Origin of the sequence: Methylocystis sp. H4A (assembly GCF_015709545.1) — a bacterium.
Lineage (GTDB): Bacteria > Pseudomonadota > Alphaproteobacteria > Rhizobiales > Beijerinckiaceae > Methylocystis > Methylocystis silviterrae.
Genome location: NZ_JADNQY010000028.1, coordinates 494,275 through 550,308, shown reverse-complemented (window position 1 = coordinate 550,308; position 56,034 = coordinate 494,275). Strand labels below are relative to the sequence as shown.

General features: G+C 64.0%; 51 protein-coding genes, 1 tRNA gene and 1 pseudogene (2 of these 53 cut by a window edge). 25 read left to right on the top strand and 28 right to left on the bottom strand.

All coding sequences use genetic code 11. The features are described 5' to 3' along the window. The 3 genes from IYW40_RS19265 to IYW40_RS19255 form a co-directional block, all read right to left on the bottom strand. Positions 1–2,100, bottom strand: partial view of a DUF3772 domain-containing protein gene (locus IYW40_RS19265; RefSeq protein WP_196401853.1) — the 5' portion only. The gene continues 576 nt to the left of window position 1, outside the view; 2,100 of the gene's 2,676 nt are visible here — the first part of the coding sequence; its start codon is at positions 2,098–2,100; its stop codon lies beyond the left edge, outside the window. Positions 2,101–2,158: 58 nt separating this feature from the next. Beyond that, entirely contained in the window at positions 2,159–3,184 is a 1,026-nt protein-coding gene (locus IYW40_RS19260) for a lysine-2,3-aminomutase-like protein (RefSeq protein WP_281432894.1), read from the bottom strand. 239 nt (positions 3,185–3,423) lie between these two features. Further along, on the bottom strand, positions 3,424–4,662 hold the full coding sequence (locus IYW40_RS19255; RefSeq protein WP_196401851.1) for an argininosuccinate synthase: 1,239 nt from the start codon (positions 4,660–4,662) through the stop codon (positions 3,424–3,426). 104 nt (positions 4,663–4,766) lie between these two features. On the opposite strand from IYW40_RS19255, the gene IYW40_RS19250 reads away from it, so the two are divergent. Genes IYW40_RS19250 through IYW40_RS19235 form a run of 4 tightly spaced genes read left to right on the top strand, consistent with a single transcriptional unit; the run spans position 4,767 to position 7,125 of the window. Next, complete coding sequence (locus IYW40_RS19250; protein WP_196401850.1) at positions 4,767–5,252, top strand: hypothetical protein; 486 nt, start codon at positions 4,767–4,769, stop codon at positions 5,250–5,252. A 39-nt stretch (positions 5,253–5,291) separates the two neighbouring features. Beyond that, positions 5,292–5,723 (top strand): transcriptional repressor, encoded by a 432-nt coding sequence (locus tag IYW40_RS19245; protein WP_196401849.1) that lies wholly within the window; start codon positions 5,292–5,294, stop codon positions 5,721–5,723. A gap of 2 nt (positions 5,724–5,725) precedes the next feature. Beyond that, positions 5,726–6,517, top strand: a complete 792-nt coding sequence (locus tag IYW40_RS19240) for a TPM domain-containing protein (protein WP_196401848.1) — start codon at positions 5,726–5,728, stop codon at positions 6,515–6,517. Beyond that, entirely contained in the window at positions 6,517–7,125 is a 609-nt protein-coding gene (locus IYW40_RS19235) for a TPM domain-containing protein (protein WP_196401847.1), read from the top strand. The genes IYW40_RS19240 and IYW40_RS19235 overlap by 1 nt, the downstream gene beginning before the upstream one ends. Before the next feature lie 43 nt (positions 7,126–7,168). On the opposite strand, the gene purD is transcribed toward IYW40_RS19235, so the two are convergent. Then, positions 7,169–8,452: a phosphoribosylamine--glycine ligase gene (purD, locus tag IYW40_RS19230; protein WP_196401846.1), complete on the bottom strand. Its 1,284-nt coding sequence runs from the start codon at positions 8,450–8,452 to the stop codon at positions 7,169–7,171. A 140-nt stretch (positions 8,453–8,592) separates the two neighbouring features. Here purD and IYW40_RS19225 point away from each other — a divergent pair, with 140 nt between their 5' ends. Both IYW40_RS19225 and ettA read left to right on the top strand, forming a co-directional pair. Continuing rightward, the gene (locus IYW40_RS19225; protein WP_196401845.1) at positions 8,593–9,276 is read left to right on the top strand and encodes a hypothetical protein; all 684 of its coding nucleotides are present in this window, start codon (positions 8,593–8,595) and stop codon (positions 9,274–9,276) included. Positions 9,277–9,407: 131 nt separating this feature from the next. Then, positions 9,408–11,060, top strand: coding sequence for an energy-dependent translational throttle protein EttA (ettA, locus tag IYW40_RS19220; RefSeq protein WP_196401844.1), 1,653 nt, complete (start codon positions 9,408–9,410; stop codon positions 11,058–11,060). A gap of 87 nt (positions 11,061–11,147) precedes the next feature. Here the strand turns inward: ettA and IYW40_RS19215 are convergent, their stop codons facing one another. The 3 genes from IYW40_RS19215 to IYW40_RS19205 all read right to left on the bottom strand — a co-directional run bounded on the left by IYW40_RS19215 (position 11,148) and on the right by IYW40_RS19205 (position 12,218). Further along, positions 11,148–11,549, bottom strand: a complete 402-nt coding sequence (locus tag IYW40_RS19215; RefSeq protein WP_196401843.1) for a type II toxin-antitoxin system VapC family toxin — start codon at positions 11,547–11,549, stop codon at positions 11,148–11,150. Next, positions 11,546–11,818, bottom strand: coding sequence for an AbrB/MazE/SpoVT family DNA-binding domain-containing protein (locus tag IYW40_RS19210; protein ID WP_109027665.1), 273 nt, complete (start codon positions 11,816–11,818; stop codon positions 11,546–11,548). Before IYW40_RS19210 ends, IYW40_RS19215 begins: the two co-directional genes overlap by 4 nt. Before the next feature lie 70 nt (positions 11,819–11,888). Then, positions 11,889–12,218: a DUF3175 domain-containing protein gene (locus IYW40_RS19205; protein ID WP_196401842.1), complete on the bottom strand. Its 330-nt coding sequence runs from the start codon at positions 12,216–12,218 to the stop codon at positions 11,889–11,891. 318 nt (positions 12,219–12,536) lie between these two features. On the opposite strand from IYW40_RS19205, the pseudogene IYW40_RS19200 reads away from it, so the two are divergent. Then, a pseudogene (locus tag IYW40_RS19200) lies at positions 12,537–12,887 on the top strand (lytic transglycosylase domain-containing protein); the annotation flags it as partial. A 12-nt stretch (positions 12,888–12,899) separates the two neighbouring features. On the opposite strand, the gene lptA reads toward IYW40_RS19200, so the two are convergent. From lptA to IYW40_RS19185, 3 genes are all read right to left on the bottom strand, one after another. Beyond that, entirely contained in the window at positions 12,900–13,430 is a 531-nt protein-coding gene (gene lptA / locus IYW40_RS19195) for a lipopolysaccharide transport periplasmic protein LptA (protein WP_196401840.1), read from the bottom strand. Beyond that, positions 13,431–14,135, bottom strand: coding sequence for an LPS export ABC transporter periplasmic protein LptC (gene lptC / locus IYW40_RS19190; protein ID WP_196401839.1), 705 nt, complete (start codon positions 14,133–14,135; stop codon positions 13,431–13,433). It lies immediately after the preceding gene. A gap of 65 nt (positions 14,136–14,200) precedes the next feature. Then, positions 14,201–14,815 carry a ribonuclease D gene (locus tag IYW40_RS19185; RefSeq protein WP_196401838.1) on the bottom strand — a complete coding sequence of 205 codons (615 nt, stop codon included), beginning with the start codon at positions 14,813–14,815 and terminating at the stop codon, positions 14,201–14,203. Positions 14,816–14,978: 163 nt separating this feature from the next. Between IYW40_RS19185 and IYW40_RS19180 the strand changes: the two genes are divergently transcribed. Both IYW40_RS19180 and IYW40_RS19175 read left to right on the top strand, forming a co-directional pair. Then, complete coding sequence (locus tag IYW40_RS19180; protein ID WP_196401837.1) at positions 14,979–15,179, top strand: hypothetical protein; 201 nt, start codon at positions 14,979–14,981, stop codon at positions 15,177–15,179. A 159-nt stretch (positions 15,180–15,338) separates the two neighbouring features. Further along, positions 15,339–16,502, top strand: coding sequence for an AI-2E family transporter (locus IYW40_RS19175; RefSeq protein ID WP_196401836.1), 1,164 nt, complete (start codon positions 15,339–15,341; stop codon positions 16,500–16,502). Here IYW40_RS19175 and IYW40_RS19170 read toward each other — a convergent pair. The 3 genes from IYW40_RS19170 to IYW40_RS19160 all read right to left on the bottom strand — a co-directional run bounded on the left by IYW40_RS19170 (position 16,470) and on the right by IYW40_RS19160 (position 21,763). Further along, a complete protein-coding gene (locus tag IYW40_RS19170; RefSeq protein ID WP_196401835.1) occupies positions 16,470–17,645 on the bottom strand; it encodes a lytic murein transglycosylase in 1,176 nt (391 codons plus the stop codon). The two genes, IYW40_RS19175 and IYW40_RS19170, sit on opposite strands and share 33 nt — an antisense overlap. A 64-nt stretch (positions 17,646–17,709) precedes the next feature. Further along, positions 17,710–18,006 carry a hypothetical protein gene (locus IYW40_RS19165; protein ID WP_246720917.1) on the bottom strand — a complete coding sequence of 99 codons (297 nt, stop codon included), beginning with the start codon at positions 18,004–18,006 and terminating at the stop codon, positions 17,710–17,712. A gap of 115 nt (positions 18,007–18,121) precedes the next feature. After that, positions 18,122–21,763 carry an SEL1-like repeat protein gene (locus IYW40_RS19160; RefSeq protein ID WP_196401834.1) on the bottom strand — a complete coding sequence of 1,214 codons (3,642 nt, stop codon included), beginning with the start codon at positions 21,761–21,763 and terminating at the stop codon, positions 18,122–18,124. A gap of 325 nt (positions 21,764–22,088) precedes the next feature. Between IYW40_RS19160 and IYW40_RS19155 the strand changes: the two genes are divergently transcribed. From IYW40_RS19155 to pgeF, 8 genes are all read left to right on the top strand, one after another. Continuing rightward, positions 22,089–23,258, top strand: coding sequence for a serine hydrolase domain-containing protein (locus tag IYW40_RS19155; protein WP_196401833.1), 1,170 nt, complete (start codon positions 22,089–22,091; stop codon positions 23,256–23,258). A gap of 126 nt (positions 23,259–23,384) precedes the next feature. Next, the gene (locus IYW40_RS19150; protein ID WP_196401832.1) at positions 23,385–25,178 is read left to right on the top strand and encodes an acyl-CoA dehydrogenase C-terminal domain-containing protein; all 1,794 of its coding nucleotides are present in this window, start codon (positions 23,385–23,387) and stop codon (positions 25,176–25,178) included. A 68-nt stretch (positions 25,179–25,246) separates the two neighbouring features. Beyond that, positions 25,247–26,455, top strand: a complete 1,209-nt coding sequence (locus IYW40_RS19145; protein ID WP_196401831.1) for an acetyl-CoA C-acetyltransferase — start codon at positions 25,247–25,249, stop codon at positions 26,453–26,455. Positions 26,456–26,478: 23 nt separating this feature from the next. Further along, a complete protein-coding gene (locus tag IYW40_RS19140; protein WP_196401830.1) occupies positions 26,479–26,904 on the top strand; it encodes a VOC family protein in 426 nt (141 codons plus the stop codon). A 54-nt stretch (positions 26,905–26,958) separates the two neighbouring features. Continuing rightward, positions 26,959–29,166, top strand: a complete 2,208-nt coding sequence (locus IYW40_RS19135; protein WP_196401829.1) for a 3-hydroxyacyl-CoA dehydrogenase NAD-binding domain-containing protein — start codon at positions 26,959–26,961, stop codon at positions 29,164–29,166. A gap of 332 nt (positions 29,167–29,498) precedes the next feature. Continuing rightward, a complete protein-coding gene (gene lgt, locus IYW40_RS19130; protein ID WP_196401828.1) occupies positions 29,499–30,323 on the top strand; it encodes a prolipoprotein diacylglyceryl transferase in 825 nt (274 codons plus the stop codon). Beyond that, the gene (locus IYW40_RS19125; RefSeq protein ID WP_196401827.1) at positions 30,320–31,402 is read left to right on the top strand and encodes a class I SAM-dependent methyltransferase; all 1,083 of its coding nucleotides are present in this window, start codon (positions 30,320–30,322) and stop codon (positions 31,400–31,402) included. The genes lgt and IYW40_RS19125 overlap by 4 nt, the downstream gene beginning before the upstream one ends. 11 nt (positions 31,403–31,413) lie before the next feature. Beyond that, the gene (pgeF, locus tag IYW40_RS19120; protein ID WP_196401826.1) at positions 31,414–32,193 is read left to right on the top strand and encodes a peptidoglycan editing factor PgeF; all 780 of its coding nucleotides are present in this window, start codon (positions 31,414–31,416) and stop codon (positions 32,191–32,193) included. Between the two features lie 136 nt (positions 32,194–32,329). Here pgeF and IYW40_RS19115 read toward each other — a convergent pair whose 3' ends face one another. Next, a complete protein-coding gene (locus IYW40_RS19115; protein ID WP_196401825.1) occupies positions 32,330–33,328 on the bottom strand; it encodes a TonB family protein in 999 nt (332 codons plus the stop codon). Between the two features lie 216 nt (positions 33,329–33,544). Between IYW40_RS19115 and IYW40_RS19110 the strand changes: the two genes are divergently transcribed. Further along, a complete protein-coding gene (locus tag IYW40_RS19110) occupies positions 33,545–35,209 on the top strand; it encodes a multicopper oxidase family protein (RefSeq protein ID WP_196401824.1) in 1,665 nt (554 codons plus the stop codon). Between the two features lie 134 nt (positions 35,210–35,343). Here IYW40_RS19110 and IYW40_RS19105 read toward each other — a convergent pair whose 3' ends face one another. The 3 genes from IYW40_RS19105 to IYW40_RS19095 form a co-directional block, all read right to left on the bottom strand. Next, complete coding sequence (locus IYW40_RS19105; protein WP_196401823.1) at positions 35,344–36,252, bottom strand: Spy/CpxP family protein refolding chaperone; 909 nt, start codon at positions 36,250–36,252, stop codon at positions 35,344–35,346. Between the two features lie 370 nt (positions 36,253–36,622). Next, positions 36,623–40,162, bottom strand: a complete 3,540-nt coding sequence (mfd, locus tag IYW40_RS19100) for a transcription-repair coupling factor (protein ID WP_196401822.1) — start codon at positions 40,160–40,162, stop codon at positions 36,623–36,625. Then, entirely contained in the window at positions 40,159–40,428 is a 270-nt protein-coding gene (locus tag IYW40_RS19095) for a succinate dehydrogenase assembly factor 2 (protein WP_246720915.1), read from the bottom strand. Before IYW40_RS19095 ends, mfd begins: the two co-directional genes overlap by 4 nt. A 202-nt stretch (positions 40,429–40,630) precedes the next feature. On the opposite strand from IYW40_RS19095, the gene IYW40_RS19090 reads away from it, so the two are divergent. Beyond that, positions 40,631–40,707, top strand: a tRNA-Asp gene (locus tag IYW40_RS19090). 797 nt (positions 40,708–41,504) lie between these two features. Here IYW40_RS19090 and IYW40_RS19085 read toward each other — a convergent pair. Together IYW40_RS19085 and scpA are read right to left on the bottom strand one after the other, a co-directional pair. Continuing rightward, complete coding sequence (locus tag IYW40_RS19085) at positions 41,505–41,696, bottom strand: DUF6494 family protein (RefSeq protein ID WP_196401821.1); 192 nt, start codon at positions 41,694–41,696, stop codon at positions 41,505–41,507. A gap of 151 nt (positions 41,697–41,847) precedes the next feature. Next, positions 41,848–44,010 carry a methylmalonyl-CoA mutase gene (gene scpA, locus IYW40_RS19080; RefSeq protein WP_196401820.1) on the bottom strand — a complete coding sequence of 721 codons (2,163 nt, stop codon included), beginning with the start codon at positions 44,008–44,010 and terminating at the stop codon, positions 41,848–41,850. 227 nt (positions 44,011–44,237) lie between these two features. On the opposite strand from scpA, the gene IYW40_RS19075 reads away from it, so the two are divergent. Beyond that, the gene (locus tag IYW40_RS19075; RefSeq protein WP_196401819.1) at positions 44,238–44,471 is read left to right on the top strand and encodes a cysteine rich repeat-containing protein; all 234 of its coding nucleotides are present in this window, start codon (positions 44,238–44,240) and stop codon (positions 44,469–44,471) included. A 56-nt stretch (positions 44,472–44,527) separates the two neighbouring features. Here the strand turns inward: IYW40_RS19075 and IYW40_RS19070 are convergent, their stop codons facing one another. The 8 genes from IYW40_RS19070 to IYW40_RS19035 all read right to left on the bottom strand — a co-directional run bounded on the left by IYW40_RS19070 (position 44,528) and on the right by IYW40_RS19035 (position 50,308). Then, positions 44,528–44,983, bottom strand: a complete 456-nt coding sequence (locus tag IYW40_RS19070) for a phosphate-starvation-inducible PsiE family protein (protein WP_196401818.1) — start codon at positions 44,981–44,983, stop codon at positions 44,528–44,530. A 121-nt stretch (positions 44,984–45,104) separates the two neighbouring features. Continuing rightward, positions 45,105–45,785 (bottom strand): MOSC domain-containing protein, encoded by a 681-nt coding sequence (locus IYW40_RS19065; protein ID WP_196401817.1) that lies wholly within the window; start codon positions 45,783–45,785, stop codon positions 45,105–45,107. A 36-nt stretch (positions 45,786–45,821) separates the two neighbouring features. Next, positions 45,822–46,163, bottom strand: a complete 342-nt coding sequence (locus IYW40_RS19060; RefSeq protein ID WP_175092514.1) for a cytochrome c — start codon at positions 46,161–46,163, stop codon at positions 45,822–45,824. Between the two features lie 41 nt (positions 46,164–46,204). Continuing rightward, positions 46,205–46,633, bottom strand: coding sequence for a universal stress protein (locus IYW40_RS19055; protein ID WP_196401816.1), 429 nt, complete (start codon positions 46,631–46,633; stop codon positions 46,205–46,207). Between the two features lie 531 nt (positions 46,634–47,164). Next, complete coding sequence (locus IYW40_RS19050) at positions 47,165–47,356, bottom strand: hypothetical protein (protein ID WP_018409125.1); 192 nt, start codon at positions 47,354–47,356, stop codon at positions 47,165–47,167. Between the two features lie 155 nt (positions 47,357–47,511). Further along, the gene (locus IYW40_RS19045) at positions 47,512–48,270 is read right to left on the bottom strand and encodes a class I SAM-dependent methyltransferase (RefSeq protein WP_196401815.1); all 759 of its coding nucleotides are present in this window, start codon (positions 48,268–48,270) and stop codon (positions 47,512–47,514) included. Between the two features lie 10 nt (positions 48,271–48,280). After that, positions 48,281–49,297 (bottom strand): alpha/beta fold hydrolase, encoded by a 1,017-nt coding sequence (locus IYW40_RS19040; protein ID WP_196401814.1) that lies wholly within the window; start codon positions 49,295–49,297, stop codon positions 48,281–48,283. A gap of 51 nt (positions 49,298–49,348) precedes the next feature. Beyond that, positions 49,349–50,308: an S-methyl-5'-thioadenosine phosphorylase gene (locus IYW40_RS19035; protein WP_246720913.1), complete on the bottom strand. Its 960-nt coding sequence runs from the start codon at positions 50,306–50,308 to the stop codon at positions 49,349–49,351. 251 nt (positions 50,309–50,559) lie between these two features. On the opposite strand from IYW40_RS19035, the gene IYW40_RS19030 reads away from it, so the two are divergent. The 5 genes from IYW40_RS19030 (at position 50,560) to IYW40_RS19010 (ending at position 55,577) form a co-directional block, all read left to right on the top strand. Beyond that, complete coding sequence (locus IYW40_RS19030) at positions 50,560–51,123, top strand: F0F1 ATP synthase subunit delta (protein ID WP_196401813.1); 564 nt, start codon at positions 50,560–50,562, stop codon at positions 51,121–51,123. After that, entirely contained in the window at positions 51,123–52,652 is a 1,530-nt protein-coding gene (gene atpA / locus IYW40_RS19025; protein WP_196401812.1) for a F0F1 ATP synthase subunit alpha, read from the top strand. Before IYW40_RS19030 ends, atpA begins: the two co-directional genes overlap by 1 nt. 73 nt (positions 52,653–52,725) lie before the next feature. Further along, positions 52,726–53,607, top strand: a complete 882-nt coding sequence (locus IYW40_RS19020) for a F0F1 ATP synthase subunit gamma (RefSeq protein WP_196401811.1) — start codon at positions 52,726–52,728, stop codon at positions 53,605–53,607. A gap of 24 nt (positions 53,608–53,631) precedes the next feature. Further along, entirely contained in the window at positions 53,632–55,059 is a 1,428-nt protein-coding gene (atpD, locus tag IYW40_RS19015; RefSeq protein ID WP_196401810.1) for a F0F1 ATP synthase subunit beta, read from the top strand. Between the two features lie 116 nt (positions 55,060–55,175). Next, positions 55,176–55,577 carry a F0F1 ATP synthase subunit epsilon gene (locus tag IYW40_RS19010; RefSeq protein WP_196401809.1) on the top strand — a complete coding sequence of 134 codons (402 nt, stop codon included), beginning with the start codon at positions 55,176–55,178 and terminating at the stop codon, positions 55,575–55,577. Positions 55,578–55,870: 293 nt separating this feature from the next. On the opposite strand, the gene IYW40_RS19005 is transcribed toward IYW40_RS19010, so the two are convergent. Further along, positions 55,871–56,034, bottom strand: the final stretch of a protein-coding gene (locus tag IYW40_RS19005; RefSeq protein WP_196401808.1) for a cyclic nucleotide-gated ion channel. 1,075 nt of this gene lie beyond the right edge of the window; 164 of the gene's 1,239 nt are visible here — the last part of the coding sequence; its start codon lies off the right edge, out of view — the gene reads right to left on this strand; its stop codon occupies positions 55,871–55,873.

The following is a 56,034-nucleotide window of genomic DNA, read 5'->3' as shown; positions in this document are numbered from 1 at the left end:
GCCCTGCTCGTCGCCGACCACGACCCAATCGCCGACGCGAATGGCGCGCTCCCAGAGCAGGATGAGGCCGGAGACGAAATTGTTGACGATCGATTGCAGGCCAAAGCCGATGCCGACCGAGAGGGCGCCGGCGACGATCGCGAGTTTTTCGAAACCGAGCCCGACATAGGACAGTGCGAGAGCCGCCGCGAAAATGAAGCCGGCGTAGCCGAGCGTCGCGCTGATGGAGTTGCGCAAACCGAGATCGAGCCGGGTGAGCGGCAGAAAACGCGTGTCAAGCCAGCGCCGCAGTCCCTGCGTTGCGGCAAGCGCCGCGGCGAAGAGCAGCATCGCCACAAGCGCGCTCGAAGGAGAGATCGTGACGTCGCCGATCTTGAAGGAAACGAACGCCGAGCGAATATTGCCCAGGAAATCGCCCGACTCATAGCCGAGCGGCGCGAGCGCCACCAACGCCGCGGCGAGAAAACAGAGCAGCGTGACAATGCCGGACAGGAGCACGGCGAGCGGCGCGAGCTGCTCACGGCGCACGCCAAGACCGCTGATGATTTTACGACCGAGGATACTCGTCGGCGCAAGCGCCGCCTCGATGCCACCGCGCGAAAGAATCACGACGACATACAGGATGGCCAGGACCGCCGCCGTCCAGCCGATCTGCAGAATGACGAAATTGGCGAAAGTGACATAGCCGGCCGCACACGCCCCGACGAGCACGAGCACGATAAGAGCGCCGAAGAAACGCGCGGCGCTCATCCAGTCGCGGCCCTCGGGGGTGGCGACGGCGGCGCCCTCCTCGACGTCGACTCGGCTTGGCAGATTGAAGAGGGCGACGGCGATAAGCGCCGCGACGATCATAACGCCGAGGCCGCGCGTCACGATCACGAGAGGAAGCCCCCCCTGCACGGACTCTTCCAATTGCTCCAGGAAGCGCGCCGCGGAAAGAGTCACCGCAGCCAGCGTGACGAGTTGCGTGAGACGTTTCGCAAGCCGATCGCCCGGATCAATCAGCCGCCAGTTCGGATGCGCGGGAGCAAGAACCGCGCGCGCGATGGCGTAGGCGAAGGCGACGCGCGCCACGCCCTCGACAAAGCGTCGCCAGATCGGTTCGAGCGCGGCGTCGATTAGGTCGTAGGCGTCGAAGGCGAGGCTTAACGCTCCGACCGCCGCGACCGGCGCGGCCGCGATGACGAGCGCCGTCCATCCGGCGGCGGCGGCCTTGCGCAAAGCCGTCGGAGCGGACTCGTTTTCCGAACGCCGGGCGACGCGTCGCGCCATGAAGAGCGCCAAGGCGACGCTCGCTGCGATCAGAAAAATTACGGCGAAAAACTGCGCGCGTCGGCCATTGTTGACGCGATCGACGACATTCGCCGTTCGGTCGGAAAGAAAGCTCGCGGAATCGCTGATCGCGGCGGGCGCGCCGTCGAGCGCGGCGCGCCACAGCGAAGGCGAGAATAGACCGTTCGTGCGCAGAAATAGATTCTTCGCAAAGAGCCCGCGCTGACGCGCGACAATCGTTACGGCGACCTGCCGCGTCTCGAGCAACATGGCGCGCGCGCGTTTTAGAGTCGCGTCGACCGCGTCGTACAGACGACGCTGCTCTTCGAGTTCGGCGTTGGCGCTGACGCGCGCGGCCGCGTCAGCGGGTTCGGGTCCGTTCGGCGTCGCTTCGGGCGCCGGGACCGGCGGCCCTCTCGCCGGCGGCGGCTTCTCGACGCTGTTCTTTACAGCGGGTTTGCCAGGCGGCTTGGACTCCGCCGGCTTCTCGGGCGCTTTGGGAGCCTCTTTTGGCGGCTCATGGGGTTTTGCGGCGGCGGGCGCAAGCTCCTTCAGCCGCGCATCGATCGCGGCAAGACGCGGCGTCAGCTTTTCGATCGTTTCCTCGAGTTCGTGGGGCAAGGGTTCGATACGCGCGCGCAGACTGCGCAGCGCGGCGTCGGAAAGCTCGGGCTGCTCAAGCGCCTTCTGCACCTCGTCCAGCGTGGCGCGCGCGTGATCGAGACGTGCGTTGAACTGTTCGATCGAGCCAGGGGCTTCGTCGGCGCGCGGTCCTGTAGGGGCGAGCGTCGCAATCAGGATGGCGATCAGGAGCGTCAGTATGCGCACATGCGTTCCTTGAGTGGAGCGAGCCGATCAAATCGGTTTCGAGCACGCGGGCGAAAGGTCAATCTTGCGGCGGTTCGAGTTCGTCGAGGTAGGACCGCTTGTCGCCGTTCCGGTCGACCACGGTCCATCCCCCCTGCCCGTCCGGCGCGGCGGCGCCCTCGGCGACCCGCGCCTTACCGAACCCGCCGGGAATGTCGAGCACATAGGCCGGCAGCGCAACGCTGGTCACGCGGCGCGAGAGCTCTGCGTAGATTCGCCTGCCCGCCGCGAGGCTGAGCCGAAAATGCGCGGTCCCCGGCGCGAGATCTGGATGGTGCAGATAATAGGGCCGAACGCCCAAACCTGCCAAATCGCGCATCAGCCGCTCCAAGACGTCGACGTTGTCATTGACGCCCTTGAGCAGCACGGTCTGGGAGAGAAGGACTGCGCCTGCCTCGCGCAACTGAGCGATCGCCGCGCGCGCCGGCTCGGTCAATTCGCGCGCGTGATTGACATGCAAGGCGATGTAAAGCGTCTTGCCGCTTTCGCGAAGCGCGGCAAGCCGATCGCGCGTCACAAGATCGGGCGCGACCGTCGGCGCGCGCGTATGGACGCGTAACAGCCGCACATGCGGGATCTCGGCAAGCCGGCGCGACACGGCGCCGAGGCGACGCGCCGACAACATCAAGGGATCGCCGCCGGTGAGAATCACTTCGAAAATCTGCGGTCGCCGCGCGATGTAGTCGAGCGCCGCCGCGACGTGACGCTCGGGCAGCAGATCGCCCTTGCCGCGCCCCACGGTCTCGCGCCGAAAACAAAAACGGCAGTAGACGGGACAGACGGACAGTAGCTTTAAGAGCACGCGATCGGGATAGCGATGCACGAGCCCTGGCAGCGGCGAATGCGCATCGTCGCCGATCGGATCGGCGCGCTCCTGCGGCGTCGTCGCGGCCTCGCGAAGATCGGGGATAAACTGTCGCGCAATCGGATCATTCGGATCGTCGGGGTCGATCAGCGCCACGATCTCCGGCGTGACGGCGATGCTGTAGCGCTGCGCCACCTGATCGAGACCATTGACCTCGCTCATGAGGCGCGCGTCAACCAGATCGGCAAGCGAGGTAAGCGTGCGCGACGGCGCGCGAATGAGCGCTGCCGCGTCTTGATCCAACTGCAAGCGTTTCTCCGCCGCGCAATCTCCCTCTCTCCCGCGCAGCGGGGGAGAGTTGGAGAGAGGGCGATGCGGTTTGCGCTCGGCTCGAATATATTCCCCCTCCTTTACCCTCCCCCGCTCCGCGGGAGAGGGAGGCGTCAAGCGTTCCGCGAAAAAATCATCCGCGCGGTTCGTTATTGCTTTGCCCCGCGCGCGGCGCGCTTGGCCAGCGTGCGCAGCCGCAGGGCGTTGAGCTTGATGAAGCCTTCCGCGTCGCGCTGGTCGTAGGTTCCGCCTTCTTCGAAAGTGACGAGGTCCTGATCGTAGAGCGACCAGGGGCTTTCACGCCCGACCAGCGTCGCTGACCCCTTGTAGAGCTTGATGCGCACGCGGCCTGTGACATGCTCCTGGCTCTTGTCGATCGCGGCCTGCAGCATCTCGCGCTCCGGCGCGAACCAGAAGCCGTTATAGATCAGTTCGGCGTAGCGCGGCATCAGTTCGTCTTTGAGATGCGCGGCGCCGCGGTCGAGCGTAAGGCTTTCGATTCCGCGATGCGCGACGAGCAGGATCGCGCCGCCGGGCGTCTCATACATGCCGCGCGACTTCATGCCGACGAAGCGATTTTCGACGAGATCCAATCGCCCGATGCCGTGGAGCCGCCCCAGATCATTGAGCTTGGCGAGAAGCGCCGCAGGCGAAAGCTTGACGCCGTCCACGGCCACCGCGTCGCCCTTTTCGAAGTCGATCGTCACATATTGCGCTTCGTTCGGCGCATCCTCGGGATTGCCGGTGCGCGAATAGACGTAATCGGGCGTCTCGTTGGTCGGATCTTCGAGCACCTTCCCTTCCGAAGACGTGTGCAGAAGATTGGCGTCGGTCGAGAACGGCGCTTCGCCGCGCTTGTCCTTGGCGATCGGGATCTGGTTCTTTTCGGCGAAGGCGATGAGATCGGCGCGCGAGACGAAGTCCCATTCGCGCCACGGCGCGATCACGGTGATATCGGGCTCGAGGGCGTAATAGCCGAGTTCGAACCGCACCTGGTCGTTGCCTTTGCCGGTCGCGCCATGGCAGACCGCGTCGGCGCCCATTTTGCGCGCGATCTCAATCTGATTCTTGGCGATGAGCGGGCGCGCGATCGAGGTGCCGAGCAGATAAAGCCCCTCATATTGGGCGTTGGCGCGGAACATCGGGAAGACGTAATCGCGCACGAATTCTTCGCGCAGATCTTCGATGAAGATGTTTTCAGGCTTCACGCCCAGAAGCAGCGCCTTCTCGCGCGCGGGCTCGAGTTCCTCGCCCTGACCGAGATCGGCGGTGAAGGTGATGACTTCCGCGCCATAGGTCGTCTGCAGCCATTTCAGAATGATCGAGGTGTCGAGCCCTCCGGAGTAGGCGAGGACGACGCGTTTGATTTCTTTTTTCTGGCGGGTCATTTTGGCTCTGGCTCGGCGGGGGGCGATTGCGCGCGGACTATAGGCGCCGCGGGCCCGAGCGCAAGGCGGCGCGACGCGGCCCACGTCCGCGCAGGAGAAACGGCGTGAAGCGAACATTCGCCCTGGCGGGCGTCCTTTCTTTCCTGGGGCTGTCGGGTCTCTGCGCGCAAACCGACCAGCGCGTCTGGACGCTCGGCGGACTGGAGGAGAAAGCCGCCGACAGTATCTATCTCGGCTATGGCGTGCCGGAAAGCGACGACAGCCTCGGGAGCTTCACCTGCGCGCCCGGGGGCGGCTTGGTCAAAATCTGGATCGCCGAAACCAGCGACAAGCTTAAAGCGGGAGACAAGGCGACGGCGATCCTTTCCGTCGGCGAAAAGACGGCGAAGGTCGCCGGCAAGCTCGTCCCCAATGAAGAAGCCGGCGTGCCGAGCTTCGAAGGGCGGCTGCCGGCGAAAGACCCGATCTTCGCGGCGATGGCCGGCGGGGAAACGCTCGACATCGCCATCGGCGGGGCGAAGCGCACGGCGCCCCTCGCCGACGCGACGGAGAAATTCAAGAAATTCGCCGCGGCCTGCGCCAAGCGCTAAAGCCTCGTTTTTTACGTCGGAGCCCCCTAAATTGACGCAATGAGCAGCCGTTCGACGAAAAACTCCACACGGCCCAAGGTCGCCGGCCTGACCCCCGCGCGCCGCCGGGCGCTCGACATTCTCACGCAAGCGAACCGGCCGGTCGGCGCTTATGAGATGATCGACCTCATGGCCGACGAAGAGGGCAAGCGGCCCGCGCCCGTCTCCGTCTATCGCGCGCTCGGCTATCTCATGGACAACGGCCTCGCGCATCGGCTTGCGTCAAAAAACGCCTATATCGTCTGCGGCCATGCGCATGAGGCTGAGGAGCCCGTCGTTTTCATCATTTGCGAGCAATGCGGCGAAGTGAAAGAGGCGACGTCGCCAGGCTTTGCCCGCGAACTCGCGGCGCTCGTCGCGGCGGCGAATTTCAGCGCCCGCACGCGCGTCGTGGAAATCGCCGGGCGCTGCGCCCGATGCGAAGGCAAATAGCAATGCGGGGCGCCGCGCGCTGGCTCGCGCCGCTCCTCTTTTTCATCGCCTCGCTGGCCTTTGCGGCGGCGAACTATCCGCCGTTGACCGGTCGAGTGGTCGATCAAGCTAATATCATTGCCCCCTCGACGAAAAGCGCGATCGAGACAAAGCTGAGCGATCTCGAGGATAAATCCGGCATTCAGCTCGTCGTCGCCTCGGTCAATTCGCTGGACGGCCTGGACGTCGAAACCTACGCCAACGGCCTGTTTCGCGCTTGGAAGCTCGGTGAAGCAAAAAAGAACAATGGCGTTCTGTTTCTGGTCGCGCCGAACGAGCGCAAAATGCGCATCGAAGTCGGCTACGGTCTGGAAGGAACGCTCACCGACGCGCTGTCGAAGATCATTTTGACGAGCGCGGTGGCGCCGCGATTCAAAGCGCGAGACTATGGCGCGGGGATCGAACGCGGCGTCGAGGGAATCATCGAGGTGCTCTCCGGCGATTCCGCCGAATGGACGAAACGCGCGCAGGGGCCACAGTCCACGACCTTCGATGAGCTATCCCCGCTCATTTTTTTCGCCCTGTTTCTGTTCATCGTGGTCTGGATGGCGCGTAGCGCGCGCGGCGGCAGGCCGACGAATTACCGGGGCTACAGGCGCGGCGGACCGCCGATCATCGTGCTGCCCCCGAGCGGCGGCTTCTGGGGGGATGGTTCTAGCGGCGGGTGGAGAGGGGGAGGCGGGTTCGGAGACGGCGGCGGATTCTCTGGCGGCGGCGGCTCGTCCGGCGGCGGCGGCGCTTCGGGGGACTGGTGATGCAGCTCACGGCGGACGACTTCGAGCGCATCGCGGAGGCTATTCGTAGGGCCGAAGAAAAAACCTCCGGCGAGATCGTCTGCGTGCTGGCGCGTCGCTCATCGGATTACGCCTTCGTGCCGCCGCTCTGGGGCGCATTTATCGCGCTAGCGTCGCCATGGCCCATGCTGCTTTTCACCGAACGTTCGCCTCGTGAGATTTTTGCCGCGCAGATCGCTATCTTTATCGTTGCGACGCTCGTCGTTTCATGGGGACCGGTGCGCTTTTTGTTGACGCCGCGCGCCGTGAAGCGCGCCCGCGCCGCGCGCGAGGCGATCGAGCAATTTTTCTCGCGCGGCGTCTCCACCACCAAGGCGCGCACGGGCGTTCTCATATTCGTCTCATTCGCCGAGCGTTACGCGCGCATCGTGGCGGATGACGCCATCGCCGCAAAGATCAGTGATGACGAATGGCAGGGCGCGCTGGATCTGCTGCTGGAAGACATACGGCGCGAGAGAGTGGCGGACGGCTTTGTCGCGGCGATCGAGGAATGCGCGCGACTCCTGGCGCGGCATGCGCCGCCCGGCGCGAGCGGCGACGAACTGCCGGACAAAATCTATGTGATGTAGCGGGCCGCGCCTCTTAGCCGGGCCGCCTATCCGTCGCCCACGCTCAGGAGGCCTTTCGTTCGCGTGCGACTTCCCGCCAGCCGATGTCGCGGCGGCAAAAGCCGCCGGGCCAATCGATGAGATCGACCGCCGCATAGGCGCGCGCTTGGGCCTCGGCGACGCTTTCGCCGAGCGCGGTGACATTCAGCACGCGACCGCCCGCGGCAAGCAGCCGGCCGCCTTCCTCGCGCGTGCCGGCGTGGGTGATGGTGACGCCCTCGACGGCTTCGGCGCTTTCCAAATTGCGGATTTCCGATCCGGTCATCGGCGTTCCCGGATAGTTTTTCGCCGCCAGCACCACCGTCAGCGCCGCGAGCGGCGAAAACCGCGGTCGCTGATGAGGCGATTCGCCCCGCGCGGCGTCAAGCATCAGCTCGAGAAGATCGCCCTCGAGACGGGGCAGAATGACTTGCGCCTCGGGGTCGCCGAAACGGCAATTGTATTCGATGAGCTTTGGCCCCTCCTGTGTCAGCATGAGTCCGGCGTAGAGCACGCCCTTGAAGGGCGCGCCCTTGTCGCGCATGGCGCGCATCGTCGGCTCGATAATCTCGGCCATCACGCGCGCTTCTATTTCTGGCGTCACCACTGAAGCCGGCGAATAGGCGCCCATGCCGCCTGTGTTCGGCCCGACGTCGCCCTCGCCGACCCGCTTATGATCCTGCGCCGTCGCGAAAGGCAGCGCGCGAACGCCGTCGCAGATTGCAAAGAACGACGCCTCTTCGCCTTCGAGACATTCCTCGATGACGACCTCCGCGCCCGAGAGGCCAAACGCGCCCCCAAACATCGCCTGCGCGGCGCGCTCCGCTTCCTCAAGCGTCCGAGCCACGACGACGCCTTTTCCGGCGGCGAGCCCGTCGGCCTTGACGACGATCGGCGCGCCGCGTTCACGCAGATAACGCAGCGCCGGCTCAAGCGCGGCAAACCGCGCATAGCTCGCGGTCGGAATCCTATAGTCGCGACACAAATCCTTTGTAAAACCTTTGGAGCCTTCCAGCTGAGCCGCCGCCTGCGTCGGCCCGAAGGCGAGGATCCCGTGCTTCTCCAGTTCGTTGACGAGACCGCCGATCAGCGGCTGCTCGGGTCCGACAACGACGAGGGCAATTCCGGCCTCCCGACAAAAATTGATCACGGCGGGGTGGTTGGCGACGTCGAGATCGACGTTATCTCCTAGTCGAGCCGTCCCCGGATTGCCTGGCGCGATATAGAGCCCCGTCAGCAACGGGCTTCTCTTTAGTGCATTGCAGATCGCATGCTCGCGACCGCCCGATCCGATCAGAAGAACATTCATTAACGCTCGCCCGGTTGCTTCGTTTCCGCTTCTAGAGCGCGCGGACGCCAAAAGGCAATCCGCCGCCGAAATGCTAGGCTTGCCCGTTGCGTAAGCGCCGCTAGCTATTCGACCGGGGGCTAGCGGCTGGAGTGTCCCACATGTCCATTACTCGAGATATCGCATCGCATGACAATGCGGTCGCCTATGGCGGTCTCATTGACGCCATAGGCGGCGTCGCCACCATCGTCCTTGTAATTTGCGGTTTAGTTGGAATTGCGCCCCCCATGATGGTCGCGATCGCGACGATCGTGTTTGGCGTCGCACTGTTAATTCAAGGCGGAGCTATGCTGTCGGAATATACGCAAGTCGTGTTTCCCGGCGGCGTTCGAACCTCTTCCATCGAGCAGATGGGCGGCAATAGCCTCGCACTCGTCTTTCTGGTAGGCGCGGGCGGCATAGTGCTCGGCGTTTTGTCGCTCCTAGGAATCGGTGCGGCAGTCCTGACTCCGGTGGCCGCGATCGGCTATGGCACCGCTCTGTTGCTGAGCAGCAACGCCGTTTGGCGCCTCTATGTGCTGCGGCGCGCCTCCGCCCAGATGGAGACCACGGTTGGACAATCGCAACATGTCGGCGCCGAGATGCTCGCGAGCGAAATGGCGTCGGGTTCAGCGGGCATTCAGGCGCTCGCAGGACTGGCGGCGATCGTCCTCGGCATTCTGGCGCTTGCCGGCAGTCCCGCCGATTTGACCCTGAACCTGGTCGCGCTGCTGGCGCTCGGCTCCACGATTGTGCTCACGGGCAGCACTCTGAGCGCCACGGTTCTGAGCTTTATGCGAACCTGATCGCAACGCCAGCGCAATAAATGCCCCCGGCTGCCACCGGGGGTATTTTTATGCCTCGCGGAAGGCCAAACAGCTTCCCTCCCGGAGTGAAAATGCTCTAAAGACAGCGCAATCTCTCTTTGCGAGGCGATATGGCGCGCCAGTTCATCTATCACATGCAGGGCCTCAGCAAGACCTATCCGGGCGGCAAGAAGGTCCTGGAGAACATCAATCTCTCCTTTTATCCCGATGCGAAAATCGGCGTTCTCGGCGTCAACGGCTCCGGCAAATCGACGCTGCTGCGCATCATGGCGGGCGTCGACAAAGAGTATTCTGGCGAGGGCTTCGTCGCCGAGGGCGCACGGGTGGGCTATCTGCCGCAGGAGCCGCAGCTCGATCCGACGCTCGACGTGCGCGGCAATATCATGCTCGGCGTCGCGGCGAAGAAGGCCGTCCTCGATCGCTACAACGATCTCGCCATGAATTATTCTGACGAGACCGCCGATGAGATGACGAAGCTCCAGGACGAAATCGAGGCCAAAGGTCTTTGGGACTTGGACAGCCAGGTCGACCAGGCGATGGACGCGCTCGGCTGTCCGCCGGACGACGCTGACGTCACCAAGCTTTCGGGCGGCGAGCGGCGTCGCGTCGCGCTGTGCAAATTGCTGCTCGAACAGCCGGAAATGCTGCTCCTCGACGAACCGACGAACCATCTCGACGCTGAAACCGTCAACTGGCTCGAAGGACATCTGCGCCAGTATCCCGGCGCGATCCTGATCGTCACCCACGACCGCTATTTCTTGGACAATGTCACCGGATGGATATTGGAGCTCGATCGCGGCCGCGGCATTCCCTACGAGGGCAATTACACCAGCTGGCTGAAGCAGAAGCAGAAGCGACTGGCTCAGGAATCTTCCGAGGACAAGGCGCGTCAGCGCGCGCTCGAAGCCGAGAGCGAGTGGATCGCCGCTTCGCCGAAAGCGCGGCAGGCGAAAAGCAAGGCCCGCATTCAGCGCTATGAGGAACTCGTCGCCAAGCAGAACGACAAGGCGCCGACGACCGCGCAGATCGTCATTCCGGTGGCCGAGCGTCTCGGCGACAATGTCATCGATTTCGACCATCTGTCGAAAGGCTATGGCGATACGCTCCTGATCGACGATCTCTCCTTCAAATTGCCGCCCGGCGGCATCGTCGGCGTGATCGGGCCGAACGGCGCCGGCAAGACGACGCTGTTTCGCATGATCACCGGACAAGAGAAGCCCGACAACGGGACGATCGAAATCGGCGACAGCGTGCAGCTCGGCTATGTCGACCAGTCGCGCGACGCGCTGCACGCCAACAAGTCCGTCTGGGAGGAAATCTCGGAAGGCAATGAGGTGATCTATCTCGGCAAGCGCGAGATCAACAGCCGCGCCTATTGCTCGGCCTTCAATTTCAAGGGCGCCGATCAGCAAAAGAAGGTTGGGCAGCTCTCAGGCGGCGAACGCAACCGCGTGCACCTCGCCAAGATGCTCAAGAGCGGCGCCAATGTGCTGCTGCTCGACGAGCCGACCAACGATCTCGACGTCGACACGCTGCGCGCGCTCGAAGAGGCGCTCGTCGATTTCGCCGGCTGCGCCGTCATCATCTCGCATGACCGCTTTTTCCTCGACCGCATCGCGACGCATATTCTCGCCTATGAAGGCGACAGCCATGTCGAATGGTTCGAAGGCAATTTCGCCGATTACGAAGAGGACAAGAAGCGGCGCCTGGGAATCGACAGCGTCATTCCGCACCGGCTGAAATATAAGAAGTTCGCGCGGTGACGATGGCTGATGCACTTTGGCCTGCTTTCGTACGCCGCAAAAGCTTCTCAATTCAAGTTCGTCTTGCCTGAATAGCCTGCTCCGTTCTCAGCCGGGCGTTACAATCGCGACCTCCGGGAAATACGTCCGATAACGCGCAACGTCTCGGGTCAGCAGGGGAGCGCGGAGAGTTTCCGCCTGCGCGCCGATAAAGAAATCCGCCAGTACGTTCGTCTTGGCGCCGCCGCGTATCCGATAGTCGCGAAACGCCTGCCCGGCGCGCCAGAGGGCTTGACGCGACATTGTGGAATGTTCCGCCCCGAGCGCGCCTAAAAAATCGGAACAATCGGCTTCGGCCGTAAAGCCGGTCGCCAGCTCCGCAAAGACGGCATCGACGATCAAGATCGGTCCAAGCGACATTCTTCGTTCGAGCGCCTGCTGCGACGCTTCGAACCAATTGGGATTGTGCGTCAGCAGGTCGATGAAGATATTAGTGTCGACAAGCGTCAATCGTCGCCCCGCAGGAGACGCATCCACTCGTCAGTCGTCGTTCGAAATTTCACGCCCTTGCGATCCAGCGCGGCGAGCGCCCGCTCAATCTTGCTCCTCGCCGCCTTCAGCGCCGCGGGGTCCGCCTGAGCTGCATCACTTCGCTCCACCAGCACACCGCCCTCCGGCCTTGCGCGCACGCTGACGCGGTCGCCGGGCCGGATGCCGGCCGCTTCGCGTACGGCCTTTGGCAAGGTGACCTGGCCCTTTATGGTGACTTTTGTGCTCATGACGCCAAAGGGTAATACTCGCTCAAGAAGAGTAATACCCACTCGATCGAAGCGTCAATCTGCGGTGCGCTCAATGGGGCGTCCGCCCAAACGCCTTCCGCAGCTCGTCCTTCGCCTGCTCCAGCGCCTGTCGGCGCGCCTCGGGCAAATCCTTGCCGGCCCTATTGATGTAGAAGGTCAGCATCGACATGGCGGATCGGAACGGGTCCGCTTTGCGCCGCGCGCTCACCTCCGCCGACCGCTTGAGGGAGCGGGCGATCTTCACGGGGTCGTCCCAAGTGAATACCCCCGCATCGAGATCGAGCGCATTGCTGTGGCGCGTGACCTCGCCTGACCAGTAGTTGGTCGCCGTCTTTGAACTTTTTGCCGGCGCGCGGCTTTTCGGCTGCCTTTGCGCCATTATCCGCCTCATCTCAGGAGCGCTTGTCAGGAGCGCTTGTCAGAAGCCCTTGGGCAGGTAGTCGGCCGCCCACAGAAATCAACGTCCCCGAAGCGGGACCGCCACGAATTCGCCATTTGGGCATGGCGGATTTCCCTGCTGGGCCTTGGGCGGCCAATGAGGGAAATTTAGATGAGACTATTCCGCCGGGCCGCCGCCTTTGTCGCCATCGGCGCTCTGCCGCTCGCGGGCTGCGCCCCGCAGGAGTCGCCCGTCGCTTCGGCTCCCGCCGCCTATGACGAGGCCGCTAAGGCGACCGAACTCACCGGCCAGGACGCGCTGCATGCGCGAATCTCCCATTACGCCCGCATCTACGACATTCCGGAATCGCTCATTCATCGCTCGATCCGCCGCGAGAGCAACTACAATCCCCACGCCCGGCACGGACCCTATTGGGGGTTGATGCAGATCCGCCACGACACGGCGCGGCACATGGGCTATCAGGGCCCCGCGAGCGGTCTTCTCGACGCCGACACCAATCTTGCGTTCGCGGTGCCTTATCTCGCCAACGCCTATAAGGTCAGCGGCGGCGACGAAGGCCGGGCGATCAAGCTTTACGCCGGCGGCTACTACTATGAGGCGAAGCGCAAGCGGATGCTCGACGAGCTGGTGACGTCAGCCTCGCAGTGAATGCCCGAAGCGTTATTGGTTTTTTGGCGTGAAGGTGCTGCGCACCCGCCCCCCCTGCGCCGCGCCGCCCTGCACGGTCGCCATGCCGGTCGCCACGTCATAGACGAGCTTGTCGCCTTTCACGATGTTCTCGGCCTGGGTGAGCGTGACGTTGCCGACGAGATAAACCTTGTTTTCGGCCTTGTCGTAGCTGCCCCGATCGCCCGTCCCGATCTGGTCCTTTGAAACCAGCGTCACCGGCCCTTCGGCGTCGATATGTTTGACGCGGTCATTGGTCGTCGCGGCGGCTTGTCCGCTGCCCTTTCCTTCGAGAAAGATGATGAGGCGCGAGGCCTTGAGCGTCGAAGGCCCGTTCGTGACGATGACGCTGCCGGAGTAGATGAGCTTCTGCTCCTTCTCGAAATAATCGAGCTTGCCCGCGTCGATGTTGAGCGGATCCTTGGCGGAGGCGCCAGGCAGAATGCCGCCCGAGCGACCTGCGGCGCCGGCCGGCGTCGCGGCGACGAGCGCAGCAAGGAGAAGAACGAAAGGGTGGCGGCGCATTTAGTCCTTGGTCGCGGCGCCCGAAGTTTGCGGGGGCGTATCGCCCTCCCCGTATAGCACCGAATGGACGTCGCCCGCGAAGGACGCGTGACGGTCCTTTTGGGAAAATTCGACAGAGCGCGCGGTGACCTCGCCGCCGTCGATCTTCAAGAGCACGGGCTTGTCGGACGTCATCACGCTATCCTTGAAATCCATTACCGCCGACTCGAGCCGCATGTCGAAGTTGTTGTCTTCGTGGATGTCGACGCCGCCGCTCATATCGGCCCGATCGGCTTTCCTGTTGTAGACGCCCTTCGCCGCCGACAGGATTATGGAATTGTCCTTGGTGTTCTCGACCCGGACCTCGAGCTGATCGAGTTCGAAGACATCAGGCTTCGCCAGATCTTGCGTGCCTACAAGCGCGCGCACCTCATAGGGACGCCCGTCCTTGCGATAGCCGACGAGCTTGGGGCTCTCGATGACGATGCGGGAGCCCTTGAGCGCGACGCGCGCCAGGCTCAGATCGGCGGGCAGAAAGCGCAGCGAGCTGATCAGCAGGCCGAGGCCGACGACTCCAACGACGCCGCCCGCCCCCCAAAGGATCCAGCGGCGCAGGCGCGCAACTCGCGTCGTGTGGCGCAGCGCCTCCGGAAAGGCGCTCTGGCGCGGCGCAACAAGGCCGTCCAGGCGATCGCGCGTGCGGGGCGCCGGCAAGACGTCGGTCATGCCATGATCATGAGGCATGCAGGTGGCGAATTCGAGGCAAAGCCAAAGCCTCGATCGCCAGAGCCTTACTCATGGGCGAAAATGTCCGTTTCCGGCCAGCCGGCGAGGTCGAGCCGGGCGCGGGCTGGCAGAAAGTCGAAACAGGCCTGCGCCAGTTCGGCGCGGCCCTCGCGGGCAAGCATGGCGTCGAGCTTGTCCTTGAGCTGATGCAGATAGAGCACGTCCGACGCCGCATAGGCCTGCTGCGCGTCGGAAAGAACAGGCGCGCCCCAGTCCGACGACTGCTGCTGCTTCGAAATCTCGACGCCAAGAAGCTCGCGCACGAGATCCTTGAGGCCATGCCGGTCCGTATAGGTGCGGGCGAGCTTGGAGGCGATCTTGGTGCAATAGACCGGCGCCGGAACGAAGCCGAAGGCCTTGGCCAAGATGCCGATGTCGAAACGGGCGAAGTGGAAGAGCTTCAAAATGGCCGGATCGGCCAGCAGGCGCTCGAGATTGGGCGCGCGCGTCTGACCGCGCCCGAACTGGACAAGCTCGGCGTTCCCGTCGCCGAAGGAAAGCTGCGCCAGGCACAGCCGATCACGATGCGGATTGAGGCCCAGAGTCTCGGTGTCGATCGCGACAATGGCGCCAGCGCCGATCCCCTCGGGGAGATCGCCCTGGTGGAGGCGGATGGTCATGCGGCTCGAATCTTTCGATGTGGAGCGGACAGTCTATCGCAGAATGCGCAAGGCTTGTCGAAGCGTTACGGGTTCGCGCCCGACTCGCTCGCCTGCGCGGCGAATTGTGCTACCTAATGGCTGGGCCCTGGTCGATGGACCTCCTGGCCCAGGGAGTAACCCCATGCGTTACATTCTTGCTTTGATTCTCGCTTGCGCGATTGCTGCGCCGCCTGCCTCCGCGGCATCCTCGAAATCCAGCTCAAAATCCGTTTCGGCCTCAAAATCGGACCAGGCGACAAAAACCGGCAAGCGCAATCGGCAGAACGCCGATCGCGGCGGCGCCGGCGGCATCCATCCTTTGGTCGGAAGCGGCGACTATTAGGGCCGTTTGAACCCGCAGGACTTCGGCTGGCGTTCGGCGAGCTGCGGTTCGCCCGGAACCGACTCGCCCGATAACCCGCAAACTGCTCCTCTTGTCAGACGCCCGCCAAGTCTTCACTCTATTGCGATGCAAAATTCGCGGGATGGCGAGAAAACGCCGGTGAACGATCAAACCAACGGCCCCAACGGCTCCGACCGCCGCTTCAACGCGCGGGTCATCGAACTGGCGATCCGGCTGTTCGCGATCGGCGCGCTGATCTACTGGACCTTCATCATCGTCCTGCCTTTCGCGGCGATTATTCTGTGGAGCGTCGTGCTCGCCGTGGCGCTCTATCCGATCTTTCGCGTGGTGGCCGAAATATTGGGCGGCCGGCCAATAACCGCCGCCGTTTTGATGACGATCGCCGGCCTGGTGCTGATCATCGGACCCGTCACTTGGATGGCGGTCGGAGCCATCGACCCCATCAAGGCGGTGATGGCGGGCATTGAAACCGGCGATATCGCGGTGCCGCCGCCGCCCGCCTCGATCAAGGACTGGCCGTTCGTCGGCGAGCAGCTCTATTCCTTCTGGCTGCTGGCCTCGACCAATCTGCGCAGCGCCTTCACCCAAGTTTTGCCGCAGCTGAAGCCCGCCGGGGAATTCTTGCTCGACATGGCGAAGAGCGCCGGCGCGGGCACGCTCAAATTTCTCGTCTCCGTCCTGCTCATGGGCTTCATTCTCGCCGCCGCGCCGCAAATGCTCGCGGGGGCGCGCGCGCTGTCGCGGCGCATCGATCCATCGAGCGGCGAGAAATTCGTCGATCTCGCCGGCGCGACGATCAACGCGGTCTCGCGCGGCGTCATGGGCCTGTCGCTATTGCAGGCCGTCGTTGGCGGCGCCGGCATGTATCTGGCCGACGTGCCGGGCGCGAGCCTGCTGACGATCGCCATTCTCGTCCTCGGCATTATTCAGATCGGACCGTTGATCGTCGTGGCGCCTGTCATCTTCTGGGCCTGGACGACGTTGGCGACCGGGCCGGCGCTGGCGCTGACCGTCTGCATGCTCAGCGTCAATTACGTGGACAATGTGCTGAAGCCCTTCATTTTCGCGCATGGGCTGTCGACGCCGATACCGGTGATTTTCGTGGGCGTGATCGGCGGCGTTCTCGCGCATGGCATCGCCGGCCTGTTTGCAGGACCGGTCGTGCTCGCCGTCGTGTGGGAGCTGACGAAGGCCTGGATCGCCGACGACCTCAAAGTGGTCAACGACACAGCCGCCGAGCCCGACTTCAACGTGGAGACGTCGCCGGCGCTAACGTCCGCGCAAGGCGTTAAGAACCTTTAGGCCGGCGCGGCCATTGCGCTGCAAGCCGGCGCGCGACTGGAAATCGGCGATCGCCTCTTTGGTCTTCGTGCCGATCACCCCGTCGGACTCGCCGACGTCATAGCCGCTGCGGGTCAGAAGCGCTTGCAATTCGCGGCGCTCGGCGCGCGAGAGTCCCGGATCGTCGGTCGGCCATGGCGTCTGAATGCCTGGCCGGCCGCGCAGCCTGTCGGACAGGACGCAGATCGCCAGCGCGTATGATTCGGAGGCGTTATAGGCGTAGACCGCGTCGAAATTTTTCGTCACCAGGAACGCGGGTCCGTTCCGCCCCGCCGGCAGGAGCAGCGCCGCAGCTCCCTCGCCGAGGCCGCCGCCGTCGAGGCGCGTCACGCCGCGCGCCTGCCAGAAGCCCATGGATTGGCGGCCCTTGCGTCCGGAAGGTCCGGAATAGCCTTCCGGCAGACGCACCTCGAAGCCCCAAGGCGTTCCGGAGCGCCAGCCGCTCTTGCGCAGATAATTCGCCGTCGAGCCGAGCGAGTCGGCCGCCGAGCTGGCGATATTGCGCCTGCCGTCGCCGTCGAGATCGACGGCCATGCCGAGAAAGGTCGACGGCATGAATTGCGTGTGGCCGAAGGCGCCCGCCCAGGAGCCGTAGAACTCCTCCGGCGCGATATCGCCGTGGTCGAGGATTTTGAGCGCGGCGATGAATTCCTTGCGCCAATAGTCGTTGCGACGCGGCGCATCGCAGGCGAGCGTCGCGAGGCTCTGCACCACGGGGCGCTTGCCGAAACTCTTGCCGAAGTCGGATTCGACGCCCCACACGGCGACGATGGTCGGGGCGTCGACGCCATATCGGCTTTCCGCGGCGTGCAGCGCGCGGGAGTGCTGATGCAGCAGCACGCGCCCTTCCTCGACGCGCTCCTCGTCGACGAGCCCGGCGACATAGTCCCAGACGGGCGTCGTAAACTCCGGCTGCTTGTCCATGAAGCTGACGGCGTCGTTGGGGGCGAGCCCATTCGTCGCCGACGCGATGGTCTGCTGGCCGACGCCGGCCCCGGCCGCCGCCGAGCGCAGGCCGGAGAGGCAGCTCGACCATTCGGCGCGGGCCGGCGCGGCCGCAAACAACAGGGCGGCAAGCGCCGCCAGAAGATGATCTGCCTTCATGCTGCGAATTCTAGCGCAAGGACGCGGCTTTTTCATGAGCCGCATCGGTCGTGAAAAGACCGCATCACTCGCAGACGCGGCGCGGGCGGGAGCCGATCACCTCCCCATATTCGTCGAAGACGGGACGGCGCTCGACCCAGCACACCGGCGGCGGCGCGACATAGACGGGCGCAGGCGCATAGACGACGGGCGGCGCGGAACCGGCGAGCGCCCCGCCGGTGATGGCGCCAAGCGCAAACCCGCCAATGCCCGCCGCAATGGCCGGGCCGGCTGAATCGGCGCGCGCTGGCGCAACCGGCGTCAGCGCTGCGGCGCCGAGAGCTAAAGCCGCCGAAAGCGTCGCGATAGTTTTGCGCATCATACTCTCCCAGGACGGGCGAGCCACATCTCCGCACGCGCTGCGCCGGCAAGCTCGCTCGATGGGACAATAGGAGCGATCCCGTAGACGAATCGTTAATGGCCCGCCTGGCGAAGCTTCAGAGCTGCGAGACCCGCGGCTTGCCGGAAGGCGACTTCGGCGCCGGCTTGACCGGGCCCTGCTCCCGCGCGCCCTGGCCGCCGCCTGTCCTGAGCGCCGGCGCGTCATTCGCCTCCGACGTCGGGGTTTTGGCGCGGAACGCGGCGGCCAGCGCCTTGGCCGCGGCAAGCTCCTTGGAATCGAGCCGGGCGCCGATTTCGTCGCGCTTTTTGGCCGCGTCGTCGTCGCCCTGGTCGGCTGCGGCGGAAAACCACACGTAGGATTGCTGCAGATCGCGGCTGATGCCGAGGCCGCGGGCGTAGAGGATGCCGAGATTGAACTGGCTGTCACGGATGCCGTATTCGGCCGCCCGACGGAACCACTCTGCAGCCGCGGCATAATCCGGCTTGCCGTCGCCGCCCTCGGCGAGCAGCACGGCGACATTATGCATGGCGCGGGCGTTGCCGGAATCGGCCGCGCGCTCGTACCACTGCCTGGCGCGGGCGTAGTCGCGCCCGACGCCGACGCCCCTCTCATACATCGAACCCAGCCGGTATTGGGCGAGCGCCAGGCCCATTTCAGCAGCTTTTTCGAACCAATGCGCGGCCGCTTTGGCGTCGCGCGCGGCGCCGCGTCCCTCGACAAGACGCGCGCCCATTTCATACTGGGCGACCGGATTGCCCTCGACGGCGAGGCGCTCGATCGTCGCCAAGGCGTCGCCGGACGAGAGCGGCGGCGCCTCGATCGTTCCGGTGGGCGTCGGATCGATGTTCCGCTGTGCGGCGACAGGTTGTTCGAGGGTCGCCGACGCCGTCTCGGCGGGCGGCTCTTTGAGGACCGGCCCAGGCGTCGCCGGGCGCGCGGCCACTGCCGGCGACGAGGCGCTGTTAGAGGCTAGTCGCTTTTCTGGCGACAAAGCCGGCCGAACCGCCTTGGCTGGCGCCTTCGCCTCCTGCTGTCTGAGCGACGGCCCGACCGTCAAGCCGCCCTGCCCCTCCATGCGCGCGATCTGATAGGCCCCGATCAGCAGCATGACCGCGGCGAGGCTTAGGAGCAGCGGACGCTTGCGGTCCTGGATGAGGGCGCTGAAATTGACCACGGCGGCGGCCTGCGGCTTTTCCTGAACCTGTCCCGCGTGGCGCGCCGCTTCGGCCGACTGAGCGTCGGCCTCAGCCGAAGGCGTTTGCGCGGCGCGGCGCGCGGCGGCGATGAAGTCCGACTGAATCGAGCTACGATGCGCGGCCTGATCGGCCTCCGGTCCTGGCGGCCCCATGAAGGGCTCGCGCCGTTCGGCGACCCCATCGCCGACCGGCAGCAGGAACTCCATCGGATCGACTGGCGCCAAGGCTTCGCTTACAGCGTCTTGGGCGTCAGCGGCGGCCGGCGCACCTACCCGCTCGCGCGTATCATCGCCGCAAAGTTCGACACCGAGTTCTGCATCGGTCGAGCGCCGCGCGACGCCGCGGTTCTCGGTCAATTCGTCATCAAACACGCCTAGACGATTGACGACGCGCTCGAGCATTTGATGGACCGCCGTCAGCGTCTCATTCGTGCGCTGACCGTTGGCGTCCTGCGTCCTGAGCAATTCGTTCAATTCGCGCTGCACAGCGACGCGCACGGCCGCCGGCTGAACGCCCGCCGCATCGCGGAGAACCTCCGTGGCGGCCCGGCGAACCGCCGCCTCCGCCGCTTGCGTCGTTGCGGACCGCGTGTTCTCCAGGCGCGCGAAAAGATCGGTGATCTTCGATTCAAAGCCGATGAGCGCGCCGCTCCCCGCGTCGATCCGTTCGAGCCGCTGCGCCAGGGCGCCGATCTGAGTTTGAAGCGATTTGAGCGCGCCGCCATCGGCCGTGGAATCAGCCGACTGCTTCATGCGGTCGGCGAGCGACCCGACGAGAGCCGCCAGTTCGCCTTCTCGTTTCTCGACGCGCGCGCCGTCTTCGACCCGTTGCGCGAATGCGGCGTGCATACGGTCGAGGCGCTCGACGATGTCATCGAGCCGAGCGTTCTGTTCGCCAAATCTCGGCGCTGAGAATGGATCGTCGAGCCGGTCGATCTTGAACGAGAGCTGCGCGAGCTGACGCTCGACAGCCTGCAGATCGAGATCCCGCGCGTCGGCGGCGAACGCGGCATCCACTTTTCTGTCGAGGCCGCGCACCAAATTCTCGAGAGCGGCGAAATGTTCGGAATCGCCGGCGCCGGCCGGGTTTTCCAACCGCGCGGCGATCGTCTGTCGAAGCTCATCAATGCGCTGCGCAAGATCGGCGAACTGACGTTCGGCGTTCTGTTCGGCAAGCCTGGCCTCGATGCGCGCGAGCGATTCTGTCGGCGCGCTGTCCACGACGCGGGACTCGAACCGATCGAACCTGCGGCCGATCTCCTCGAACGCCGAGGTGTGACTGTCGCCGTCCAGCGCCGTATCGATTTTTTTGGCGAGCGTTGTGATGAGCGCTTCGAGGGGGGCCATATTGGCTGCGGCGCCGCGATCGATGCGCTGCGTCAGCGTCTTGCCGAGTTCGTCGATGCGCTCGCCGATCTCGTCGAACCGCGCCGCCGCCGATTGTTCGGCGACGACGTCAAGCTTGCGCGCAAGCCGTTCGAGCCGCTTGTTGAACGTCTCCAGTCCCTTTCCTGTTTCCGCCGCAACGATGGAGCGGATCGCCTTGACGACTTCGCCAAGATCCGCGCCGGACGCGCCACGTGACAGCGCCAGCGCGTCGACTCGCTGCGTGACGTCGATGATGCGCGTTTCGATCCTCTCAAGCGGCAGCGGACGCGCCATGAGCGCCGTCAGCTGTTCCTTGATCTCGTGAGTTTCGCGCGCGAGGTCGCGCACAGCGGAAGCGTTCGCAACGTCTCCATTCTGCAGCTTCTCCAGCCTGAAGCCGATCGTTTCGACGTCGGCGCGCAGGTTGCGCACGATGGGAGTCGGATCGAGATCTTCGATCACGGCGCGCAATTCGCCGATAATTCTTTCGGCAGGCGCGAGCGTCTCGTCTGGAACCCCGCGGCCGCGCTGCGACTCGATGCCCTGGCGGAGATCGCCCATCGCCGTTTCGATGGCGGCGACCGATGCGCGCGGCGCGAGCTCGCCGATTGCTTGCGCCACATCCTGGAGTTCGCGACGGACGTTTTCGATTTGTCGCATCATCACGAGCTGCTGGTCGCCGCGCTCGGCGGCGTCCTCGCGAAAGCTGTCCAGACCCTGCGTGACGGAATCGATCGAGCGCTGCAGCGCCTCAAACCGCGATCCGCCGGAGGGGCCCGACGTCATGGCCGGCTTCGCTACGCCCCCGCGCGCCGCATTTTCGTCCAGGCGTCCTGCAATTTCGGCGAGATGCTGATCAAGGCCGCGCAACGTCTTCTCGACGTCGGCGCCGCGATGTTCGCCCGACAGCCGCGCGAGACGCGATTCGAGCTCCGCCAGCGCGTTGCGAATCGGCCGCGCATTCGCGGAAGGCTGCTCGCCGAGCTGGCTCTCGATACGGCTTTTGGAGAGCGCGGCGATCGACCGCCAGATGGAGTCTTCGTCGACGCCACGATTCTCGTCGCGCGGCTCTTCCGCGTTGGGAAGATTTTCCCCTCGATGTCCGGCCTCGCGCTTATCTTCGGGCGACTCGGAATCTGGACGACCCTGATCAGGAAATTTCGCCTTGGTCATGTGGATGTCCGGGGGGCCGACCCGTGGAATTGGGACAAAAACGCGGTGGAACCAACGCGAACGCGCGAATCGCGCGCTGCTGACGGCGCACTCCGCCGACCGCGGCGACTTTCCGTCAACCAAGGTAAAGAAGCCGTTAAGGCGAGACGGCAAGCGCTATTTCGCGTCACCTCCGGTCGCCGAGAAATCGCGCCGGCGATAGTAGATGAACGGCGCGAATCGCTCCAAGATCACACAACGCCGCGACCCGCGCGTCGCGGCGGCGCCCAAAGCGCCAAGTCTTGATTCAGGCTTTTAAAGATACGTTTTTGATGAGGATTGAAAAATGTCAAATCAGACCGAAATCGGCGTCATCGTGCGGAACCATGTGGCGCATCTGACCGGCGAGCCCGCGCCCAATAAGCTCCAAGGGGTTCTGGTCGGCGTGACCTATAAAGGCGCTCGCTACTATTATCACTTTGGACAGGTGAAACTTTACAGCGGCGCCAGTGACGTTCTGATCAAAGATATTGTGTTCTTTATCGGCTCAAACAGCAAAGTCTTCACCGCGACGTTGTTGGCTCTTGCTGCGACGGCTGCGCAAAATCCTGTCACGCCCTCGACACCCGCGGCGAGCCTTCTACCCTCGAGCGTCGGGATGAACGAACCTTGTGGAGAAATTCTTCTTTGGCATCTCGCGACGCATAGCGCAGGATATCCCGACGGGCCTTGCGGTCCGCCCTACCCCTTCGGGAGCTATCCCTTCTCGTCGATGGGGCAATTCCTAAATGATTTCACGCCCCCCTATGCGCCCGGAAAATACTGGGTCTATAGCAATCAGAGCTTCGCACTGTTGGGGGTTCTGCTCTCGCACGCCTATTCGACAGACGCCACGAGCTCCGGCTGGGACGACTCCTATCAAAACTGGCCGGCGGTTGTGGTCGACAACGTCGCTGCGCCGCTCAACATGCCGAGCACGCAAGTCGATTACGCTAACGTGCTCACACGCGTTGCGCAGGGCTATGTGTTCAGTGACAGAGAGGATCATCCTGTCTTCACCCCTCTTGAGAATTTGCCCGACTGGGGGTTGACCTCGGCGGGTCTTGGCGCGGGCGCCTTGTCATCGACGCTCGAAGACATGTTGACCTTCCTCGAGGCGTCGATCAGCCCGCCGCAAGGGGCCCTCGGGGCGGCGATGGCCGAGACGCAGCAGGCCTATCCCGGATCTGAGGGACTTTCGATGGGTTTCGGCTGGCAATTGTCGAACGACTATCTCGACAAGAACGGCGGTCTTTCTGGGTATCAGACCTATATGGCCTTCGACCCTGTCGCCAAGATCGGCGTTTTCCTGTTCGGCAATACGAGCAGCAAAAGCCCCAACTCCGATCCGGGGAGCGCACTCGATAACGCCGGCAGAAATCTGCTGGGCGCGCTTCGCAACAGCAGCGCGGACCCTTCAAAATTCCCTAAACCGCCACACAACCCCCAGTGTCCCAGTGCAAGCGGCGGCGCATAGCGCGAACGGGCGATCGTAAGCTCCGATCGCTTGCGCCCGCCGCGGCGCCTCTCTACCTATGACGCAGCCCGAGAGAATCGCGGCGCGACGGCTCGGCCCCCAGCGCCGGCTTGCAAGGAGGCGTTGATGCCGAGCTACAAGGCGCCTGTAGACGACACCCTCTTCCTGCTAAATGACGTCTTGAATTTTCAGCGTTTCGGCAATTTGCCAGGCTTCGCGGACGTCACGCCGGACGTCATGTCGCAAATCCTCCTGGAGGCGGGAAAGATCTGCGAGGAGGCGCTCGCGCCGCTCAACCAGATTGGCGACGAAAAGGGCTGCAAGCGCCACGACGACGCCTCCGTCTCCACCCCGCCCGGCTTCAAGGAGGCGCATGACGCTTTCGCTCAAGGCGGCTGGATCAGCCTCGCGGTGCCGGAGGAATATGGCGGACAGGGCCTGCCCTATACGCTGTCGATGGCGATGAACGAGTTCGCCTCCTCGGCGAATATGTCCTTCGCCATGTATCCGGGTCTGACCCAAGGCGCGCTCGCCGCTCTGCTGCGCCATGGCGACGACGCGCAGAAGAAGCTTTATGTGCCCAAGATGGCCGAAGGCCGCTGGTCAGGCACGATGAATCTGACCGAACCGCAATGCGGCACCGATCTTGGACTGCTGACGACCAAGGCGTCGCCGCGCGGCGACGGCTCCTATGCGATCACCGGGCAAAAGATCTTCATCTCCGCCGGCGAGCACGATCTGACCGAAAACATTGTGCATCTCGTGCTCGCGCGCATCGAGGGCGCGCCCGCCGGCGTGAAAGGAATCTCGCTCTTCGTCGTGCCGAAGTTCCTGGTCGACGGCGACGGCGCGCTTGGACCGCGCAACGGCGTCAGCTGCGGCTCCATCGAAGAAAAGATGGGCATCCACGGCAACGCAACCTGCGTGATGAATTACGACGGCGCGCAAGGCTTTCTCGTCGGCGAAGCCAATCGCGGACTGAACGCCATGTTCGTGATGATGAACGAGGCGCGGCTGGGCGTGGCCATGCAAGGTCTCGCCCAGTCCGAGGTCGCCTACCAGAACGCGGCGCAATACGCCAAGGAGCGTCTGCAAGGCCGCGCGCTCTCCGGTCCAAAAGACCCCGGAAAGCCGGCCGACCCGATCATCGTGCATCCCGACGTGCGGCGGATGCTGCTCGAGATGAAGGCCTTCAACGAAGCGGCGCGCGGCTTCGCGCTTTCGGCCGCGCTCGACAGCGACATCGCGCATCGTTCCGACGACGCCGCCTCGCGCCAGGCGGCGGAAGACCGGCTCGGCCTGCTGACGCCCGTGCTTAAGGGCGTGCTCACCGACATCGGCTTCGAAAACACCGTCAAGGCCCAGCAGGTGCTCGGCGGACACGGCTATATTCGCGAATGGGGCATAGAGCAGTTCGTTCGCGATGCGCGCATCAGCATGATCTACGAGGGCGCGAATGGCATCCAGGCGCTCGACCTCGTCGGCCGCAAGCTGCCGCGCGACGGCGGCCGGGCGATCATGGCCTATTTCAAGGACACGGCGGAGTTCTTGAACCCGCTCGCCGCCGACGACGCGATCAAGCCTTTCGCCACGCCGGTGAAGGCGGCGCTCGACGATCTGCAAAAGGCGACGATGTGGCTGATGCAGAACGCCATGGCGAAGCCCGACAACGCCGGCGCCGCTTCTTACGATTATATGCATCTCTTCGGCCGCGTCGCGCTCGGCGTGATGTGGGTGAAGATCGCGCAGGCGGCGATGGCGATAAAGGCGCAAGAGCCTGAGCGGGCCGAGCTGATGGATGCGAAGCTGTTGACCGCGCGCTTCTACATGGAGCGCATGCTGCCGGAAACGAGCCTGCGCCTGACGCGCATTTCAACTGGCGCCGACACGATGATGTCGCTCCCCGAGGAGATGTTTTAAGGGGCGCCCTCCTTCTCCCGCTCGCGGGAGAGGGATGCGCTGGAAAGATTCGATAAGAGGAATTCTTCATGCCCGACGCTTTTATCTATGACGCCGTTCGCACGCCGCGCGGTCGCGGCAAGCCGGATGGTTCGCTGCATGAGGTCTCTTCACTTGGCCTCGCCGTCACGGCGCTGCAGGCGGTCAGGGAACGCAACAAGCTCGAAGGTCCCGAAATCGACGACGTGATCCTCGGCTGCGTCGATCCTGTGGGCGAGGCCGGCGGCGACATCGCCCGCGCCGCGGCGATTTCATCGGGCTACTCCTACAAAGTGCCCGGCGTGCAGATCAACCGCTTCTGCGCGTCCGGATTGGACTCGGTGAATTTCGCCGCCGGCGAAATTATGTCCGGCCAGCATGATCTTGCGATCGGCGGCGGCGTCGAGAGCATGAGCCGGGTTGGCATCGGCGCGTCGGGGGGCGCCTGGCCCGTCGATCCGACGATCGCCATTCCCTCCTACTTCATGCCGCAGGGCGTCTCCGCCGATCTCATCGCGACGAAATACGGCTTCTCGCGCGACGAGGTCGACGCCTATGCCGTCGAATCGCAGAAGCGCGCGGCGAAGGCGTGGGAAGAAGGCCGCTTCAAACATTCGATCGTCCCGGTGAAGGACGTCAACGGCATCACCCTGCTCGACCGCGACGAACATATGCGGCCGGGAACCGACATGCAGTCGCTCGCGGCGCTAAAGCCGTCCTTCGCCTTTTACGCGGAACAGGGCGGCTTCGACGCGGTGGCGATTCAGGCGCATCCCGAAGTCGAGAAATTGAATTACGTGCATCATGCCGGCAATTCGTCAGGCATCGTCGACGGCGCGGCGGCGGTGCTCGTCGGCTCGAAAGAGGCGGGCGAGAGACTCGGACTGAAACCTCGCGTGAAGATTCGCGCCTACGCCAATATCGGCTCGGACCCGGCGCTGATGCTGACCGGCCCTGTCGACGTGACGAAAAAAGTGCTGCATCGCGCCGGCATGACCGTCGACGACATCGACCTCTTTGAGGTGAACGAGGCCTTCGCCGCCGTCGTGCTGCGCTACCTCGAAGCCTTCGAACTCGATCCCGCCAAGGTCAACGTCAATGGCGGCGCGATCGCCATGGGCCATCCGCTCGGCGCGACGGGCGCCATGCTGGTGGGAATCGCGATCGACGAATTGGAGCGCACGGGGAAATCCACCGCGCTCGTGACGCTCTGCATCGGCGCCGGCATGGGCACGGCGACGATCGTCGAGCGGGTGTGATCCTGGCGCGGAGCCGCACGATAATGGAACAAAGAATCTCCCTCATTACGCTCGGCGTGAACGATCTTGCAAAGAGCACGGCCTTTTTTGAACGGCTGGGCTGGCGCCGATCGGTCAAACAGGCGCAGGGCGTCTCGTTTTTCCAGTGCGGCGGCGTCGCCATATCGCTTTATCCCCGATTGAAATTGGCGGCGGACGCCGGAGCGCCGCCCGATGGGCGCGGGTTTAGCGGCGTCACGCTCGCGTACAACACGCGCTCGAAACAGGATGTCGACGCCGTCCTTGCCGAGGCGACATCCGCCGGGGCGACGATTGTAAAGCCGGCGCAAGAAGCATTCTGGGGCGGATATTCGGGTTACTTCCGAGACCTCGACGGACACTTCTGGGAAGTCGCGTGGAACCCAGGCTTCCCTCTCGACGACGCCGGCGCAGTTACGCTGCCGGAATAACGATCCATACGTTCGGTCTCGGCGCCGCAAATCGCTCGTTCAAGGGAGTCTTCGATGAACCTCACAAATTTCCGCTTCGAGACCGATCCCGACGGCGTCGCGCTTGCGACCTGGGACATGCCCGAGCGCACGATGAACGTCATCACGCCCGAAGTGATGGACGAACTGGAGCAGCTCATCGACGCGGTGGTCGCCGCGCCCGACGTCAAAGGCTGCGTGATCGCGTCGGGCAAGACCGCCTTTTCCGGCGGCGCCGATCTTTCCATGCTGCAGCATGGCGCCGCGCAATACGCCAGGGCGCTCAAGGAGCAGGGCGAAGACGCGGCGAACAAGCATTTCTTCGAGTTTTCGCGCCGACTTTCGCTGCTCTACCGCAAGCTGGAAACCTGCGGCAAACCTTTCGCCGTCGCCATTCACGGCGTCTGCCTAGGCGGCGCCTTCGAACTTGCGCTCGCCTGCCACTACCGCGTCATGGCCGACGACGAGAAGACAAAGGTCGGGCTGCCGGAAATCAAGGTCGGGCTCTTTCCGGGCGCCGGCGGCACGCAGCGCGTGTCGCGCATCATGCAGACCGGCGACGCGCTGCAATTCCTGTTCAGGGGCGATCAGATCAAGCCCAGAGCCGCGCTCGGCGCCAAGCTCGTTCATGAAATCGCGCCAAAGTCCGAGATCGTCGAGCGCGCCCGCGCCTTCATCGTCAACGGCGGCAAGGCGCAGGCGCCGTGGGACATAAAGGAGTTCAAGACTCCGTCCGGCAGGGTGTTCTCGCCGACCGGCATGATGATCTGGCCCGCCGCCAACGCCATCTATCGCCGCGAGACCTACGACAATTACCCCGCCGCCAAGGCCATTCTGCACGCCGTCTATGAAGGGCTGCAATTGCCGATGGACCAGGCGCTGACCGTCGAATCGCGCTGGTTCGCGCATATCCTGCGCTCGAAGGAAGCGGCGGCGATGATCCGCTCGCTGTTTCTCTCGAAGAATGAATTGGACAAGGGCGCGCATCGGCCAAAGGACGTCGGCCCCACCAATCTCAAAAAGATTGGCATTATCGGCGCGGGCTTCATGGGCGCGGGCGTCGGCTATATCAGCGCGCTGAACGGCCTCGACGTCGTTCTCATCGATCGCGATCAGGAGAGCGCCGACAAGGGCGTGGCGACGATCGACAAGCTCATCTCGAGTTCTGTCAGCAAGGGCCGCGCGACCGCCGCCGACAAGGATTCGCTGATGGCGCGCGTCGTCGCCACTTCCAATTATGCGGCGCTCAAAGGGTGCGATCTCGTGCTCGAAGCCGTATTCGAGGACCGCGCGGTCAAGGCGGACGTCACCAAGCGCGCGCAGGAGGTTGTGGGCGCCGACGTGATCTTCGCCTCGAACACGTCGACGCTGCCGATCACATCGCTCGCGGAAACCACGCAGAAGCCCGAGAACTTCATCGGCATCCATTTCTTCTCGCCCGTCGAGAAGATGCTGCTCGTCGAAGTGATCATGGGCGAGAAAACGAGCGATCGCGCGCTGGCGAGCGCGCTCGACTTCGTCCGCATCATCAAGAAGACGCCAATCGTCGTCAACGACTCGCGGGGCTTCTTCGCCAATCGCTGCGTGCTCAATTATGTTCGCGAAGGGCAGATCATGCTGGTCGACGGCGTGCCGCCGGCGATGATCGAGAATGTCGCCCGCATGGCCGGCATGCCGGTTGGGCCATTGTCGCTCAACGACGAAGTCGCGCTCGATCTGGGATGGAAAATCCTGCAGGCGACGAAGAAGGACCTCGGCGAAGGCTCCGTCGATCCGGCGCAGGAGCGCGTGCTGCGCTTCATGGTCGAGGAAAACGGCCGGTTCGGCCGCAAGAACGGCAAGGGCTTTTACGACTATCACGCCAATGGAACGAAAAGCCTCTGGCCCGGTCTCTCGGCCCTGGCGCAGAATGAGCTCGATCCCGATACGCTCGACGTCGTGGAAATGAAGCAGCGCCTTCTCGTGACGCAGGCGGTCGAGGCGGCGCGCGCCATGGCGGACGGCGTCGTCACCGATCCGCGTGAGGCCGACGTCGGCTCCATTCTTGGATTCGGCTTCGCGCCCTTCACCGGCGGCGTCATCTCCTACATCGACGGCATGGGCGCGAAGGCGTTCGTCGCGCTGTGCGACACGCTCGCCGCGACATACGGCAAGCGTTTCGAGCCGCCGCAACTACTGCGCGACATGGCGGCGAAGGGCGAAACTTTCTACGGACGCTTCATGCCTCAGAAATTGGCGGCTTAATTACATTCGGCATCACAGCCCTCGTGCTTCGAGACGGTCGCTTCGCGACCTCCTCAGCATGAGGGCTGCTTCATCGAGCATGCAAAAATGCGGAGCTGAGGCCCCTCATCCTGAGAGCCGCCCGCAAGTCGGGTTTTCCCGACTTGCGCATGAGATGTCGATCTCGGGCGCGCCCGAGATCGAAGCCGCGTCTCGAAGGACGAGGGGCCGCCTCTGAACGCACGCTGCGAGGGCGCTTCACCTTTAGGGGACATGACATCCGTAATGCCGACAGGTAAAAGACAGGCTGCGCGTGTAGGTTCGAAACGCGCGCCCGCGCCCGGACCTGGTTGATGCCGATTCTTGTGCTTCCCTTTCCAGTGATCGATCCCGTCGCCGTCAACATCGGGCCCGTGCCGCTGCGGTGGTACGCGCTCGCTTATATCGGCGGCTTCATCTTCGGCTGGCTCGGCTTGCGCGCGCTCGCCGCAAACGACGCGCTCTGGAGGCGCGGCCAACCGCGACCAAGCCGAGAGTCGCTCGATGATCTTCTCGTCTTCGTCGCCTTCGGCGTCGTCATCGGCGGACGACTCGGGCATGTGCTGGTCTATGATCCGGCGTTCTATTTCGCGCATCCGCTGGAAATTTTTCAGACCTGGAAGGGCGGCATGGCCTTTCATGGCGGCCTCGTCGGCGCGATGTTCGGCATGGCCCTTTACGCCCGTCGCAGCGGCGTGCCGCTGCTCACCGTGAGCGACATTTGCGCCACCGTGGCGCCGATCGGACTTTTCTTCGGCCGCCTCGCCAATTTCATCAAGCCCGAGATGTGGGGGCGCGAAACCGACGTTCCCTGGGCGATGGTCTTTCCCGGCGCGGGCGACGTCCCGCGCCATCCCAGCCAGCTTTATGAGGCGGGGCTCGAAGGCGTCGCGCTCGGCCTGCTGTTGTGGCTCGCCGCGCGCCACGGCGCGCTCAAACACCCGGGTCTCGCCACCGGCTTTTTTGGCGTCGGCTATGGGCTGGCGCGCATTTTCTGCGAGTTTTTTCGCGAACCCGATCCGGTTCAGGAAGCGCTGCCCAATGGATTGACCATGGGCATGGTCCTTTCTGCGCCGCTTGTTTTAATTGGCGCGGCGGCGATCATGTTCGCGCTGCGCCCGAGGAGCGCGACGGCATGAGCGCCTTAAAGAGAGAGATCGTCGAGACGATCGCTCATGACGGTCCGATGACGCTCGAGCGATTCATGTCGCTCTGCCTGACGCATCCGCGCTACGGCTATTACATGACGCGCGATCCATTCGGCGCGGGCGGCGATTTCGTCACCGCGCCGGAGATCAGTCAGATGTTCGGCGAATTGCTCGGCGTCTGGGTCACCGAAGCCTGGCGCGCCGCGGGCGCGCCGACTGAGGCGAGGCTCGTCGAGCTCGGACCCGGCCGCGGCACGCTGATGTCGGACGTGCTGCGTGTGACGCCGATCGCGCCCAACTTCTTTTCCGCCGTCAGCGTGCATCTCGTCGAAACCAGTCCGGTTCTGCGCGAAGCGCAGCGCCAGACGCTGGCCAGGGCCGCTAAGCCGGCGCAATGGCATTTGGATTTTGCCGAGACGCCGCCCGGTCCAGCCTTCATCCTCGCCAATGAATTTTTCGACGCCCTGCCCGTCAGGCACTTCGTCAAGACCGCCAGCGGCTGGCGCGAACAACTTGTCGGGCTCGACGCTCAAGGCGAACTCGCCTTCGGACTGTCCGATCAGATCGAGGCGACGCTCAATGTTCCGGCGCGCGAAGGCTCAATCATAGAAGTCAGCGCCGTGAGCCAAAAGCTTATCGGCGACATCGCCACGCGGCTCGTCGCCCAAGGCGGCGCGCTGCTGCTCATTGACTACGGCTATGAGCAGACATCGCTTGGCGAAAGTCTGCAGGCGGTGTCGCGCCACGCCTATGTCGATCCACTCGCTACTCCGGGAAATGCGGATCTGACCGCGCACGTCGATTTCGCGGCTCTGGCGCGCGCCGCACGCGCGCGCGGCGCCAAGGTGATGGGCCCGGTGACGCAAGCGCAATTTCTGCTGCAGCTTGGCATCGAACGCCGCGCCGAGACCTTGTCGAAAAAAGCGACGCCTGAACAGGCGCAGTCGATCATCGACGCTTTCGAACGTCTCACCGGCGTGGACGATGCGCGCCATCAGATGGGCGGACTGTTCAAAGTTATGGCGGTGACCCATCCCGACATGCCCGACCTGCCGGGATTTTTCGTGTAACATCTGACGCAATGACGTTCGAAACGCCTGCGCTGACCGCGCGAAATCTCAACCTGCCCGGCCTGCGCCACGCCTTTTTCACCCGCGGCGGCGGCGTGTCCCAAGGCGTCTACGCCTCACTCAATGGCGGCGTCGGCTCGCGCGACGCGCCGCCGCATGTCGAGGAGAATCGCGCCCGCATGGCGGCGCGTCTCGGAGTGGCGCCCGAGCGCCTGCTGGTGCCGTTCCAGATCCATTCCGCGGAGGCGCGCGCCGTGCGCGAACCGTGGAGCGCTGACGCGCGGCCGCGATGCGACGGCGTAGTGACGGCGGAAGTCTCGCTCGCGCTCGGCGTCACCGGCGCCGACTGCGGCATGTTGCTTTTCGCCGACGCGAAGGCGGCCGTCATCGGCGCCTGTCACGCCGGCTGGAAAGGCGCGCTCGGCGGCGTCATCGAAGCGACCGTCAGAGAGATGGAGGCGCATGGCGCGCGCCGCGCCGACATCCAAGTCGCGCTCGGCCCTGCGATCGGCGCGACGAGCTATGAAGTTGGGCCGGAATTCATCGATCAGTTTCGCGAAGCCGACGCGTCCTTTTCGCGCTTTTTTGCGCCGACGGCGCGCAAAGGCCATGCGACCTTCGATCTGCCAGGCTTCATCGCCTCACGCGTCGAGGCGCTCGACGTGGCCTCTTTCGAAGACCTCGGCGTGGACACTTATGCCGACGAAGCACGCTGTTTCAGCTACCGCCGCAGCGTCCATCGCCGCGAGCCGGATTATGGGCGGCTCGTTTCGGCGATCGCGCTAATCTGATGCATGATTGAATTGAGCGGTACGCGTGAACAGGCGAAGGCCTGACCGGAATCCAGAGTGACGACACGCATCCCGGATTTGCTCTGGTTCCCGATCGCGCACGGGATCACATCCAAGGATCAATCCGCCGATAGGACTACTTCGTCGCGTAGCTGAAGATCATCGAGTGCGGCAGGCCGCGCGGCGGCGCGGGGAACGGCGCGGCGCGGCGCACGGCCGCAAGAGCGGCGGCGTCGAGATCCGGCGCGCCGCTCGGCTGGTGCACAGCCTGATGGGTGAGATTGCCCAACTCATCGATGTAGAAGACAACCGCGCCCCTGCCTATCGCGCCGCTCCCGCGCACGCGCGGCGGAATACGCATATGCGGCATGATGAGGCCGTAGAGGATCGTCAAATAGGTGGTCTTCGCGTGGCCGCCGCCGACCGGCGAGAACTTGCGCGGCGCAGCAAGCTTGTAGTCGGGTATCGGCGCGAGCGCCGCGAGCTGATCGGCGATGGAGTTCGCCTCGCCCTTCTTCACTGACCCCTTTTCGTTCGGGTCGGGCTTTTCCTGCGGCTTCTTTTCGGGCGCGGCCTGCTCGACGATCTCGGCGTCGCTCTTGTCCTCGAGCGGCGTGTCTTTGGTCTCTTCCGGAGCCTTCGCCTTTCCGTCTTCGTCCTCGGCGTCCTTCATGCCCTGAGGCTTGTCGTCCTTGGGCGCGTCCTTCTCCTCCGCGTTCTTCGGCGTCTTGACGTCCTTCTCCTCCGGCGCGTTGACGTCGGACTTGGTCTTGCTCTCGGCCTCGGGGGCGTCGAAAGCCGGCTTTTCGTCTTCCAGCGGCGGCGGAGGCGGCGGCTTCTGCTGCTGTTTTTGCTGCTCCGGCGGTTTCTCTGGCTCGGGCGCAGGAGGCTCTTCCTGCTTCGGCGCGGGCGGTTCGGTGATCACCTCGACGGGAGTTTCCTCGACGATGCGCGGCGCTTCGCGGGCCGAGCGCCAGTCCTCCAAGAGCAGGAACGCGAGGACGCACAGATGCGCCAGCAGGCACAGCAGGAGAAACATGAGGAAGCGCGGGCGCACGACAAGCGCGCGGCGCCGCCGGAGGGCGTCCACGGCCAAGGTCGCGCTAAAGGCGCGTTGTTGGCTGCTGTCGTTCATTGCGATGGAAAGCCGCGCTCCAGCGCCGCCGCTGCTTGCATAATCGATCTGGGTCGGTGATCGGGGGGCGACACTTTAAAGTTATAGCCGCCTTTGGGCAAAAACGCGCCCCCCGCAGAAACATGTCGCGTTTTGCCGCAGTTATCAATGCGCTAAGACCACATATATAAGAAGCATCTAATTTAAGTGGCGCTCGAACGCCGCTCTGGGGGATGCATGAAACGCTTTAGGCCTTTGTCGCGCCGAGGATTTCTCGTCGGCGCGGGCGCAGCGGCGACGATCGGCGCCCCGGCCTTGGGCCAGGGTCATGCGATGCGCCGGATCGCGCCGAACCGGGCGTCGGACGCCTTCACGCCGGACGTCGAACTTGAATTGATCTGCAAGCGCGACAAGACGCCGATTTTGACGGGCAAGCCGACGCGCGTGTGGCGCTACGTCGGCAATCTGATCAAAGGTCCGCCCAATGCGCTGACGGCGCTGCCCGACGCTTACCTCGGCCCCTTGCTGCGGTTCACCAAGGGACAAAAGGTTCGCATTCGGCTTCGCAACGAATTGCCGGAGGAAACCATTACGCATTGGCACGGCCTGCATGTGCCGATGCTGATGGACGGCCATCCGACGGCGGCGATCGATCCGGGCGAAACTTACGTCTACGAATTCGAGATTCGCAATCGCGCCGGGATGTATTTCTATCATCCGCACACCCACGAGAAGACAGCGACGCAGGTCTATCGCGGCCTGGCGGGCGCCATCATCGTCGAGGACGAGGAAGAACGCGCGCTCGGACTGCCGTCCGGCGAATTCGAAATTCCGCTCGTCATTCAGGATCGCTCCTTCGACGGCGACAATCAGCTCGCCTATGGCGACGACATGCATACGAGCATGTTCGGTTTTTATGGCGACCGCGTGCTCGTCAATGGACGACGCAATTTGACGCTCGACGTCGCGAGCCGCGCTTATCGTCTGCGGATCCTCAACGGCTCGAATGCGCGCATCTACAAGCTGTGCTGGGACGACCGGACTCCGCTGACCGTGATCGGCGTCGACGGCGGTCTATTGGAGAAGGCGGAGACGCGGCCCTATGTGATGCTCGCGCCCGCCGAGCGCGTCGATCTCCTCGTCGATTTCAGCGGGCGCCCGCAAGGCGCGAAGCTGACGATGCTGAGCGGAGAATTCTACGGACTGATTCCGCCGATGGCGCAGCGCATGATGGGAAGCGATCTCGCCATGGGGGAAGAATTCCCCCTGTTTGCGGCGAGCGTGACGAAAGCTTCAAACGACACGTGGAAGCTGCCGGAAAAGCTCTCGACGATACGGCGTATCCGCAAGGAAGAGACCGCCAATCCCGGCGATCCGATTCCGATCGCCATCACTATGGACCATATGGCGATGTTCCTGAACGGCCGGCCCTACGGCCACGACGACATCCAGCCGCGCGAACGCATTCCCGTCGACACGACGCAGCTCATCGAAATTTTCCATGAGCACGGCGAGATGGGCATGGGCGGGATGGGCATGGGCGGGATGCAAGGTCGCGGCATGATGGGCGGCGGCATGATGCGTGGCCGAATGGGCGGCATGGGCATGGGCATGATGGGCGGCATGGGCATGATGGGAATGATGTCGATGGCGCATCCCATCCATCTACACGGCCAGCCCTTCGAGATTGTCGAGCGCCGCTTTGAAGGCGACGAGGACGCCTACGCCTCGATCCGCGACGGCTTCATCGACAGCGGCCTAAAAGACACCGTGCTCGTCACGCCCGGCGAGCGCCTGCGAATCATCAAGCCGTTCGGCGATTTCAAAGGCCGCTTCATGTATCACTGCCACAATCTCGAACATGAGGACGCGGGCATGATGCGCGAGTTCTCGGTGGAGTAGAGCGGCTTAAGACGCGCGGCCGCGAAGCGCATTCTCAAATCCAGAAGCCGTCTATCTAACTCAATCTTAAAAGCTGTCTATTCAAACGCACTCCCGGTCGGGCCTTTGGCCCGCCGGGAGCGATGTTACGCCGACTAATGCTGCATGCCGCCCATGCCGCCGCCTGAATGCGACATGCCGCCCATCATGCCGCCGCCCATGCCGCCCATCATGTCGCCCATCATGTCGCCCATGGACATGCCGACCTTCATGATGCCGCTCAGCGTCTCATTTGCGGTCTTCTTCTGCTCATCGCTCAAACTGGTGAAGAGAGACTCGATCGCAGCCTTCTGCGCGCGCACCGCCTCGAGATGGTCGACCATGTGGTTCTCCATCATCGTGAGCTTATTCAACACTTCCGGTTTTGAATGGTCCATGCGCATATCGGCGGCGTCGCATTTTTGCTTCGCCTTGTGCCCCGCCGCGCGCCACGCCTCGGCGAAGGCGTTCCATGCGCCGGTTTGCACGTCGGTCAGTTTCAACTCGGCCTTGAGATAGGCGAGGCGTCCCTCAAGATGATCGGCGAAGCCGCAGACCATTTTGTTCATCATCCCGCCGCCGGAATGCGACATGCCGCTCATGCCGTCGCCGCCCTTGCCGCCGTCCTTGCCGCCGCCGTGGCTCATGCCCGACATGCCCCCCATCATGCCGCCCATCATGCCGCCCATGCCGCCGCCTTGGCCCATGCCCGACATGCCGCCGTGATGGCCTGCATGACCTTCGTCGGCCTTGCCCGCTTCGCTCTTCTGCTCTTCGGCTTTGCCGGTTTCAGCGCCGCCTGATTGCGCCTTGCCGGGGTCCGCCCATTGCGCCGGGGCGGCGGCGCCGCCGCGCTCCATGGCGCCATGGTCCATCTTGCCGTGCTCCATCTTGCTGTGGTCCATGCCGCCGTGTTCGGCGCCGCCCTGCTGCGCCTGCGCCACCGAGACTCCAGCTGCGAGGAGCAAAGCGGCGGCGCTCGCCGCAAGCAATTTTCCGCGCGATGTTTGTTTTCGCGTCGTCATGGCGCCCTCCCTTGAAATGTTTGTCGCGATCGCTCCTGTCGTCGCTGGCGCGACGAATCATTGGTGGAGCTTCGCGCATGTTGAGCGCCTAACCGAGCATCAGGCACCGTTGAACGTCTGCAACTTTGTCACAGATCAAGCCGTGAGGCGATGGGCGAATCGTCACGCAGTCGTATGAATTTTGAAAGCGATCTTTGCTTTTGAACAGATTCCGCGACGCAAAAGCCAATAGGCGCAAGCCCAACGCCCGTCTTTCGCTCGGCCACGTCGGTTGCGCAACGCGCGCGAGGTTCGATGTCGCAAATTCGTCGCGCCAACTTGCTCTTCTTCGCACAAGCGAAAAACCGCCGCTGCGTTGCGGCGCAAAAGCTTACGCGGCCTTCTTCTTCTCCGCGATCTCGACGAGCGCGCGCAGAATTCGGCGCGTGCCGGCGAGGCGCTGTTTCGTGTTCTCGAATTCGCGGATAAACACCACGCGCATGTCGGGACGCACCTTGGCGCTTGTCCGCTGCTCCGCGACATAACGCACGAGCCCCGCCGGGTTTGCGAATTTGTCTTCGCGGAACGCGACGATGACGCCCTTGGGGCCGGCGTCGATCTTCTCGACATGCGCCCGCCGGCAGAGCGCCTTGATGGCGACGATCTCGAGCAACTGCTCCACTTCCGGCGGGATCGGGCCGAAGCGGTCGATCATTTCGGCGGCGAACGCTTCGATGTCTTGATCCGTTTCGAGCGTCGACAGACGACGATAGAGCTGCAGGCGCAGCGTGAGGTCGGCGACATAGTCTTCCGGTATCGTCACCGGCGCGCCGATCGCGATCGTCGGCGACCAGGCTTCCTCCTGCGGCTCCTCGATTCCAGCCTTCAGCAGCGTGATCGCGTCGGCGAGCATCTGCTGATACAGCTCATAGCCCACCTCCCTGATATGTCCCGACTGCTCGTCGCCAAGCAGATTGCCGGCGCCGCGAATGTCGAGATCGTGACTGGCGAGTTGGAAGCCCGCGCCAAGCGTATCGAGCGACTGCAGCACGTCCAGACGCTTTTGCGCCTGAGGCGTGATCGTGCGGTTGGCGGGGGTCGTGAACAGCGCGTAGGCGCGCAATTTGGCGCGGCCGACGCGGCCACGCAGCTGATAGAGCTGCGCCAGGCCGAACATATCGGCGCGCCAGACGATCAGCGTATTGGCGCGCGGGATGTCCAGGCCCGACTCAACGATCGTCGTCGACAGCAGAATGTCGAATTTGCCGTCGCAGAACGCCGACATCTTGTCTTCGAGTTCGCTCGCGCTCATCTGCCCATGCGCCAAGACGAATTTCGACTCAGGCACGTTTTCGCGCAGAAACGCCGCAGCCTCTTCGAGGTCCTCGATGCGCGGACAGACGAAGAAGGCCTGGCCGCCGCGATAGCGCTCGCGCAGCAGCGCTTCGCGCACGATGAGCGAATCGAAGGGCGAGACGAAGCTGCGCACCGCCAGCCGGTCAACCGGCGGCGTGGCGATGATCGAAAGCTCGCGCACGCCCGTCATCGCGAGCTGCAGCGTGCGCGGTATCGGCGTCGCCGAGAGCGTCAGAACATGCACCTCGGCGCGCAATTCCTTCAGCCGCTCCTTATGGCCGACGCCGAAATGCTGCTCCTCGTCGATGATGACGAGTCCAAGATCCTTGAAGCTCACCGTCTTGCCGAGCACGGCATGCGTGCCGATCAAGATTTCGATTCGGCCGTCGGCGAGGTCTTTCTTCGTCTCGCGCGCTTCCGCGGCGCCGACCATCCGCGACAATCGTCCGATGCGCACCGGCAGGCCCGCAAAACGCTCGCTGAACGTCTTGTAATGCTGGCGCGCAAGCAAGGTGGTGGGCGCGACGACGGCCACCTGACTGCCATTGATGGCGGCGCAGAAAGCGGCGCGCAGCGCGACCTCGGTCTTGCCAAAGCCAACGTCGCCGCAAACCAGTCGATCCATCGGCCGGCCGGCGGCGAGATCGTCGAGCGTCGCGTCGATGGCGGCGAGCTGATCCTCGGTTTCGTCATAAGGAAAGCGCGCGCAGAATTCGTCGTAGAGTCCTTCCGGCGGAACGAGTTTCGGCGCCTCGCGCAGCTGCCGCTGCGCCGCAATCTCGATGAGCCCTTTCGCCATTTCGCGGATGCGATTCTTCATCCGCGACTTGCGCGACTGCCAGCCGGCGCCGCCTAGGCGATCGAGCTGCGCTTCGGCGTCCTCGCCGCCATAGCGCGTCAACAGCTCGATATTTTCGACCGGCAGATAGAGCTTGTCGCCGCCAGCGTAGTGGAGTTCGAGGCAATCATGCGGCGCCCCGGCGGCGGAGATCGTCTCGAGGCCGATGAAACGGCCGATGCCGTGATCGACATGCACGACGAGATCGCCGGCGGCGAGCGCGGCGACTTCGCCGAGGAGATTTTCGTTGGGCTTGCGTTTGCGGCGGCGACGAACGAAGCGATCGCCAAGAATGTCCTGCTCGCCCAGAACCGCGTAGGCATCCGTCTCGAAGCCGCGTTCGATCCCGAGAACGGCTATCGAGACGGCCTTCGACAACGCCTGTGGAAGCGACGCGACACGCGGCAAGTCGGGCAAGCCGTGTTCCGCGAGCACATGGCCGAGCCGCTCACAGGAGCCCTCGGACCAGCCGGTGACGATGACCGTTCTGCCCGCGTCGCGCAGCGACTCGACATGGTCCGCGGCCGCCTGGAACACATTGACGTCGGGCGTGTTGCGCTCGGGCGCAAAGTCGCGGCCGGGGCGCGCGCCGCAGTCGATGGCTTTCTCGCCCTCATGCGCCGCAAAAGGAGAGAATTGCGCCGCCGAGCGTCCCTCGATGGCCGCGCGCCAATCGTCAAGCGACAGATAGAGCGCGCGCGGTTCTAGCGGCTTATAGTTTGAGGCGGCGGGATCGAGATCATGCGCATGTTTGCGCGCGTCGTAATAATCCTCGATCTGCTTGACGCGCTCCGCAGCCGCATCCTCGACCAGCGGATCGAGCACGACAGGCGCCTCGCCCAGATAGTCGAAGAGCGTATCCATCCGCTCGTAGAAGAGCGGCAGCCAATGCTCCATGCCGTGGAAGCGCCGGCCTTCGCTGACAGCCTCATAAAGGGCGTCGCCGCGCGTCTGCCCGCCAAAGCGCGCGGCGTAGGACTGCCGGAAGCGGCGCATCGTCTCGCTCGTCAGCCGCAATTCGCTCATGGGCATCAGGTCGAGCGAACGGAGCTGCCCCGTGGCGCGTTGCGTTTCGGGATCGAACGAGCGGATCGATTCGAGCGTTTCGCCAAAGAAATCGAGACGGATCGGAGCCGGCAGCCCCGGCGGATAAAGATCGACAATGCCGCCGCGTTGCGCATATTCCCCGGTCTCGCGCACCGTGCTGGCGCGCAGATAGCCGTTCGACTCGAGCCAAAGCGCCAATTCGTCGAGCTTCACGACATTGCCGGGCGCGGCGGCGAAGCTTTCGGCGGCCACCATCTTCTGCGGCGGAACGCGCTGCAACAGGCAGTCGACGGTCGTCGTGACGACGCGCGGACGTTCGAATGAGGATTTTGCGCGCGTGAGACGCGAAAGCGCCGTCATTCGCCGCGCCACGACGCCGGCGTGCGGCGAGACTCGATCGTAGGGCTGGCAGTCCCATCCCGGAATGTCGAGGATTTCGACGTCGGGATTGGCGAAACGCAGGGCGGTGCGAAAGGCCGCCGACCGCGCGCCGTCGCGCGCGACATGCACGAAGACCGCCGCATGTCCTTCCGCCTCGCGCGCGAGCGCGCGCGCAAGATCGGCGCTGACGAAAGCGTCGAAGCCGTCCGGCGCATGGGCGAAAATCAGCCTTTCGCCTTTGACGAGGCCGGTGCGCGCCGCTTGAAGTCCCGCCGCCGCTTTCTTGAGCTTTGTCGCGGCAGCGCTCAATGGATCGGCCCGTCATGTGTGTGAAAGGCGATGATCTGCCGCAGAAGCGGCGTGTCATGCTCGGCTGGAGGCTGTTCAGCCCCAGACAGCCACCCGAACACCGCGGCGTCGGGCAGGTCGAGCAGAGTCTCGAGTTCGTCCAACGCCTGCGCGGGAAGCGTCTCGACGCGCGCGTCGACGAAGCCTCCCAACAGGATGTCCATCTCGCGCATGCCTCGCCGCCAGGCGCGCACCCGGATGCGCCGCCTGCGCATGTCGTCGTCCAACGTCTGTCTCCTTATATGGCGCGAGGCTTAATGCAGGCGCAAAGGAAAGGCAAAGGAAGGTCAGGGAAAGACGCCGAGCAGCGGGGCGCGCACAGGGCTTGGCCGGCCGCGCGGCGCTTCGTCTGAGGCTCCGCGTTCGCGAAGTTCCTTGACCTCTAGGTGCGGCTGCGCTATCTGGCGCCTCTCGCGTGCACGCGCTCGCGGGGGAGTAGCTCAGTTGGTTAGAGCGCCGGCCTGTCACGCCGGAGGTCGCGGGTTCAAGTCCCGTCTCTCTCGCCAAAACTTCCATAGCATCGAGAAACCTCGCTCATCGCCGATCCGGCGCTTTTTTGCGATCGTTTCAAATCAGCGCGCTTTGTTCTGACTGATCGCTCACGCGGTCGGACGCCGTCACGGGCAGCTCGATTTTGCACAGTTTCACACCGCGCCCGGCGAGCTTTAACCGCAAGCAGCGAGCTTCTGACTAACGCGACGGAATTCCTGTGATTTTTCCTTGCTCGATCGCTGAAAGAGCAATCCGAAAGCCTCGGCCTCCGCAGGATTAAGCCCTTCCGGCCCACCCTCGCGCCCGGAACAAGAGTACCGGTGTCGGGTTAGGCGTGCTCGGGGGGCTCCTCATATGAGGACCTGGAGCATTGAGAATGAAAAACTCACGCAAGCTACTCACGACAGCGCTCGCCGCAACCATGCTCGTTGGCGCGTTGTCGGTCGCCACCCCGGCTTCCGCGTGGAGCCGTTGGGGTGGGGGTGGATGGGGCCGTCATTGGGGTTACGGTGGTGGTTGGGCCCGCCCGGGCTACTGGGGCTCTGGCGCCGGACTGGGGTTAGGCGTCGCAGGCCTGGCCACCGGTCTCGCGCTCGGAGCGGCGGCCAGCGCCCCGTACGGCTATGGCTACCCTGGCTACTATGGCGCGGCCACCCCGGGCTACTACGGCGCAGCTGTCCCTGCCTATGGCTACGGCGGCTGCACGTGCTGGTAGCGGCTTCCGGTCCAGACCTGGCTAGATGACGCCTGGAAACTAAGGACAGTGCAGCCGCGCAATGCGCGGTTGCATCTGACGGGGGATCTGACCGGCTCAGTGAACGTCGATCTCGCTTTCGACGATATGATTGAGCGGCGTGCCTTCCGCCGTTAACGCCATGCGCAGCTTCAAGCGCTCGCCCGCCACCTTGTGATCGCGCACGATGCGTTCGATCTCGCGCTGCGAGGTGACGCCCACCTCCTTGAGAAACTTTCGCACGGCCATATTGAAAGCGTCTTCGTCCATCGCCCGGCTCCTTTGCCGACGCAATATACATAGTGCGATTCCCGAAGGCGTCATGCCCGCGCTTGTCGCGGGCATCCACGCTAGGACTGTGCGGCGGCTTTCGTGGATGGCCGGGACAAGCCCGGCCATGACGCGCGAGAGAGCAAAAAAGTCACCCCGCCTTCGCCACTTCACGCTGCGCAAAGCCCAGACGGATATTCAGCTCGTAGAGCAATTTCTCCGCCGCCAGCGGAATGTTGGTGCCGGGCGGGAAGATCGCCGCCGCGCCAGAATCATACAACGCCTGGAAATCGTCGGGCGGGATGACGCCGCCGACGACCATCATGATGTCGCCGCGCCCGGCGCGTCTGAGCGCGTCGCGCAGTTCCGGCGTCAGAGTCAGATGACCGGCGGTCATCGTCGAGACTCCGACGATATGCACGTCGGCTTCCGCCGCTTTCCTGGCGACTTCGTCGGGCGTCGCGAAGAGATCGCCGATGACGACGTCGAAGCCCATGTCGGCGAAGGCCGAGGCGATGACCTTCTGGCCGCGATCATGGCCGTCCTGGCCCATCTTGGCGACGAGAATACGGGGCTTGCGCCCGACATTCTCCTCAAAGTCGCGCGTCATGCCGATGACCCGGCCGAGATGGACGCTCTCCTTGCCGGCTTCCTTCGCATAGACTCCCGAAATCACATTGGCCTTCGGCTGATGCCGGGAAAATACCTTTTCGAGTGCGAAAGAGATTTCGCCGACGCTGGCCTTCGCCCGCGCCGCCTTGACCGCGAGATCGAGAAGATTGGCGCCCGATGTGGCGCCGTCGGTCAGCGCGTCGAGCGCCGCTTGCGTCTTCGCTTCGTCGCGCTCTTCACGCAGCCGCTTGAGCTTGTCGAGCTGCGCGGCGCGCACCGCGGCGTTGTCGACCTTGAGGACATTTGGCTTGGCGTCGTTCACCGGCTGATATTTGTTCACGCCGACGACGACCTGCGTTCCGCTGTCGATGCGCGCCTGCGTCTTCGCGGCCGCCTCTTCGATGCGCTGCTTGGGAACGCCGGCGGCGATCGCCTTGGCCATGCCGCCGAGCGTCTCGATTTCCTCGATATGCTTCCAGGCCCCCTTGGCGAGCTCGGCGGTCAGGCGTTCGACATAGTAAGAGCCGCCCCACGGATCGATGATCCGCGTCGTGCCGCTCTCCTGCTGCAGCACGATCTGCGTGTTGCGGGCGATGCGCGCCGAGAAATCAGTCGGCAGCGCGAGCGCCTCGTCGAGCGCATTGGTGTGCAGCGATTGCGTATGCCCTTGAGTCGCCGCCATCGCCTCGACGCAGGTGCGGATGGCGTTGACGTAGACATCCTGCGCCGTCAGCGACCAGCCGGAGGTCTGGCAGTGCGTGCGCAGGGTCATGCTCTTCTCGGACTTGGCGCCGAGATCCTTCATCAGCCGCGCCCAGAGCAGGCGCGCGGCGCGCAGCTTCGCCACCTCCATGAAGAAATTCATGCCGATGGCGAAGAAGAAGGAAAGACGCGGCGCGAACGCGTCGATGTCGAGGCCGGCCGCGACGCCGGCGCGCACATATTCAACGCCGTCGGCGAGCGTGTAGCCCAATTCGAGATCGGCCGAGGCGCCGGCCTCCTGCATGTGATAGCCGGAGATCGAGATCGAGTTGAACTTCGGCATATGCTTGGAGGTATAGGCGAAAATATCCGACACGATGCGCATCGAAGGGTCGGGCGGGTAGATGTAGGTGTTGCGCACCATGAATTCTTTGAGGATGTCGTTCTGGATCGTGCCGGTCAGCTTTTCGGCGGGCACGCCCTGCTCTTCCGCCGCGACGATGAAGAGCGCGAGAATGGGCAGCACCGCGCCGTTCATGGTCATCGACACGGACATCTGATCGAGCGGAATGCCGTCGAACAGCGTGCGCATGTCATAGATCGAGTCGATCGCGACGCCCGCCATGCCGACGTCGCCCATCACGCGCGGGTGGTCGGAATCATAGCCGCGATGGGTCGCGAGATCGAAGGCGACGGAGAGGCCCTTCTGTCCGGCGGCGAGGTTGCGCCGGTAGAAGGCGTTCGAGTCCTCGGCCGTGGAGAAGCCCGCATATTGGCGGATCGTCCAGGGCTGGGCGACATACATCGTCGGATAGGGTCCGCGCACGTAAGGCGCGACGCCGGGATAGCCGTCGACAAAGGCGAGGCCCTCGATATCCTCGGGGCCATAGGCGTTCTTCACCTCGATCCCTTCCGGCGTCAGCCAGCGGCGGGGCTTTGCCTCCTGCTCGGGCGCGACGGGCGCAAAGGGAATTGATGCAAAGTTCGGTATCGCGGACATTCTTTCCTCGGCTATTTTGCCATTTTCTCTTAGACCAGAGCGGCCTGTCTCGCAAAGCCGTGGCCGCAAAGGGCGGAGCGCGGCGATTTGAAGCGCGGCAGGTCAGCCCCTGCTCGGCTCTCCGCCCGCGCTCGACTCTCTGCCTCTTGCCCTGATCGCGGCAGGCGGGTCACAATCAGACTCCCGGCCGTTCGCCTTCGTCCCCAACCCCAACCCAGGAAATTGACATGCGCTATTCCCTAAGCCTGTTGCTGATCGCCGTCTTCGCCAGCGTGGCGTCCGCGCAGGCCATGGCGGGAAACGATATTCCCGACGACGTGAAGGTAAGATGCAAGGCCGATTATTCGAGGCTGTGCAGCGGCGTTATGCCTGGCGGCGGGCGCGTCCTCGCCTGTTTTCAGGCGCATAAGGGCGAAGTCTCGCCGGATTGCGCCGATGCGCTCTCGCAAATGAAGAAATAACGCATCGTCTCTCGCGCTTCCGCCGCTGACGGCGGGAGCGCGCCTCACCGGCGCGTTCAACCGTCCACGCCGTCAGACGCATTGGAGGAAAATCGCGCCGAGGCGTAGCGAATCGTTAGGACGGCGAGCGAGAGAATGAGCGTCGCGCCCGCGAGGATCAGTATGCCGACGTCCGGGAGCGATTCCGTCTGCACATAGCCGATCATGTGGCGGGTGAGCGCCGTGATGCCGACATAGAGGAGAAAGCGCACCGGCATGTGGTTGGTGCGGAAATAGATGCCGACCATCGAGCCGATTTCGAGATAGATGAAGAGCAGCAACAGGTCTTCGATCGAAGCGTGACCCTTCGTCGCCATTTCGAGAAACGCTTTCGCCGCCGCCCAGACCGTTGCGCCGCCAATCGCGAACAGTCCCAGAAGGTGAAAGACTTCGGTGAGCAGGTAGCCGATCGGATCCATCAGATCCAGCAATCGACGCACCGCCGGGTGTTGCTTCCTGTCCAAGTCTTTCATCGCCCGCCTACAAGGTATGTGAGCGCCCAGCATGGTCGAAGGCCGCAGCGTCAACGTCGCGCATGGCGACGCCGGGCGCAAATGACTTTGTCACCAAAGCGCCTTACGTCTGTCGGCCAAGCTATCCCCCGAGCCGCCGCCTCCAGTCTTCGACCTTGCGGCTTTCGAGTCGCCTGCGCGCGAGCGCCCGCCAGCTTTCCGCCAGCTCCGGCAACGCGGCCATCTCAGTGAGTTCGTCGAAGGCGCGCGGGCGCACGTAGAGCAAGGCGAAAAGCCGGGCAAGCGGCCAATCGGCACGCGGCCGCTCCATAAGCCGCAGCGAGTCGCCGGGCTGCGCCGCGCCCGTTTCGAGAACGCGGTAATACCAGCCGCAGCGCATCGTCTCCTGCGTGCGCCGCGCCATGTCGCGCCGGCCAAAGCGAAAATTGAGGGTCAGGCAGGGCTGTCGTCCCTGGCTCACCTGCAGGCGCGCGCCGCCGAGCGCGAAGACGTCGCCGACGCAGACCTCAGCTTCGGTGAGCCCGCACGTCGAAATGTTTTCGCCGAAGGCGGGTGCGACGAATTCATTCGCAAGCTCAGGCAAATCCGCGCGCCAAGCGTCGTAATTCTCGCGCGGATAGTGGTGCAGCGCTTTCTCGACCCCGCCATGATGGCGCCGATCCGCCTGTCGATCGCCCACGAGGCCCTCCGCCTCGATGCGCCAGGGCGGCGCCAGCGGCGCCTTGCGGATCGCGCTTCTGCGGCCTGGCGCAATCTCGCGCGGACGCCCCGCGAAAAGCCCGTCGATCGGGAGATCACCCATCACGATCCATTCGCCCACGCCAGCGGTCGCGCAGGTCTACCTCTGGATGGAGTTGAGATAGGCGAGCAGCGCTTCGATCTGCGCGGCGCTGAGCCGGAACTGCGGCATCTCGACGCCCTCATGGCCGACGACAATGCCCTCGGCGAGCGCCTCTTCGAGATTGTGCAGCGGATATTTTCGCGCGAGATCGCGGAACGGCGGCGACTTGGGATTGGCGCTGACGCCGCGCGCCCCGACCGCATGGCAGCGGCCGCAATTTGCTTGCGCGATCGCCCGCCCGCGCTTCAGCAGTTGGGCGTCGACAGGCGCTTTCGCCGCGGCGGCGCCGGCGGCGAGCAAGAGGCAAATCGTAATCGCTACAGCCGCGAATCGAAGCATCATCGAAGTCTAGCCGCGCGCCCGGCGCCTGTCACCGCGCCCTATTTGCGCACGATAAGCACCGAACATTTGGCGTGGCGCACGATGGTCTTGGCGTTTGAGCCGAGCAGATAGGTCGCCATCGTCGGGCGATGCGAACCGACCACGACAAGGTCGGAGCCCCATTCCTCGGCCTCGGCGAGCACTTCCGGGTAGACGGCGCCGAAGCGCACGATCGAGGTGACGCGCTCCGCCGGATAGGCGATCTTGCCACGCAACACTGCGAGGTCCTTTTCGGTCGCCTCGCGCATCTCCTCGTCGAAATTGGGCGGAATGTAGTCGATGAAGGCAACCGGAACGAGCGGCTGGACATTGACGAGCCGAAGCTCAGCCTCATGCTCCACTTTTGCGAGCGCCACCGCCGCGTCGAGCGCGAGCTGGGTGACTTCCTCCTCGCCGATCTCCACCGCCACCAGAATTTTCTTATACATCCCCGCCTCCCGATGCGCGCGGCGTCGACGCCGACTCCCTCCTTCATAGCGCGACTGTCGCCGCCGAGCCACTGACCCGCATCCGACGAGGTCAAATCGCAGACGCGCTACAAAATTCTAGTTGAAAGGTGTCTTACGTTCTAAAAACCTCGAAGGAAGTTAAGCTCGCTCTTCTTTTTAAAGTGATCTTGGGAGGAATTTATGAAGACTTGGATTCGCAGCGCCCTCGTGGCGTCTATCTTCACGTCGTCCCACGCCTCCGCCGCCGAGAACGGCGTCAACTACGACCCTGCGCACAGCGGCGCTTACGTAGCGAGAATCTCGACAGTTACTATTTCGCCGCTTACGACAAAATCTCCGGCGGCGGCTGTCCGAACGACGACGCCGACAGGCATTTCGGCTTGTGCTGCGAATCCGGCTTAACGAAGGACGTCCGGCTGATGAAGTGCAAATAGCGGCGCTCCGGCGCCCGCGCAGCGCGCGATGCCTCGTCGCGGGGACGACACTGTCCCCCGACCGCCGCACAGAAACCTATTCGACCGCTTCGGCTTTGACGAAATTCCAGGACGCCGTGTCGACGATCCTGTTTTCGCGACTCTCATGGCTGAGCTTGGCGCAGGTGCCCTCAACCGCTGTGACGGTCCACAGATCGATCTCTTCGTCCCAGGCGCCTTCGCAATTCACCAGCGTCGTGACTTTATAGATTTTGCCAGCCTCAAGCATGTTGCTGTCCTGTGCTGAACGATTCCCTTGGGAAAATACGGCATGGGCTCAACGCGACGACTCTTCATTATCGTCGCCAAAAAACAGGCAAAATTAGGGAAAGCTGCGGGCGACACATAGAATAGGCGCGCATCGTTCCCCGCCAATTCTTAAGTTCACGCCGTGTTGACGCCGCAGCGCATGTAGAGCGGAACGCACAGCGGCAGATCCGGCGGATGCGCGCGCCAGGCCTCCTCCAACTCCCGATCGACGAGCGCCAGCGGATCGCGGCCATAATGCAGTCTGTATTTCTCGACCGCGGACCAGGTCTTGAGAAAGCTCACGAGATCGCCTTTCGATCGCGCAACGGGCGTCTGAAACGGCGGGCAATCAATCTCCTTGAACGGAAACGGCAGGGTCTCGTAGCGCTCGAAATAGAGCGCCGAATTTTCCGCCCAGAAGGGGCCGAGAATATCCTCTTTGAGCCTGCGCAGGATCGCGTCGAGCGGTTCGACATGCGTTCGCGGCCAGTCATAGGTCCATGCCGCGATAATCCCCTCGGGGCGCAAGGCGCGCCGCGCGTTTGCGTAAAAATTCGGCAGGTCGAACCAGTGGATCGAACAGGCGCAGGCGATGAGATCGACCTCCGCGCGCAGGCCGAGATCGTCTTCCGCGCGCGCCAGACGATAGTCGACATTGGGCTCCTTTGGCGCGAGCGCCAGCTGCCGGGGATCGGGATCCGTCGCGAGCACGCGCGTGAAATGGCGCGAAAGTCCGAGCGCCGCCTGCCCGCTCCCCGCGCCGCAATCCCAGGCGAGACGATCCTGCCGCGCGGCGCTTGCGAGCCACGCGAAAAGCGCGTCGGGATAATGCGGGCGAAAGGCGCGATAGTCGCCGGCGTTGTCGCCGAACACCATCGTCTGGCGTGCATTCATTGCTGCGATCTCACTTCGTCTCGAACATGCGTTGCGGGCCGAGACCCTTTTGCGTCAGCCACAACGCCGTAACGCGATCATGCCAGGGCGTCAGGCTGCCGACGCCATGGAAGCCCATATGTCCCCCGCCCTGCGTCAACGCCGGCTCGATCGCCGGCAGACGCGACCAGTCGATCGCTGTGTAACTCTCCGCCGGAACCCAGGGGTCGTCGAGCGCGTGCAGGATCAGCGTCGGCAGCGTCGCGCCGGCGAGGAAATTCTTCGCGGCGTTGGCTTCGTAATAGTCCTGCGCGTCCCGGTAGCCAAAATGCGGCGCGACGAAGCGATCGTCGAATTCGTAAAGATTGCAGGCGCCGGCGATGGCGGCGCGCTCCGCGGCGGTGAGCGCGGCGCTCGGCGCCAGCGCTTCGCGTTTCATCTCATTGAGCATGTAGCGATGATAGACGAAATTGCGCGGCGCCATCAGCCGGGCGCAGGACGCAGCGAGGTCGATCGGCGTCGACACCGCGACGGCGGCGTGAACCGGCAGCCCATGCCCGCCTTCGCCCACAAATTTCAGCACGAGATTGCCGCCGAGCGAATTGCCGATGAGCACAATGCCGCGACTCATGAGCTCCGCCGGCAGGCCGCGCAGCGCCGCGACCAAATCCTCGGTCTTGCCGGCGTGGTAGCGCCCGCCGGAAGTGGCGCGCGAGGGCGCGGAGCCGCGCAGATTGAGGCGCAGCACCGGCCAGCCCTCGCCAACGAGATAGCGCGCCGAGGCGACGCCATGCCGGCTCGATTCGGAGCCTGCCAGCCCATGCGTCAGAACGATGAGCGGCGCGCCGCTATCCGTGGCCGGCCGATCGAGCCGCGCCGCCAGAAGGTCGCCATCGGGCATGGCGAGCAGCAGCCGCTCGCCGCCTATGAGCTCCGGCGGCGCCCCGCAGATGATGTTGCGCAGGGTCTGCAAATCGCCGCCGAGCCAAGGCGCCCGCTCGCGAAAGGGAGGAAGCGAGGTGTTTGAGGAGGTGGGCTCGCAGCGCATCGTTCCTAGCCTACAACCGACTGGGCAGGCTGGCGAAAGCTGGTCGCAAGATCAGCTTGCCGCGTTGGCTTTGGCCAGCGCTGCAGCCTCTCGCTCCGTTCGTGGGTGAGCCTCGTGGCCGACCGTGATTCGCCCCTCACCCCCATTCACCCTTTTCATCACCGCATCGAGCTTCTTCAACAATTCCGGATCGCGCGCCTCGGGGGCGGTGACAATGGCGCTGTCGAGCGCGCGGTCGGAGCCGATCGGGCAAGGCTCGTGTTCGCGCGGGAAATCGGTCAAAACCCGCGCCAGCAGTCGCGCGACGGTCGCCGAATTCTTCTGAACCACAGCGATCACCGAGGCGATGTCGACATTGTCGTGCTCCGGGTGCCAGCAATCGAAATCGGTCACCATGGCGACGGTGGCGTAGGAGATTTCGGCCTCGCGCGCGAGCTTGGCTTCGGGCATCGCCGTCATGCCGATCACGTCATAGCCCGCGGCCTTGTAGGTGAGCGATTCGGCGTAGGACGAAAACTGCGGACCTTCCATGCAGACGTAAGTTCCGCCGGCGACATGATCGATGCCCTCAGTCTTCGCCGCCGCGCCGATGCGCGCCGATAGCAGCGGCGCGATCGGATGCGCCATCGACACATGCGCGACGCAGCCGTCGCCAAAAAAAGAGGATTGGCGCGCGAAGGTGCGGTCGACGAATTGATCGATCAGCACGAAGAGACCCGGAAAAAGCTCGGATTTGAACGAGCCGCAGGCCGAGACCGAAATCAGATCGGTGACGCCGGCGCGCTTCAGCGCATCGATATTGGCCCGGTAGTTGATGGTCGAGGGCGAGAGCCGATGGCCGCGCCCGTGCCGCGGCAAAAAGACCGCCTGGGTCGCGCCGAGTTCGCCAAAGACGAGTTCATCGGAAGGCTCGCCCCAGGGCGTCGTGACCCGCTCGCGACGGATGTTGGCGAGCCCCGGTAGATCATAAACGCCCGACCCGCCGATTATTCCGACGACCGCTCTGGTCATGAATTATGTCTCCTTCGACAGCTGTTGCTTGGCCGGGTTTTGGACCGGCGCCAAAAATCGCGGCAATGTGACAGGGTTGCGCCCCCAAAACGCCTGTGTTAGGGGACGCTCGCCTTGGAGCTGGGGCGCAGCGGCCCTCGTTCCTTTTCCTACAGCATCCGTCGTTTGAGGCTAACCGCTTAATCGTCGCGAACGTGCAACTTGCACTGAGAGCGGCGTCTCCAAACGGCGTAGATTGACGAGCGAACCAAGTGGCTCAAGACGGGGATTCCTTATCGGGCGTTGCGGGTCGCTACGCCTCCGCACTCTATGATTTGGCGACGGAAAATCACGCCGCCGATGACGTCGCCGCGGCGCTCGATCGATTCAAGACTCTGCTGGACGGCAGCGTCGATCTCAAGCGCATGGTCAAAAGCCCGGTGTTCTCCGCCAAGGAGCAGCTCGACGCCCTCGAGCCGGTTCTCAACAAGGGCCAGATCTCCGGCATCGCCGCCAATTTCATCCGTCTCGTCGCCGCCAAGCGACGTCTCTTCGTCATCTCCGACATGATCGCCGCCTATCGCCGTCTGCACGACAAGGCGAAGGGCCTGGTGCGCGCCGATGTGACGATCGCGGCGCCGCTGAAGCCGGATCATGAAGCCGCGCTGCGCGAGACGCTCGCCGGCGTCACCGGCGGCAAGACCATCGATCTCAATGTGAAGACAGATCCGTCGATCATTGGCGGTCTGATCGTCAAAATCGGTTCACGCATGGTCGACGCCTCCGTGCGCACCAAGCTCAACTCAATCCGCACACGCATGAAAGAGGTCGGCTGATGGATATCCGCGCCGCAGAAATTTCCGCGATCCTCAAAAAGGAGATCGCCAACTTTGGCGCCGAGGCCGAGGTCACCGAGGTCGGCCAGGTTCTGTCCGTCGGCGACGGCATCGCGCGCGTCTACGGACTCGACAATGTGCAGGCTGGCGAGACCGTCGAATTCCAGGACGGCACCAAGGGCATGGCGCTCAATCTCGAAACCGACAATGTCGGCATCGTGATTTTCGGCGACGACCGCCACATCAAGGAAGGCCAGACGGTTAAGCGCACCGGCGCCATCGTCGAGGTTCCCGTCGGCAAGGAGCTCCTGGGCCGCGTCGTCGACGCGCTCGGCAATCCGATCGACGGCAAGGGGCCGATCAAGGCGACGCAGCGCTCCCGCGTCGACGTCAAGGCGCCGGGCATCATTCCGCGCAAATCCGTGCATGAGCCGATGGCGACGGGCCTGAAGGCCGTCGACGCGCTGATCCCGATCGGCCGCGGCCAGCGCGAACTCATCATCGGCGATCGCCAGACCGGCAAGACCGCCATCGCGCTCGACACGATCCTCAATCAGAAATCGCTGAACGACGGCGACGACGAGAAGTCGAAGCTCTACTGCGTCTATGTCGCCATCGGCCAGAAGCGCTCCACCGTGGCGCAATTCGTCAAGGTGCTCGAAGAGCGCGGCGCGCTCGAATATTCGATCATCGTCGCCGCGACGGCCTCGGATCCGGCGCCGATGCAGTTCCTCGCGCCCTTCTCCGGCTGCGCGATGGGCGAATATTTCCGCGACAACGGCATGCACGCCGTGATCATCTATGACGATCTGTCCAAGCAGGCCGTCGCCTACCGCCAGATGTCGCTGCTGCTGCGCCGCCCGCCGGGCCGCGAAGCCTATCCGGGCGACGTCTTCTATCTGCATTCGCGCCTGCTCGAGCGCGCCGCGAAGCTTTCCGACGATCGCGGCGCGGGATCGCTCACCGCGCTGCCGGTCATCGAGACGCAGGCGAACGACGTGTCGGCCTATATTCCGACGAACGTCATCTCGATCACCGACGGCCAGATCTTCCTTGAGACCGATCTCTTCTACCAGGGCATCCGTCCTGCGGTGAACGTCGGCCTCTCGGTGTCGCGCGTCGGCTCGTCGGCGCAGACCAAGGCGACCAAGAAGGTCGCCGGCAAGATCAAGGGCGAACTCGCGCAGTATCGCGAAATGGCCGCCTTCGCCCAGTTCGGCTCGGACCTCGACGCCGTGACGCAGCGCCTCTTGAATCGCGGCGCCCGCCTCACCGAACTCTTGAAGCAGCCGCAGTTCTCGCCTTTGAAGATGGAAGAGCAGACCTGCGTGATCTACGCCGGCGTCAACGGCTATCTCGATCCGCTGCCGGTCAATCGCGTGCGCGCCTTCGAAGACGGCTTGCTCGCGCTGCTGCGCTCGCAGCACAGCGACATTCTCGAGAGCATCCGCACGACAAGGGATCTCACCGACGAGACCGCGGCGAAACTCAAGAGCGTCGTCGAGAGCTTCGCGAAGTCCTTCGCTTAAACCAAGTCCTTCGCTTAAATTTCTTCCTCTCCTCGCTCGAGGAGAGGAAGCCCTCTAGGCCAGAAGCAAGCACATGCCCTCGCTAAAGGATCTTCGAAACCGCATCTCCTCCGTCAAGGCGACGCAGAAGATCACCAAGGCCATGCAGATGGTCGCCGCCGCGAAATTGCGCCGCGCCCAGTCGGCGGCGGAAGCGGCGCGTCCCTATGCCGAACGGATGGAGTCGGTGCTCGCCAATCTCGCGTCCAGCGTGACGGCGGGCGGACCGCCGCTCTTGGCCGGCAATGGCAAGGACGAGACGCATCTCCTCGTCGTCGCCACCGCCGAGCGCGGCCTTTGCGGCGCCTTCAATTCCTCCATCGTGCGTCTCGCCCGCGAGCACATCGCGCGGCTTCAGGATCAGGGCAAGACCGTCAAGATCCTCTGCGTCGGCAAGAAGGGTTTCGAGCAGCTTCGCCGCCAGTATGAGCGCAACATCATCGAGGTCATCGAGCTGCGCGGCGTCAAGCAGATCGGCTTCGACAACGCCGACGAGATCGGCAAGAAGATCATCCGCATGTTCGAAGAGGGGGACTTCGATGTCGCGACGCTGTTCTTCTCGCGCTTCAAATCGGTGATCGCTCAAATTCCGACCGCGCAGCAGCTCATCCCGGCGCAAATTCCCTCGAACGAAAACGCGCCGCCAGTCGAAGGTCCGCAGGCGTCTTATGAATATGAGCCGGGACAGGACGAAATTCTCTCGACGCTGCTGCCGCGCAACATCTCCGTGCAGGTGTTCCGCGCGCTGCTCGAGAACGCCGCCTCCGAACAAGGCGCCCGCATGAGCGCGATGGACAATGCGACGCGCAACGCCGGCGACATGATCAAGAAGCAGACGACGATCTACAACAGGTCGCGTCAGGCGATGATCACCAAGGAGCTCATCGAAATCATCTCGGGCGCCGAGGCGCTCTGAGCCATTTTAGGACGAGGACGAAACATGGCCGCCAATAAGCCCAGCGGGCGCATCACCCAAGTCATCGGCGCCGTCGTCGACGTGCAGTTCGACGGGCAATTGCCTGAGATTCTGAACGCCCTCGAGACGACGAACCAAGGCAATCGCCTCGTTCTCGAAGTCGCGCAGCATTTGGGCGAAAACTCCGTTCGCACCATCGCCATGGATTCGTCCGAAGGCTTGGTGCGCGGTCAGGAAGTCACCGACACCGGCGCGCCGATTTCGGTTCCCGTCGGCGACGAGACGCTCGGGCGCATCATCAACGTCATCGGCGAGCCGGTCGACGAAGCGGGCCCGATGCTCACGAAATCGCGCCGCGCCATTCATCAGCCGGCCCCCTCCTACGCCGAACAGGCGACGGAAGCGCAGATTCTCGAGACCGGCATCAAGGTCGTCGATCTGCTCGCGCCTTACGCCAAGGGCGGCAAGATCGGCCTGTTCGGCGGCGCAGGCGTCGGCAAGACCGTGCTGATCATGGAGCTGATCAACAACATCGCCAAGGCGCATGGCGGCTATTCCGTCTTCGCCGGCGTCGGCGAGCGCACCCGCGAAGGCAACGACCTCTATCACGAGATGATCGAGGGCGGCGTCAACAAGAAGGGCGGCGGCGAAGGCTCGAAATGCGCGCTGGTCTACGGCCAGATGAATGAGCCGCCGGGCGCGCGCATGCGCGTCGCGCTGTCAGGCCTTACCGTCGCCGAAGATTTCCGCGACCGCGGCATGGACGTGCTGTTCTTCGTCGACAACATTTTCCGCTTCACCCAGGCGGGTTCGGAAGTCTCGGCGCTTTTGGGCCGCATCCCCTCGGCGGTGGGCTATCAGCCGACGCTCGCCACCGACATGGGCGCGCTGCAGGAACGCATCACCACGACGACCAAGGGCTCGATCACTTCGGTGCAGGCGATTTACGTGCCGGCCGACGATCTGACCGATCCGGCGCCCGCGACCTCCTTCGCGCATTTGGACGCCACGACCGTGCTGTCACGTTCGATCGCCGAGAAGGGCATCTATCCGGCGGTCGATCCGCTCGATTCGACTTCGCGCATGCTGTCGCCGGCGATCGTCGGCGAGGAGCACTACGACATCGCGCGCAGGGTGCAGTCGACTCTGCAGCGCTATAAGTCGCTGCAGGACATCATCGCCATTCTCGGCATGGACGAGCTCTCCGAAGAGGACAAGCTCGTCGTCGCCCGCGCCCGCAAGATCGAGCGCTTCCTGTCGCAGCCCTTCCACGTCGCCGAAGTGTTCACCGGTTCGCCCGGCAAGCTCGTGGCGCTCGCCGACACGATCAAGGGCTTCAAGGGCCTCGTCGACGGCGAATACGACCATCTGCCGGAGGCGGCTTTCTACATGGTTGGCTCGATCGAAGAAGCGGTCGAAAAGGCCGCGAAGCTCGCCAAGGAAGCGGCGTAACTTTTACAAAGCGTTTTGGCCGGACGTGCTCCGGCCATGACGCTGATCAGTTTTCGTGGATGGCCGGGTCACCCCGGCCATGACGGGCTGGACGCAAAGCGCCGTCGGAGAACATCATGGCTGCATTCCACTTCGAACTCGTTTCTCCCGAGAAGCATCTCTTCTCCGGCGAAGTCGAGTCGGTCGTCGCCCCTGGCGCCGATGGCCAGTTCACCGTGCTCAAGGACCATGCGCCGGTCATGACCACGCTGAAGGCCGGCGTGGTGACCGTTTCCGGCGGCGAAGGCAAGGTTGAGAAGCTTTTCGTGCGTGGGGGATTCGCGGACGTCAACGCGTCCGGCTTCACCATTCTCGCCGAAACGGCGATTGCTCTTTCCGAAATCGACGTCGCCAAGGTCGACGCCGACATTCGGAACGCGCGCGAAGACATCTCCGACGCCAAGTCTGACGAAGCGCGTCTCGCCGCGTCCGACAAGCTCGCGCAATTGCAGGAGCTGCGCGCGGCGATCGGCGGCTGATCAGACCGCGATGGACATTCACGCGGCGCCCGCCGCGCAGGTCTCGCAACTTCTCTCCGCGTCATGCCCGCGCTTGTCGCGGGCATCCACGTGACGCCGTCCGGCGAGTCTCTCAACGTTTACGCATCCTCTCGGCGTGGATGGCCGGGACAAGCCCGGCCATGACGGCTGAGTGATTGCGCAACGACGTTAGAGACTGCTTCCACGCGAGTGTCTCTTCGACGTCATGCCCGCGCTTGTCGCGGGCATCCACGCGGCGCTCTCATTGCGAAACCGCTCAAACGCAGCGTGAGCTATGTCTCGCTCACGTCTTCCGCCGGTTCCTCGAGCTCCGCTTCAATCATGTCGCCGTGCCGCTCCGCTGGCGCGAGCTCGGATCGTGACCGCGCAATCTCGCGGATCGCCTCTCCGATTTCCGGATTGCGCTTGGTCAGCGTCTGCAGATCATAGGCGTCGA

Bases quoted from the DNA above. Each gene is read 5' to 3' on its own strand.
- IYW40_RS19150 (WP_196401832.1), top strand. From the start codon at position 23,385: ATGCCGAGCTACAAGGCGCCTGTAGACGACACCCTCTTCCTGCTAAAT.
- IYW40_RS19235 (WP_196401847.1), top strand. From the start codon at position 6,517: ATGCAGCTCACGGCGGACGACTTCGAGCGCATCGCGGAGGCTATTCGT.
- IYW40_RS19040 (WP_196401814.1), bottom strand. From the start codon at position 49,297: ATGCGCTGCGAGCCCACCTCCTCAAACACCTCGCTTCCTCCCTTTCGC.
- IYW40_RS19105 (WP_196401823.1), bottom strand. From the start codon at position 36,252: ATGACGACGCGAAAACAAACATCGCGCGGAAAATTGCTTGCGGCGAGC.
- atpA (WP_196401812.1), top strand. From the start codon at position 51,123: ATGGATATCCGCGCCGCAGAAATTTCCGCGATCCTCAAAAAGGAGATC.
- IYW40_RS19170 (WP_196401835.1), bottom strand. From the start codon at position 17,645: ATGAAGGCAGATCATCTTCTGGCGGCGCTTGCCGCCCTGTTGTTTGCG.
- IYW40_RS19035 (WP_246720913.1), bottom strand. From the start codon at position 50,308: ATGACCAGAGCGGTCGTCGGAATAATCGGCGGGTCGGGCGTTTATGAT.
- IYW40_RS19160 (WP_196401834.1), bottom strand. From the start codon at position 21,763: ATGACCAAGGCGAAATTTCCTGATCAGGGTCGTCCAGATTCCGAGTCG.
- pgeF (WP_196401826.1), top strand. From the start codon at position 31,414: ATGACGTTCGAAACGCCTGCGCTGACCGCGCGAAATCTCAACCTGCCC.
- IYW40_RS19225 (WP_196401845.1), top strand. From the start codon at position 8,593: ATGTCCATTACTCGAGATATCGCATCGCATGACAATGCGGTCGCCTAT.
- IYW40_RS19020 (WP_196401811.1), top strand. From the start codon at position 52,726: ATGCCCTCGCTAAAGGATCTTCGAAACCGCATCTCCTCCGTCAAGGCG.
- ettA (WP_196401844.1), top strand. From the start codon at position 9,408: ATGGCGCGCCAGTTCATCTATCACATGCAGGGCCTCAGCAAGACCTAT.
- IYW40_RS19065 (WP_196401817.1), bottom strand. From the start codon at position 45,785: ATGGGTGATCTCCCGATCGACGGGCTTTTCGCGGGGCGTCCGCGCGAG.
- IYW40_RS19255 (WP_196401851.1), bottom strand. From the start codon at position 4,662: ATGACCCGCCAGAAAAAAGAAATCAAACGCGTCGTCCTCGCCTACTCC.
- IYW40_RS19110 (WP_196401824.1), top strand. From the start codon at position 33,545: ATGAAACGCTTTAGGCCTTTGTCGCGCCGAGGATTTCTCGTCGGCGCG.
- IYW40_RS19075 (WP_196401819.1), top strand. From the start codon at position 44,238: ATGCGCTATTCCCTAAGCCTGTTGCTGATCGCCGTCTTCGCCAGCGTG.
- IYW40_RS19155 (WP_196401833.1), top strand. From the start codon at position 22,089: ATGTCAAATCAGACCGAAATCGGCGTCATCGTGCGGAACCATGTGGCG.
- IYW40_RS19210 (WP_109027665.1), bottom strand. From the start codon at position 11,818: ATGAGCACAAAAGTCACCATAAAGGGCCAGGTCACCTTGCCAAAGGCC.
- IYW40_RS19050 (WP_018409125.1), bottom strand. From the start codon at position 47,356: ATGCTTGAGGCTGGCAAAATCTATAAAGTCACGACGCTGGTGAATTGC.
- IYW40_RS19010 (WP_196401809.1), top strand. From the start codon at position 55,176: ATGGCTGCATTCCACTTCGAACTCGTTTCTCCCGAGAAGCATCTCTTC.
- IYW40_RS19185 (WP_196401838.1), bottom strand. From the start codon at position 14,815: ATGACCATCCGCCTCCACCAGGGCGATCTCCCCGAGGGGATCGGCGCT.
- IYW40_RS19180 (WP_196401837.1), top strand. From the start codon at position 14,979: ATGCGTTACATTCTTGCTTTGATTCTCGCTTGCGCGATTGCTGCGCCG.
- IYW40_RS19060 (WP_175092514.1), bottom strand. From the start codon at position 46,163: ATGCTTCGATTCGCGGCTGTAGCGATTACGATTTGCCTCTTGCTCGCC.
- purD (WP_196401846.1), bottom strand. From the start codon at position 8,452: ATGAATGTTCTTCTGATCGGATCGGGCGGTCGCGAGCATGCGATCTGC.
- IYW40_RS19085 (WP_196401821.1), bottom strand. From the start codon at position 41,696: ATGGACGAAGACGCTTTCAATATGGCCGTGCGAAAGTTTCTCAAGGAG.
- IYW40_RS19070 (WP_196401818.1), bottom strand. From the start codon at position 44,983: ATGAAAGACTTGGACAGGAAGCAACACCCGGCGGTGCGTCGATTGCTG.
- atpD (WP_196401810.1), top strand. From the start codon at position 53,632: ATGGCCGCCAATAAGCCCAGCGGGCGCATCACCCAAGTCATCGGCGCC.
- IYW40_RS19045 (WP_196401815.1), bottom strand. From the start codon at position 48,270: ATGAATGCACGCCAGACGATGGTGTTCGGCGACAACGCCGGCGACTAT.
- IYW40_RS19140 (WP_196401830.1), top strand. From the start codon at position 26,479: ATGGAACAAAGAATCTCCCTCATTACGCTCGGCGTGAACGATCTTGCA.
- IYW40_RS19115 (WP_196401825.1), bottom strand. From the start codon at position 33,328: ATGAACGACAGCAGCCAACAACGCGCCTTTAGCGCGACCTTGGCCGTG.
- IYW40_RS19165 (WP_246720917.1), bottom strand. From the start codon at position 18,006: ATGATGCGCAAAACTATCGCGACGCTTTCGGCGGCTTTAGCTCTCGGC.
- IYW40_RS19125 (WP_196401827.1), top strand. From the start codon at position 30,320: ATGAGCGCCTTAAAGAGAGAGATCGTCGAGACGATCGCTCATGACGGT.
- IYW40_RS19145 (WP_196401831.1), top strand. From the start codon at position 25,247: ATGCCCGACGCTTTTATCTATGACGCCGTTCGCACGCCGCGCGGTCGC.
- IYW40_RS19240 (WP_196401848.1), top strand. From the start codon at position 5,726: ATGCGGGGCGCCGCGCGCTGGCTCGCGCCGCTCCTCTTTTTCATCGCC.
- lgt (WP_196401828.1), top strand. From the start codon at position 29,499: ATGCCGATTCTTGTGCTTCCCTTTCCAGTGATCGATCCCGTCGCCGTC.
- lptC (WP_196401839.1), bottom strand. From the start codon at position 14,135: ATGACCGACGTCTTGCCGGCGCCCCGCACGCGCGATCGCCTGGACGGC.
- IYW40_RS19055 (WP_196401816.1), bottom strand. From the start codon at position 46,633: ATGTATAAGAAAATTCTGGTGGCGGTGGAGATCGGCGAGGAGGAAGTC.
- IYW40_RS19135 (WP_196401829.1), top strand. From the start codon at position 26,959: ATGAACCTCACAAATTTCCGCTTCGAGACCGATCCCGACGGCGTCGCG.
- lptA (WP_196401840.1), bottom strand. From the start codon at position 13,430: ATGCGCCGCCACCCTTTCGTTCTTCTCCTTGCTGCGCTCGTCGCCGCG.
- scpA (WP_196401820.1), bottom strand. From the start codon at position 44,010: ATGTCCGCGATACCGAACTTTGCATCAATTCCCTTTGCGCCCGTCGCG.
- IYW40_RS19205 (WP_196401842.1), bottom strand. From the start codon at position 12,218: ATGGCGCAAAGGCAGCCGAAAAGCCGCGCGCCGGCAAAAAGTTCAAAG.
- IYW40_RS19245 (WP_196401849.1), top strand. From the start codon at position 5,292: ATGAGCAGCCGTTCGACGAAAAACTCCACACGGCCCAAGGTCGCCGGC.